The following is a 54,120-nucleotide window of genomic DNA, read 5'->3' as shown; positions in this document are numbered from 1 at the left end:
CCTGAGGATGCAGCGTGACCACTATCTGCCGCTCAAGGTGATCCGGGAGCACCTGGACGCCATGGAGCGCGGAGAGCGGGTCTCTGTGCCCTCTCTGGGGCAGCCCCGCGAGCCCGGTGACGCCTGGGGCGTGAGTGACGCCGCGGAGCCCACCGCCGCCCGTGTGGGCCGTGCGGAGCTCCTTGCCGCCGCCGAGATCGACGCGGAGCAGCTCGCCGACTGGGAGGCGTACGGGCTCATCGCGCCCCTGCCGGACGGTGGTTATGACGCGGAGGCCGTGACGGTCGCCGCGCTCGTCGTGGAACTTGGGCGATTCGGTATCGAACCCAGGCATCTGCGCGCCATGAAAACGGCGGCCGAACGTGAGGCCGGCCTGGTCGACCAGGTCGTCGCGCCGCTGCGCAGGCACCGCAATCCGCAGACCAGAGCCCATGCGGAAGCCCGTATGAAGGAACTCGCCGGGCTGACCGGAAAGCTGCATTCTGCACTGGTACAGACGGCGCTCGGGGTCCGGTTGCCCTGACTCAGGGGGTGCCCGACTACCCAAACCGGCCGGGCACGTCCTAGGGTTGCTGTGTGAACGAGCTCGACGTCGTAGGTGTCCGGGTGGAAATGCCCTCCAACCAACCGATCGTGCTCCTGCGTGAAGTGGGAGGCGATCGATACCTCCCCATCTGGATCGGACCAGGGGAGGCGACCGCGATCGCCTTCGCACAGCAGGGGATGGCGCCCGCACGGCCGCTGACCCACGACCTGTTCAAGGACGTGCTGGAGGCGGTGGGTCAGGAGCTCACCGAGGTGCGCATCACGGACCTCAGGGAAGGTGTCTTCTACGCGGAGCTGGTCTTCGCCAGTGGAGTCGAGGTGAGCGCCAGGCCGTCCGACGCCATAGCGCTCGCGCTCCGTACGGGAACGCCGATCTACGGCAGCGACGGTGTCCTCGACGACGCGGGCATCGCCATTCCGGACGAGCAGGAGGACGAGGTGGAGAAGTTCCGCGAGTTCCTCGACCAGATCTCTCCCGAGGACTTCGGCACCAACAGCCAGTAGGCCGTCGTTTCCGGGGCCCTGCTGACCATTCGGCTAGCCTTTCCCGGCGGTGCGGGACAGCAAACCACTCTTAGGGTGATTATCACTCGGCGTGCCGAGTGTGGCGATCGTTGACGAGCCCCTGGTGACTGCCTACCGTCGTGCAGGCAGGTCAAGGACGGAGGTCGGCGTGAGAAGCAGCGGCGACGGTACGGCGATGGGTGGGCCGTATCCGCTTCACAGCAGCACGGCCGGTCACTCTCCACAGAGGCCGATGGCGGTTCAGGGGAGCGTTCAGGGGAGCGGGGACGCCACGTCCGGACAGTCCGAACAGGAACAGATCGGTTACCGGGGACCGACCGCGTGCGCGGCCGCCGGGATCACGTACCGACAGCTCGACTACTGGGCCCGTACGGGCCTCGTGGAGCCCAGTGTGCGGTCCGCGGGCGGTTCGGGGACCCAGCGGCTCTACAGCTTCCGGGACGTCGTCGTCCTGAAGATCGTGCGGCGCTTCCTCGACACGGGTGTGTCCCTGCAGAACATCCGGACCACGGTCCAGCATCTGCGGGACCGCGGTTTCCAGGACCTGGAGCGGATGACGCTCATGAGCGACGGCGCGACCGTCTACGAGTGCACGTCGCCCGACGAGGTCCACGACCTGCTCCAGGGCGGGCAGGGCATCTTCGGGATCGCCGTGGGCGTCGTGTGGCGGGACGTGGAGGGTGCTCTCTCGCAGCTGCACGGGGAGCGGATCGACACCGGGGAGACGCTGGTGCGCCAGAACCCCGCCGATGAGCTCGCGAGGCGGCGCAACAGGGCCGTGTGAGGCTGCGTTGTCAGTGGCGTAGGGCAGCATCAGAGGTGTGAGAACCGCGCCCACGATCCTGCATCTCGACATGGATGCCTTCTACGCGTCCGCAGAGCAGGCCGCGAAGCCGAGTCTGCGCGGGAAAGCCGTGGTCGTGGGCGGGCTCGGCCCGCGGGGCGTGGTGGCGACGGCCTCGTACGAGGCGCGGAAGTTCGGTGTGCACTCGGCGATGCCGATGGGGCAGGCGCGGCGCCTGGCGCCCAATGCCGCCTATCTGGTGCCCCGCTTCGGGCTCTACCGCGAGATCAGCGACCAGGTGATGACGCTGCTGCGCGAGCTGTCGCCGCTGGTGGAGCCGCTCAGTCTGGATGAGGCCTTCGTCGACCTGGAGGCGGGCGGGGTGGCCGACGACCGGGCGTCCGCGCTGGAGGTGGGCGAGCGGCTGCGCGCGGACATCAAGGCGGTGACGGGGCTCGCGGGATCGGTCGGGCTCGCCGCGTCCAAGATGCTGGCGAAGATCGCCTCGGAGGAGGCCAAGCCCGACGGGCTGCGGCTGATCGTGCCGGGCACCGAGCGGGACCTGCTCGCGCCGATGTCCGTGCGGACCCTGCCCGGCGTCGGTCCTGCCACCGGGGACCATCTGCGGCGGGGCGGGATCACCACGGTGGGGGAGATCGCGGAGGCGGGCGAGGACGAGCTCGTACGGCTCCTGGGGAAGTCGCACGGCAGCGCGCTGTACGCGATGGCGCTGGCGCGGGACGAGCGGCCCGTGGTGGCCGAGCGGGAGTCGAAGTCGGTCAGTGTCGAGGACACGTACGACGTGGACATCCACGACCGGGTCCGGGTCAGGGGCGAGGTGGCGCGGCTCGCCGAGCGGTGTGTGGAGCGGCTGCGGGCGGCCGGGCACTCGGGGCGGACCATCGTCCTGAAGGTGCGGCGGTTCGACTTCTCGACGCTGACCCGCTCCGAGACGCTGCGTGGGCCCACGGACGACCCCGGGGTGGTGCGTGAGGCCGCCGCGCGGCTCCTGGAGTCCGTGGACACCACCGGAGGGGTGCGGCTCCTCGGGGTGGGCGTCACGGGGCTCGCGGACTACACGCAGGAGGACCTCTTCGCGCAGGCGCAGGCCCAGGCGGAGGCAGAAGCTCGGGCGGAAGCCGCGGAGGCCCTGGAGACGCAGCAGGAGGCCGAGGAGGAGCGGGCCGGGCAGGAGCGGGTCGGGGCGGACGCGGCGCAGCCCGTCGCGGTGGCCGAGGCGGTGGTGGAGCCGGCCGTTCCCGCCGAGCGGCGGTGGGCCGCCGGGCACGACGTGCGGCATGCCGAGTACGGGCACGGGTGGGTGCAGGGCAGTGGCCTGGGGCGGGTGACGGTGCGCTTCGAGACGCCCGAGGCGTCGGCGCCGGGGCGGGTGCGGACGTTCCGTACGGATGATCCGGCGCTCGAGCCCGCCGACCCGCTGCCCCTGGTGACGGCTCCCGAGGCGGTGGAGCCGCGGTGACGCCGGGGGTGCCTGCCCGCCGGGGTCACCTGGGCCGCCGCGCGGGTGTCAGGGGCTCTCCTGGCCCGCGATGTTGCCGAAGTCCTTGTCCGGCGGTGATGTGGACGGCGGGGGCGTGATGTCCAGGCCGTAGTGGTGGTAGAGCTGCAGTTCCTGTTCGGGGGAGAGGTGGCGGCCCACACCGAAGTCGGGGGCGTCCTTGATCAGTGAGCGCTCGAAGGGGATGAGCAGGGTGCCGTCGCTCCTGAGCTCGCTCGGTTCCAGGGGGACGAAGGTGTCCCGGCTGAACAGGCCCGTGCGTATGGCCGCCCACTCCGGGGCGCCGGTGGCGTCGTCGAGATAGACCTCGTCGATCGTGCCGATCTTGGCCCCGTTCCGGTCGAACGCCTTCCGGCCGATCAAATTGCGCGGATCGATGTCGGTCTGCACGGGCCCTCCAACTGGTCGAGGCTTGTCGAAGTGGGGCGTAACTCATCCTCGTTCGTTCGCAATCACTACGAAAGAGCACTTCGGGGCAGGTGGCCACTCGAGGGAACGGTCACGGTCCTCGCTGGTAGGCTGGCGCTTGGCTGCTGACCCCGTGCGGGAGAGCTCTCCGGTCGAGACACCGGAGGCGCCGAAGGAGCAACTCCTCCCCGGAATCTCTCAGGCCCCTGTACCGCACGGACGAGGTCACTCTGGAAAGTAGGGCGGGCGTCGGGCGGGCACGTCCGGTCCCCTTCCTCACCGACGGTGAAAGCCGGTACGGCGCCTCTCGCGGGGCACGGACCGGTGAAACTCTCAGGTTGAGATGACAGAGGGGGAGGCCGTCCGGGTACCCGCGCCGTGGTGCCCCTCGCAGGTCGCGTCAGACCAGGAGGCCTCCGCAATGACCGCCACACCTCGTATCCCGCTCTCCCAGCTCGAACAGGGCATTCCCTTCGAGCAGCGGCACATCGGTCCCGATGTGGAAGCACGGGCCAAGATGCTCGCGCAGGTCGGGTACGGCTCGCTCGACGAGCTCACCGCGGCCGCCGTGCCGGATGTGATCAAGAACGCCGAGGCGCTGAACCTGCCCGGGGCGCGCTCCGAGGCCGAGGTGCTCGCCGAGCTGCGCTCCCTCGCCGACCGCAACCAGGTCCTCGATTCCATGATCGGACTTGGTTACTACGGGACCTTCACGCCGCCGGTGATCCTGCGGAACGTCATGGAGAACCCCGCGTGGTACACCGCTTACACGCCGTACCAGCCCGAGATCTCCCAGGGGCGCCTCGAGGCGCTGCTCAACTTCCAGACCGTCGTCGCCGAGCTGACGGGGCTGCCCACCTCCGGTGCGTCGCTGCTCGACGAGGGAACCGCGGCCGCCGAGGCCATGGCGCTCTCGCGGCGCATGGGCAAGGTCAAGGACGGTGTCTTCCTCGTCGACGCCGACGCGTTGCCGCAGACCATCGCCGTGATCCAGACCCGCGCCGAGCCGACCGGTGTCGAGGTCGTCGTCGCCGATCTGAGCGAGGGCATCCCGGCCGAGGTCGCCGGGCGCGGTGTGGTGGGCGTGCTGATCCAGTACCCCGGCGCCTCCGGTGCCGTGCGCGACATCAAGCCGCTCATCGAGCAGGCGCACGAGCTCGGCGCCATCGTCTCCGTCGCCGCCGATCTGCTCGCCCTGACGCTGCTTACCTCGCCCGGTGAGCTCGGCGCCGACATCGCCGTCGGCACGACGCAGCGCTTCGGCGTCCCGATGGGCTTCGGCGGCCCGCACGCCGGTTACATGGCGGTGCGCGAGAAGTTCGCGCGCAGCCTGCCGGGGCGGCTCGTCGGTGTCTCCGTGGACGCGGACGGCAACAAGGCCTACCGGCTCGCGCTGCAGACCCGTGAGCAGCACATCCGCCGCGAGAAGGCCACCAGCAACATCTGTACCGCTCAGGTGCTGCTCGCCGTGATGGCCGGAATGTACGCCGTCTATCACGGGCCCGAGGGCCTCAAGGCCATCGCGCGGCGTACCCACCGCTACGCGACCGTGCTCGCCGCGGGGCTCACCGCGGGCGGTGTCGAGGTCGTGCACGGCGCGTACTTCGACACGCTGACCGTGCGGGTGCCCGGCAAGGCCGAGGCGCTCGTCGCCGCGGCCCGCGAGGGTGGCGTCAACATCCACCAGGTCGACGCCGACCACGTCTCCCTGGCCTGCGACGAGACCACCACGCGCAAGCAACTGACTGCGATCTGGGGAGCGTTCGGGGTCGAGGCCGACATCGAGGCGCTCGACGCGGAGAGCGCGGACACGCTCCCGGCGGGCCTCCTGCGCTCCGACGAGTACCTCACGCACCCCGTCTTCCACCAGTACCGCTCCGAGACCGCCATGCTGCGTTACCTGCGCAAGCTGGCCGACCGCGACTACGCGCTCGACCGCGGCATGATCCCGCTGGGCTCCTGCACGATGAAGCTCAACGCGACCACCGAGATGGAGCCGGTCACCTGGCCCGAGTTCGGGCAGCTGCACCCCTTCGCGCCCGCCCAGCAGGCGCAGGGCTATCTGACGCTCATCCGTGAGCTGGAGGAGCGGCTCGCCGAGGTCACCGGGTACGACAAGGTCTCGCTGCAGCCCAACGCCGGTTCGCAGGGCGAGCTCGCCGGACTGCTCGCCGTGCGTGGCTACCACCGCGCCAACGGCGACGAGCAGCGCACCGTCTGCCTCATCCCGTCCTCCGCGCACGGCACCAACGCCGCGAGCGCCGTGATGGCCGGCATGAAGGTCGTCGTCGTCAAGACCAGCGACGACGGCGAGATCGACATCGAGGATCTGCGCGCCAAGATCGAGAAGCACCGCGACGAGCTGTCCGTGCTCATGATCACCTACCCGTCCACGCACGGTGTGTTCGAGGAGCACGTCGCCGACATCTGCGCCCAGGTGCACGAGGCGGGCGGCCAGGTCTACGTCGACGGGGCCAACCTCAACGCCCTGGTGGGTCTCGCCCAGCCCGGCAAGTTCGGCGGCGACGTCAGCCACCTGAACCTGCACAAGACCTTCTGCATCCCGCACGGCGGCGGTGGCCCCGGCGTCGGCCCGGTCGGCGTGCGCGAGCACCTCGCGCCGTACCTGCCCAACCACCCGCTGCAGCCCGCCGCGGGACCCGAGACCGGTGTCGGTCCGATCTCCGCTGCGCCGTGGGGCTCGGCCGGAATCCTGCCGATCTCCTGGGCGTACGTACGCCTCATGGGCGGTGAGGGCCTCAAGCGGGCCACGCAGGTGGCCGTGCTCTCCGCGAACTACATCGCCAAGCGTCTCGAGCCGCACTACCCGGTGCTCTACACCGGTCCCGGCGGGCTCGTCGCGCACGAGTGCATCATCGATCTGCGCCCGCTGAGCAAGGCGACCGGTGTCAGCGTCGACGACATCGCCAAGCGGCTCATCGACTACGGCTTCCACGCGCCCACCATGTCGTTCCCGGTCGCGGGGACGCTGATGATCGAGCCGACCGAGAGCGAGGACCTGGTCGAGATCGACCGGTTCTGCGAGGCGATGATCAGCATTCGCGCGGAGATCGAGAAGGTCGGCGGCGACTGGCCCGCCGAGGACAACCCGCTGCGCAACGCCCCGCACACCGCGGCGGCGCTCGGCGGTGAGTGGGAGCACGCGTACAGCCGCGAGGAGGCCGTGTTCCCGGCCGGCGTGGTGGCGGCCGACAAGTACTGGCCGCCGGTGCGTCGCATCGACCAGGCGTACGGCGACCGGAACCTGGTCTGCTCGTGCCCGCCGCTGGATGCGTACGAGGACTGATATCGGGGCCTCGAACATGCGTGGGGGCCGGTCCGGAGTTGTGTCTCTCCGGGTCGGCCCCTTTGTTGTCTGTGCCGTGCGGCCGTCGCGTCAGGCGGCGGTCATGATCTTGTCCGTGCCCAGCGGTCGATGCGGGGCGATGATCTGGCCGTCCGGCAGCAGCTCACCGGTGTCCTCGAAGAGGAGGACGCCGTTGCACAGCAGGCTCCAGCCCTGCTCCGGGTGGCTCGCCATGAGGAGCGCGGCCTCCCGGTCTGCGGAGTCGGCTGTCGGGCACGGTGGTTGGTGCTGGCACATGGATGGGTTCTTTCGCTGCGGTGTGATGGCTGTGACGTCTGCCTTGCGGCTCGATGCGGTGTTCATGGCCGCCCCCCGTTGAGTCGGTCCGTTCCCAGTGTTGCCCTACGGGCGTCAATCCGCAGGGATTTAGCGGCAGCGCTCCTTACTGCTTAATGACGTATCACCCGCCCGGACGGTTCAGCCCAACTGCACTGTCTCTTCGGGTGGTTCGGGGTGGTCATACCGGGCTAGTCCGTATGGGCACCTCACGCGCCGAGCCCCGCGGCCTGGGCGGCGGCGGGGCACGGAGACGTGTACGGCGAGGTCAGGCGGGCGAGCCGAGCAGCGGTGCCGGAGTCATCCGGTGCGTGAGGACCTGCAGGAGTTCCGCGGCGCGGTGCGGGTGGTGTGCCGCGATGCCCGGGGGCGCGGGCGCGAGGGGCACGAGGACGTCCGAGGGCGCGAGATGGCCGCCCGCTCCGTCCGCGGTGCAGTCGCCGTGCAACCAGAGTGTCAGCATGTAAAGCTCGGGTACGGACAACAGTCGTGGTTGGTACGGCATTGGCATCGCTTCGGCATGACGAAGGGCGCGTTCCGTGGACGCTATGTACGGACCTTCGAAGAAGTGCGAGAAGGTCCACCCGTCGGGCGTGAGCATCGTGTCCGCCGCGGCGACGGCCCGCTCGCCCGCACGGATCATGAAGCGCCACCCCGCGAGGCTGGTGGGCGCGGTGCCCGAGGGGCTGATCCGGTCAAGTACGTGGACGGGCAACGGGAGTTCGGGACTGACGGGTCCCTGCGCGGCACGCAGGGACGGGGTGCGGGCTTCGCGTACGGCGGTGGGTGAACCTAGTGCCGCGAGGACGCTGCGCAGGGCGGGCGCGGGAGCCGGGGGGACTTGCAGCGGCATAGTGGGTCGCCTCTCTCATTCGACAGGCACGGTGGAACGAGGACAGGTGCGGACGTCGCTGTCTGCTCCGGGGCCAGAGGGGCGGGGGCTGGGGACCGCGAGCGCCAACTCTCTGCCTCGTCCGCGGAGTTTATACGACACGTGTTCAGGCAGTGTTTCGTCTAACCGCACCCGATATTGCCTGCAAGGCGTTATCCGGTCGCCATTTTGCGGGCTTTAACCCGATTCTGGAAGAGTCCGGACCTTTGACCTCGTATGTTTTACCGGAAGCGGTCGGCCGATTCTCGTCGGTGTTTTTTACCAGGCGTCGGTGCGAGGATTCCCCGGCGCACCCCATGCCTGGTGAATGTGCCGCTCGGATTTGGCATCGATCGTACTGGGCCAGGGGCATGTGCGGGGCGTTATCGATCACATTGCAGGGCATCATCCACCGAGACACAGCGGCCGGATCATTGGCTGCCCATCCGAGGAGGGGACGCTTCGATGGGGGAGAAGGTCGTAGCAGGAACGTTTGATCTGGCTGAGCGGCGCCGGTACAGGGACAAGCTCGCGGAGTGTCTGACGGGACTGCGGAGGTTGTTGGACGAGGAGCGGTTCGACCGGCCCAAGAATCTGATGGGCGTGGAGATCGAACTGAATCTCGCGGGGCCCGACGGCATGCCGAGAATGCTGAATGCCGAAGTTCTCGAACGGATCGCCAGCCGGGACTTCCAGACGGAACTCGGAATGTTCAATCTTGAAGTCAACATCGCGCCGCACCGATTGGGCGGACGTGTTCTCGACCGACTTGCCGAAGAGCTGCGCACCGGCCTCGCCTATGCGCACCGAAAAGCGAACGAGGTGAACGCCGGCATCGTGATGATCGGCATTCTGCCGACCCTCGCACACCACGACCTGGTCTCGGGGAACCTCTCCGACGTCGACCGCTACGCGCTGCTCAACGACCAGATCGTCGCCGCGCGCGGCGAGGAGTTCGTCCTGGACATCCAGGGCGTGGAGCGGCTCACCTGTACGTCCGCGTCGATCGCGCCCGAAGCGGCGTGCACCTCGGTGCAGTTGCACCTCCAGGTCACCCCGGGCCGGTTCGCCGACGTGTGGAACGCGGCCCAGGCCGTGGCCGCCGCGCAGGTCGCCGTCGGCGCCAACGCGCCGTTCCTGTTCGGCCGTGAGCTGTGGCGCGAGTCGCGGCCCCCGCTGTTCCTGCAGTCCACCGACACCCGCCCGCCCGAGCTCCAGGCACAGGGCGTGCGGCCGCGGACCTGGTTCGGGGAGCGCTGGATCAGCGACGCGTACGAGCTCTTCGAGGAGAACCTGCGCTACTTTCCCGCGCTGCTTCCCCTCGTGGACGACGAGGACCCGCTGGCGGTGCTCGACGACGGCCGGGTGCCGCAGCTCGCCGAACTCGTCCTGCACAACGGCACCGTGTACCGCTGGAACCGCCCCGTGTACGGCATCGCGGGCGGCGTCCCGCACCTGCGGGTGGAGAACCGCGTCCTGCCCGCAGGACCCACCGTCACCGACGTCATCGCCAACGCCGCCTTCTACTACGGCGTCGTACGCGCCCTCGCCGAGGAGCCCCGGCCCGTGTGGACCCGGCTGCCCTTCGACGCCGCGGCCCGCAACTTCGACACCGCCTGCCGCGACGGCATCGAGGCCCGGCTGCAGTGGCCGAAGCGGGGCAGGTCGGGCGGGATCGTGGAGGTGCCCGCGGTCGCCCTCGTACGCGACGAGCTGTTGCCGCTGGCCGCGGCCGGCCTTGACGCGTGGGGCGTGGAGCCCGCCGACCGCGACTTCTACCTCGGGGTCATCGAGGAGCGGTGCAGGCGCCGGGTGAACGGGGCGTCCTGGCAGGCGGCGACCTACCACCAGGCCCTGGAGACCGGGCTCGAACGCGAGGCCGCCCTCGCCGCGACCACCCGGCGTTACGCCGAGCTGATGCACGCGGGCGATCCGGTGCACACCTGGCCGGTGGGGCTGCCGGAGCCGGCCGTCCTGAGCTGAGGCGTACGGAGGCGGGCTCAGCCGTGGCTGCCCGCCTCCATGATGGCCTTGAGGATGACCGCGTGGATCTGCGCCGGGTCGTCGACCTGGTGGCCCGATCCACCGGTCGCCTCCGCGATCTGCACGACCTCTTCCTTGTCCGCGTTCGGGCCGACCGCGATGGCGATGAGCGGCACCGGGCGCTTGGGGTCGGAGAGGTTCTCCAGCTGCGCGATGAGGTTGCTGCGCGCGATCGAACCGGGATCCTGGTTTGCGCCGTCCGTGAGGACCACCAGGGCGTTGAACTTGCCGCGCGCGTAGGTGGAGGTGGCTTCCTTGTACGCCGCGAGCGTGGTGTCGTACAGGCCGGTCGCGCCACCCGGGATGGGGGCCAGGTCGCCGAAGGCCTCGGAGACCTTGTCCCGCTGGGTGCCCTCGCCCTTGCGGTCGCCCAGCCGTTCGGTGGGCACGAGCTTGCGGTAGTCGCGTTCGCCGTCCAGGAGGGTGGCGAACTCCCAGAGGCCGATCTCGTCCTCGTCGGTGAACCCCGCCAGTGCCTGGAGCAGCGAGGACTTGGTGACCTCCATCCGGGTCTGGCCCCGGCCCGGCACGAGCTCGCCCATGGAGTCCGAGACGTCGACGACCGTGCTGAGCCGGGCGCTCTGGACGGTGATCGTCCACATCCCGAGCGTCTCCTGGAGATCCTTCTCGGAGGGCGGCTCGCTCGCCTCGTCGCCGTACGGCTGGGGAGTGCGGCCGCCGGCCGCCGTGACGAGTTTCTCCGAGGGGGCGTCGGCGCCGGTCCTGAAGCCGTGCTTCTCCAGGATCGCGCGGCCCGCCTCATCGCTGAACAGGGTCATGAAACGCAGGGCCGCGCGGCTCTGGTCCGTGGACAGCTCGTCCTCCTGGACCAGCGTGTACGGGTAGTCGAGGCGCGGTGAGCCGTCCTTCGGGTAGAACATGTCCAGGCTGTTCTCCTCGCCCGCCGTCGCGTTGTGCGCGAACGCGGCCTGCTCGGAGAGGATCAGCGCGTGGTTGCGGCGCGGATTGCCCTGTTCGGTGCCGGAGGAGTCGCGGGCCAGGGTGTCCAGGAGCTGGCCGTCGCTGTCGGACGTGCGCGCGGACAGTGCCTTGGCCATCCCGGCTGCCTGGGTGTCGCCGTTCTTGCCGCCCGACTTCTTCGCCGACGCGCTCAGCTTCGTGAGCGCGAGCAGGCCGGTCGCGCTGCGCGCGGGGTCGGCGGCGCCCAGCCGCAGCTTGTCGCCTTTCATGGCCGCGCCGGTCAACTCCGGCCAGCTGTATGTCTTCTTGGGCCAGCCCAGGGTCTCGGCCGCGGCGGGGACCATGGCCATGCCAACCGGCGAGGAGGCTATGTTCCCGGCCGGCGAGACCCTGTCCTGCTTGCCGCCCAGGCCCACGCGCTGCAGCCACAGTTCGGAGTCCGGCACCCACACGTCGTACGCCGGAGCGTCTTTGCCCGTCCGTAGCTCGTCGGCCACCTTGTACGAATCACGGGCGCTCACCCGTACGTCGATACAGGCCCCGTCCGAGGTGATCTCCTTCTCGCGCGCGTCGTCGGCGGCCGCGCGCAGGGCGGGGGCGATGTCGGGGGCGGCCACGACGTCCAGTTCCACCGTGTCCTCTCGGCAGGAACCGCCGAAGCTCAGCAGGTCGCTGCGGACCGCGACCGCGGTGCCCGCCGCGACGGTCAGGACGAGTGCCGTCGCGATGGCCACGGTGCGGCCGCGGGTGCGTGGCCGAGGGTCGGGTGCGTCCGTCCCGTACTCATCGGGCAAGCTGTGACGTCCCATGGCGGTGGTGCCCCTCCTTGAGTGATGAAGCAAGGAAAGAGGAGGTGGCATGACCGCAGTCGGCGTCCGTCCCCCTCGGCCTGTCGCGCACGATCTTCGTAACTTCTTTCGAGACCCTAGCGGGGCGGGGATGGGGATGAGGCGGGATTACTCAACTGGAGGCGGAGTGCAAGCGGAGTCCGGGCCGTTGGCCGGTTCTTTTCGGGGCGAGGGGCCATCGCGACGGATCCTGAGGGACGAGACGCTGCTCGTCCTGGCGCTCTCACTGGGCGCGAGCGGTGTGTCCGCGCTGATCAGCTTTGTCGGATCGGTCACCAAACCGGGCGGTCTGAAGGATCAGGCGGCGACCATGAACGCGTCGGCCGCTCCGGGGCGGCCATGGCTTGATCTCGCGTGGCAGTTGTTCGGGATCTCGACCGCGTTGGTGCCGGTGGCGCTGGTCGCGCACTTCCTGATCCGGGAGGGTGCGGGGCTGCGCACGATCGGCTTCGACCGGAGCCGGCCATGGCCGGACCTGGGGCGCGGGGCGGCGGTCGCCGCGGTGATCGGCAGTACCGGCATCGCGTTCTACCTGGCCGCGCGCGGGCTCGGGTTCAACCTGACGGTGGTGCCGGAGGATCTGCCCGACGTCTGGTGGAAGTACCCGGTGCTCGTGCTCTCCGCCGTGCAGAACGCGGTCCTCGAGGAAGTGATTGTCGTCGGCTATCTGCTGCGCAGGTTCGGGCAGTTGGGGTGGACGCCGATGGCCGCGCTGGTCGGCAGCTCGGTGCTGCGCGGCTCCTACCACCTGTATCAGGGCATCGGCGGGTTCATCGGGAACATGGCGATGGGCGTGGTCTTCGTGCTCCTGTACCGGCGGTGGGGGCGGGTCGGGCCACTGGTGGTGGCGCATTCCCTGTTGGATATCGGTGCGTTCGTGGGGTACTCGCTGCTTGCGGGGAAGGTGGGGTGGCTGCCGACGCCCTAGGGCGGGCGGTCGGCGGGCAGGTCTGTGGGGACGTACGAAGGCTGGGTCGTACGTCCCCACAGCCATGTCAGGCGTACAGGTCGCCCTCGATGACGGTGACCGCGCGGCCCGTCAGCAGGGTGCGGTCGCCGCGCAGCTCCGTGCGGACGAAGCCGCCGCGGGCCGAGGCCTGCAGGCCGGTGAGTTCCGTGCGGCCCAGGCGCTCGGACCAGAAGGGGGCCAGGGCCGTGTGGGCGCTGCCGGTCACCGGGTCCTCGTCGATGCCGACGCGCGGGAAGAAGCCGCGGGAGACGAAGTCATAGCCGCGGGTGGGGTCTTCGGCCTGTGCGGTGGCGATGATGCCGCGCTCGGAGTGCCGGATGAGGGCCTTGTGGTCCGGGGCGAGGGCGCGCACCGTTTTCTCGTCGGCGAGCTCGACCAGCAGGTCACCGAGGCTCGCCCCGGCGTCGAACACCGCGAGCGGCTCGGCGCCGAGTGCCTCCGCCACGCCCTCGGGGATCGCGGCCGGGGTGAGCGGCGCGGTCGGGAAGTCCATGGTGACGGTGCCGTCGGCGTGCGCGGTCGTGGTCAGGACGCCGCTGCGGGTGGCGAACCGTACGGGGCCTTCGGCGGCGCCGGTGACCTGCAGTACGTGGGCGGTGGCGAGCGTGGCGTGGCCGCAGAGGTCCACCTCGGTGGCGGGCGTGAACCACCGCAACGCCCAGTCGGCGTCGCCGCCCGCGGGGAGCCGGTGCGCGAAGGCGGTCTCGGCGTGATTGACCTCCGTGGCCACGTTCTGCAGCCAGGCGTCATCGGGAAAGGCGTCGAGGAGGAGGACGCCTGCGGGGTTGCCCGAGAAGGGCTGGTGGGTGAAGGCGTCGACGATGCGGATGCGATGGGAACCCTGAGAAGTCGGCATGCAGTCGACGCTAGCGGGCCAATGCGGGGGCGGGACAAGGCCAATTGGGGGCGGGTGGCCCGATTGGGGGTGTCGGGGTGGGGTGGGGGTGAGCCGGCGAGGGGGCGAGGGCGGGTTTGGAGGGTGAGGCGGTGGTGGGTGTGGTGCGGGGTGCTCGTGGGGTGGCGGGCTGGGGTTGCTGCGTGGGCTGGGAGTTCGGGGTGGTTGATGGGCCTCGTGGGTGAGGGGGAGGGGGCAGGGAGGGGGCTCGGCTTGGGGGTGTCTTTGGGGGTGGGGGAGCTGTGTGGGGTGGGGTCGGTGCGGTGGGCTCGTCGTGTGTGAGGCGTTTCCGGGGCGGCTGACGCGTGAGGGGGGTGTCGGTGTGCGCTGGGCGTGGGGTTTGGCTTCGCTCGTGCTGGTGTCGACGGGGTGTGGCCCGGCGTGGCTGAGGGGGTGCCCCTGCGAGGCGAGGCCTCTGGCCTGGGTGTTTGTTCGTTTTGGAGGGGGCGTCGCAGGGGAGGGTTGTCAGGCGAGCTGTTCCGATATATCGTTGAGGCATCGCGACTGATCAACGATGGCGCGATAGATCACCAACGACACACAGAGAAATGGAGTGGTTGTCATGCGTTCCCACGGTTATGAACACGAGCACGGACGTGGAAAGTGCGGCCCCGGTCATGAGGGTCGCGGCGGGTTCGAGGGGCGGCGCGCGGCGTTCGGTCCCTTCGGGCCCGGCTTCGGCGGCCCCGGTGGGCCCGGCGGCCCCTGGGGCGGTCGCGGCGGCAGGGGCGGTCCGCGAGGCAGGGCGAGGCGCGGTGACGTACGCGCGTCGATCCTCGCTCTCCTGAAGGACCGGCCGATGCACGGCTACGAGATGATCCAGGAGATCGCCGAGCGCAGCGGCGGGGCGTGGAAGCCCAGCCCCGGTTCGGTCTACCCGACCCTCCAGCTCCTGGAGGACGAGGGCCTGATCAGCAGCGCGAGCGAGGGCGGCAAGAAGCTCTTCTCGCTCACCGACGCCGGTCGCACCGCGGCCGACGAAGGTCCCGACGCGCCCTGGGAAGAGGCCGGGCGCGGGGTCGACTGGGAGGCGCTGGGCGAGATCCGGCAGGCCGGCTTCGGTCTGATGGAGGCGTTCGGCCAGGTCTGGAAGACCGGCAGCAAGGAGCAGCGCGAGAAGGCTGTCACCGTCATCAACGACGCCCGCAAGAAGCTGTACCTGATCCTCGCCGATGAGGACTGAGGTGGTGGGGGTCAATGATCCCCATTGCCGCTGAGGCGCCCCGCACTCCATGTGTGGGGCGCCTTTTCGTGCGTCGGAGGGGTGGGGGATGAGGAAAGTGGAGGGGATGCGTGGGGTCGGCTCAGGTCACCAGACCCGCCAGCTTGCGCAGCGACTCGTTCAGGGCCGCCGTCGCCGAATCCTTGAGCTTGCCCGCCATCAGGGACACCGCCGCGCCCGTGAACTCGCCGTCGATGCGTACGGTCGTCGCGTCCCCCTCGGGAGAGAGGGAGTAGCGGGTGCCGACCGTGACGCCCATCGGGCCCTTGCCCTTGATCGCCAGCGTGCGCTCGCTCGCCAGCTCCTCGACCGTCCAGTTGACCTCGGCGGGGAAGCCCATCAGCTTCATGTTCTCCTCGAACGTGCCGCCCTCCTCCAGGGTGGTGGGGGCGCCCTTCGGGAAACTCGTGTGCGTGGCGTTCCACTCGCCGTACGAGGAGAAGTCCGTGAGTTGGGCCCAGACCTTCTCGACGGGCGCCTCGATCCGTGCTTCCGCGCTGACTTCGGCCATGCGACGACCCCTCTTCTTCGGGCGCTGCGGCGGGGCGCAGCTACGGTGTCGCGGAACGTAGCCGCAGGGCCCGGAACATTCAATACTGATGAACCGTCAGATGTGGTGAACGCTCCGGCGATGCCGCCCGCGAGCAGGTCAGGTACTGTGGCCCTCCCCGCGACGGACGCGGGAAGACGGACCAAGGAGGTGAGACCCATTACCGCAGCAGCAGGTCGGGTGCTCCCCCTTCGCGACCGCGCGGTTCACCCGGCATAGGTGACCGAGGGAGCCCGACAAGGCGTCCCGAAAGGTTTCTCTTCGCATGTCGGCCTCATCTTTCTCGTCTCCCACGTCTCCCCCGTCTTTCTCGTCCGCCATCGTCACCAGGCTGCGCGCCGCCGGATGCGTCTTCGCCGAGGACGAGGCGGAGTTGCTCGTCGACACCGCGCGCGACCCCGCCGAACTCGCCGCCATGGTGGAGCGGCGCGTCATCGGTCACCCCCTCGAACACGTCCTTGGCTGGGCGGAGTTCCGCGGTCTGCGGATCGCCGTGGACGCGGGGGTCTTCGTGCCCCGCAGACGCACGGAGTTTCTCGTGCGGGAGGCCGCCGCCCTTGCCGCGCCCGGCGCCGTCGTCGTCGACCTGTGCTGCGGCTCGGGGGCGCTCGGGGCCGCGCTCGGCGCCGCGGTCGACGGGATAGAGCTGCACGCCGCCGACATCGACCCCGCCGCCGTGCGCTGCGCACGGCGCAATGTCGCCGCCGCGGGGGGACGGGTCTACGAGGGCGATCTGTACGAGCCGTTGCCGACCGCCCTCCGAGGCCGTGTCGGCGTACTGCTGGCGAACGTCCCCTACGTACCCACCGATGAGGTCGGCCTGCTGCCGCCGGAAGCCCGTGTCCACGAGGCGCGCGTGGCGCTCGACGGCGGGGCGGACGGTCTTGACGTGCTGCGGCGGGTGACCGCCGACGCGGCACGCTGGTTGGCGCCCGGCGGCAGCCTGCTGTTCGAGACGAGCGAGCGACAGGTGCCGTACGCGCTGGAAGCGGTCGCGGACGGGGGCCTCCTGCCGCGGTCGGTGAGCGACGAGGAGATGTACGCGACCGTCGTCATCGGGACGCGGCCCGCGTAAGACGCGACCCGCGTAGGGCGCGGGCGGCGCCGGGCGCGCGGGCCGGCGGCGCGTCAGCCCACCCTGCTTATCACCGCCGCGTCGAAGAGATCGCACGCCCTGGGGAACGGGCCCTCGTCGTGGCAGTGCCAGGCGTCCCAGAAAAGGTCGGCGGGCAGCGCGTTTTCGGGTGCGTACACCCGGTACACGTACTGTCTGCCGTCGATCGCCGGCAGCGCGACCATCCAGCACCTGCGCTCCATGCCCGAAAGACGAGTGACCGGTGCGCCGTGGTTGCGTGTCCGGCGCGAATCAAGGCGGCGCGCGCCCCTCGGGGAAGAACAGCCAGATCTCATCCGTAAGGAGGAGAAGCCGCTCATGCGTACCCAACCTGTGTCGGACGCGAAGATGCTTCCCGCCGCCGATGACGCCGTACTCGGGGGCTGATGGGGTGGGAGATGTGCAAAGCCGTACCCCGCAGGGCGCCGAGCCCGGCCCGACCCGAGCAGAGACCGACTCCCGACTGAGCGCCGCACTGACGTCCGTCGTGGCCGGCGCGCGCCGGCGTGCGGTGCGTGACGGGGACCGCCAGATCGACACCGCGCATCTGCTGCACTCCCTCCTGGAGACCGACCCGGAGGTGCGGGCCGCCTTCGATCAGGGGGCGCAGGTGGTGCGGCTGCTCGGCTACCTCGTGCAGCGCAGCATCGGGTACGGCCTGCAGTGGCAGGGGACGGTCGAGGACAGCGGGACGGTACCGGTGGTGCGGGAGAGCAACGCGGGTCCCGTGAAGGAGACGGGGTGGTCGCCGTCCGCGAGCGCCGCCATGGAGGCGGCCATCGAGCGGGCCGACCGCCGCGGCGAACCGCAGGCCCTCGGCGTGGACCTCCTCGCGGCGCTCGTCGCCGATCCGGACTGCCGCGCCGTCGAAGTCCTGGGGCGGGCGGGGGCCGACGCGCAGGGGATACTCCGGCGGATCGAGAGCGACCCGCGCACCGGGACGCCGACCGACGCGTTCGGCGCTCGGTACGCGGAGACGTCCACCGATCCGTACGCGGAGACGTCCGCCGATTGAGACAGGGCCTATCGGGGGTGACGCTCATGACACCTCCTGTCATGATGTGCCGGTGCAAGCGTCTCAGGGGAATCAGACCGGCTCGGAGCTGAGCCGGGGGAGAGGTGTCGGCCTGGGGCTCGCCCTCGTGTCGGCGGTCGCCTTCGGTGGCTCGGGCGTGGCGGCCAAGCCGCTGATCGAGGCGGGCCTCGACCCGCTCCACGTGGTGTGGCTGCGGGTGGCGGGCGCCGCCCTCGTCATGCTGCCGGTCGCCTGGCGCCACCGCGGGCTGCTGCTGCGCAGGCCCGCCCTCCTGCTCGGCTTCGGCCTGCTCGCCGTGGCCGGTGTCCAGGCCTTCTACTTCGCGTCGATATCCCGAATCCCCGTCGGGGTCGCGCTCCTTGTCGAATACCTCGCGCCCGCCCTTGTCCTCGGCTGGGTGCGCTTCGTGCAGCGGCGGCCCGTGACGCGCGCGGCCGCGGTGGGCGTGGTGCTCGCGGTCGGCGGGCTCGCCTGCGTCGTCGAGGTGTGGGCGGGGCTGAGCTTCGACGCCGTGGGGCTGCTCCTCGCGCTGGGCGCGGCCTGCTGCCAGGTCGGCTACTTCGTCCTGTCCGACCAGGGCAGCGACGCGGGCGACGACGCTCCCGACCCGCTCGGCGTCATCGCGTACGGATTGCTGATCGGCGCCGTGGTGCTGACCGTCGTGGCGCGCCCCTGGGGCATGGACTGGTCGGTGCTCGCCGGGAACGCGCGGATGGACGGCACGGCCGTGCCCGCGTGGGCGCTCCTCGCCTGGATCGTGCTCCTGGCGACCGTCGTGGCGTACGTCACCGGGGTGCTCTCGGTGCGTCGGCTCTCGCCGCAGGTGGCGGGCGTCGTGGCCTGCCTGGAAGCGGTCATCGCCACCGTGCTCGCCTGGGTCCTGCTGGGCGAACACCTGTCGGCGCCGCAGATCATCGGGGGTGCCGTGGTGCTCGCGGGGGCGTTCATCGCCCAGTCGTCCGCGCCCACCAAGCCTCCGGAAGGGCCCACCGCGGGCGGCCGGCCAGGGGCCGAGGAGCGGTTGTCGTCGACCGGTACCGCCGTTTAGGCTGCTGATCATGCATGCACGCGCGCTCGTTCTTCCGCCCCCGGCCGCTTAGGCGCGGGCACTTCCCGGATCACACCCGGCGGTTGCCGGGTGGAACGACGCTGCCCGCAGACGGAGCCAAGGGACCTTCTTTTCCTTTCTGCGGAGAACTCACGTGTCGAATGCGTCGACTGTGTCGACTTCTGTCTCCGGCCTGTCCGTCGGACGAGGCCTCTTCTATCTGATCGTCGCCGGTACGGCCTGGGGCACCGCCGGTGCCGCCGCCGCGCTGGTCTTCGACGCCAGTGACATGGGACCGGTCAGCCTGTCCTTCTGGCGCTGCGCGGGCGGCTTCGTGCTGCTCTTCGCCGTCCGTGTGGCGCGCTCGCGCCGTGCTGCCGGTGCCGCCTCGGGCGGGGGTGCGGGCGCGCCGCTGCGGCGCAGGCTGCCGCGGATCGTGGCGACCGGCGTGGCCCTCGCCGTGTTCCAGACCGCCTACTTCGCGGCCGTCGAGTCGACCGGGCTCGCGGTCGGCACGGTGGTCACGATGGGGGCGGGACCTGTACTCATCGCGCTCGGGGCGCGGTTCACCATGGGGGAGCGGCTCGGGCTCGGCGGTGTCGTCGCGGTGGCCGGTGCGCTTGCCGGGCTCGTGGTGCTCGTCCTCGGCGGCGGTGGCGCGAGCGTCCGTCCGGTGGGCGTCGGGTGGGGGCTGCTCTCGGCGACCGCGTACGCCACGATGACGCTGCTCACGCGGTGGTGGGGGCGGGACGGCGGCGCCGACGCGTCCGACACGACGGTCTGGTCGTTCGCCGTGGTGTCCGTCTGCCTGCTGCCGCTCGCCGCGGTGGAGGGGCTCGTCCCGCACACCGCGGAACCGGCGCGGATGGGTGTGTACCTGCTGTACATCGTGGTGATCCCGACGGCGGTCGCCTACGCCCTGTACTTCGCGGGCGCCGCGGTCATCCGGTCCGCGACCGTCTCCGTGATCACGCTCCTCGAGCCGCTGAGCGCGGCGGTCATCGCGGTGGTGCTGCTCGGCGAGGAGCTGACCTTGTCGACGGTGCTGGGCGCCCTGCTGATGCTGGTGGCGGTGACGGTTGCTGCGCAGCTGGAGCCGGTGTAGTGGGGCGCTCGGTGGCTCTGCCGGGGGCCTGTTTCTGAGCCGTGCATTGCGTCTGCCGACCCGTGGGGGTCGTTCGCGCAGTTCCCCGCGCCCCTTCGGGGCACTTCCCTGCGGGTCGGTGGGGGCTGGTCGCGCCGTTCCCCGCGCCCCTTGCGGGGCTCTTCCCTGCGGGTCGGTGGGGGTTGGCCGCGCCGTTCCCCGCGCCCCTTGCGGGGCTCTTCCCTGCGGGTCGGTGGGGGTTGGCCGCGCCGTTCCCCGCGCCCCTTCGGGGCACCCCCCCCGGCAGGGTGGGGCGGTGTCACAGTTCGAGCAGGTAGTCGGGGGCTTCGATGTCGGGGGTCAGGTCGGGGGACGGGATGAGTGGGTCGTGGCCCTTGCGCAGGGGGACTACTCCGGCCCAGTGCGGGAGGTCGATGTCCTCGGGGTCGTCGTTCGGGCCGCCGGTGCGGACCTTGGCGGAGACCGCGGCGAGGTCGAGGCTCAGTACGGCGGTCGCCGCGAGCTCCTTCGCGTTCGCGGGGCGGGAGTCGGCGGCGCGGCCGGGCACGACGTGGTCGACGAGCGCGTCGAGGGCCGCCCGCTTCTCCTCCGGGTCCGTGACCTGGTGGGCGGTGCCGTGGATCACCACGGAGCGGTAGTTGATCGAGTGGTGGAAGGCCGACCTGGCGAGGACGAGGCCGTCGACGTGGGTGACGGTCAGGCAGACCGCCAGGCCCGGGTCCTCTTCCTGCCGGCGGCCGTCGGCCGCCATCCGCAGCGGCCGGGAACCCGTCGAACCGTGCACGTAGAGGCGCTCGCCCACCCGGCCGTACAGCGTCGGCAGGACGACGGGGGCGCCGTCACGCACGAAACCGAGGTGGCAGACGTACGCCTCGTCGAGTATCGCGTGCACCAGTTCCTGGTCGTACGCGGCGCGGTCACGGCCCCGCGTGGGGACGGTGAGGTCGGTCGGCGCGTACGAGGCGGTGTCGGCGGCGGGCTCGACGCCGGTGTCGATGCCGGACTCGGATGCGACGCTCATTGCATTCTCCATTGCACTAGTGCATAATCTCGTTTGTGCTAGGAGAGTATCGGATCGAAGGCCGGCGCGCAGCCGAGATCGCGGCCAGCGTGGAGCGCGCGGTGGGCGGCGGTGACCTGGAGCCGGGTCAACTCCTGCCGCCCATGCGCGAGTTGGCGGAGCAGCTCGGGGTCAATCCCAATACGGTGGCCGCCGCCTACCGCACGCTGCGCGAACGCGGCGTCATCGAGACGGCGGGGCGGCGCGGCAGCCGCATCCGCCCCAAGCCCGCGACGACGGTGCGTGAGCTGATCCGGGTGGACGTGCCGGCCGGTGTGCGTGATGTGTCGAACGGCAACCCGGACACGGCTCTGCTGCCCTCGCTCGCCGAGGTGTTCACGGCGGCCGCCGCGGAGGGCGACCGGCGTCCCGTGCTGTACGGCGAGGAGGCCGTGGACCCCGAAATGGCCCGTCACGCGCGCGTGGCCCTCGACGAGGACGGCGTGCCGGACGGTCCCGTGGCCGTCACGTCGGGTTCCCTCGATGCCATCGAGCGGGTCCTCGCCGCCCATCTCAAGCCCGGTGACGCGGTGGCGGTCGAGGACCCCGGCTGGGGCAGTCTGCTCGATCTGATGCCGGTGCTCGGGCTGCGGACGGTACCGGTGGGTGTCGACGACGAGGGGCCGCTGCCCGCCGACACCGAGAACGTGTTGCGCGGCGGTGCCCGTGCGCTCATCGTCACCGACCGCGCGCAGAATCCGACGGGCGCCGCGATCAGCGCGCCACGCGCGCGTGCACTGCGCAAGGTCCTTTCCGCGCACAAGGACGTGCTGCTCGTCGAGGACGACCACGGCCACGCCATCGTCGATCTGCCGCTGCACCCGCTGGCGGGCGTGACCCGCAGTTGGGCGTTCATCCGCTCCACGGCCAAGGCCTACGGCCCCGACCTGCGCCTGGCCCTGCTGACCGGTGACGCCGTCACCGTCGATCGCGTCCAGGGGCGCCAGCGGCTCGGCCCCGGGTGGGTCAGTCACATCGCGCAGCGCGCCGTCGTGCGGCTGTGGACGGAAGGGGCGGTGGACACGGGGAAGGTGGCCGCCTCGTACGGAAGGCGGCGTGCTGCCCTGATCGCCGCGCTGGCCCGGCGGGGCGTCACGGCGCACGGGCGCAGCGGCATGAACGTGTGGATTCCCGTGCCGGACGAGACCGGGGCGGTCGCCAGGCTGCTGCACGCGGGGTGGGCCGTCGCTCCGGGGGCCCGCTTCCGGATGGGCGCGCGGCCCGGGGTGCGGATCACGGTCTCGACGCTCGGGGACGAGGACATCGAAGCGGTGGCGGACGCCGTCGCGTCCGCCACCGGGCCCGCTCCCGCGCGGCGCTACGAGTGAGCGGGCTTGTGCGAGCGATCGCGCGGCCTTGACTGCGTGAGCGCCGCTCCCGCCAGGACGATCACCGCGCCGACCGGCGTCGACCAGCTCAGGGACTCGCCGAGCACGGCGACGCCCGCCGCGGTGGCGACGACCGGGACGAAGTAGGTGACCATCTGAGCCGTCGTCGGACCGACCTCGGCGACAAGGCCGTACTGGATCAGGAAGGCGAGGCCGGTGCCGACGGCACCCAGTGCCACGATCGCGAGGAGCGGCACGACGGGGAAGTGTGTGGGCAGGGACGTGAACAGCGGTGTGACGACGGCCAGTTCGGCGGTCGCGACAAGCAGCTGGGCGCCGGTCAGCGACAGGTTCGAGTGGCTTGAGCCGGCCAGGGTGCGGCGTACGTAGATCCAGCCGACCGGGTAGCTCAGCGAGGCGAGCAGCGCCAGCGACGTGCCTCGCAGGTCGAGACCGCTGAAGCCCTGCCAGGCGCCGAGCACCGTGAGCACGCCGAGGAAGCCGATGCCGAGCCCCGCGACCCTGCGCCGGGTCGGCCGGTCCTCGGAGAGCGCGACCATCGAGAGCGCCATGCCCCACAGGGGCGAGGTCGCGTTGCAGATGCCGGCGAGCGTGGAGGGGATCGTCAGCTCCGCGTACGCGAAGAGCGAGAAGGGCAGGGCGTTGAGCAGCAGCGCGGAGACGGTGAGGTGGGCCCAGGTGCGTGCCCCGCGCGGGAGCCGCTCGCGCTTCGTGACGAGGACGGCCGCGACGACCGCGGTGCCGAACAGGAGCCGCCCCAGGGTGACTTGGAAGGGGGCGTACCCCTCAGTGCCGACCTTGATCAGCAGGAAGCTGAAGCCCCAGATCAGCGAGAGGATGCCGAAGCGGAGACGCCAGCCGAGGGCGGGGCGGGGCTTCGGTTCGGCGGGGTCAGCAGCGGTGGGGGACGTGGCGGCGGGGGAGCCGGGAGAAATGGTGGAGCCGGGAGGGGTGGTGGTGACGCGCATGTACGTCACATTGGAGCCTGCGACCTCTTAGGACAAGCGAAATTAGCTGCCCAGTACCGCGTAGCATTGCTTACATGTTGAACCTGGAGCGCCTGCGCACGCTCGACGCACTGGCCCGGCACGGATCGGTCAGCGGCGCCGCGGCCGGGCTGCACGTCACGACGTCGGCCGTCTCGCAGCAGATGACCAAACTGGAGCGCGAGGTCGGCCAGCAGCTCCTGGCCAAGAACGGCCGCGGAGTGCGCCTCACCGACGCCGGACGGCTGCTCGCCGAGCACGCCGCGCGCATCCTCTCGCAGGTGGAACTCGCCCAGTCCGACCTGGAGGAGCAGCGCGGCAAGGCCGTCGGCGAGCTGCGCATCTCCGCGTTCCCCACGGCGATGCGAGGCCTGCTCCCCACCACGCTCACCGCGCTGCGGGCCGGCCACCCCGGCCTGCGCGTCCGCTCCCAGGAGATGGAGCCGCAGAACGGCGTGGCCGCCGTGGTGCGCGGCGACATCGACCTCGCGGTCGTCCTCGACTGGTACAACAAGCCGCTGCCGATGCCCGGCGGCCTGGTCAAGGCCTCCCTCCTGGATGACCCCGCCGATGTCGCCATGCCCGCGGCGCACCCCCTCGCCGACCGGGCCGAAGTGGACCTGGAGGAGTTCGCGGACGACGAGTGGATCGCCTGGGCGGAGGGGGAGTTCTGCCATGAGTGGCTGATGTTCACGCTGCGCGCCAAGGGCATCGAACCGCGCATCGCGCACCGCGCGGAGGAACACCACACCCAGCTCGCGATGGTGGCCGCGGGTCTCGGCGTGTGCGTGGCCCCCCAGTTGGGGCGCGATCCGATGCCGGCCGGGGTCAGGACCGTCCCGGTGCGCCACCGGGTGCGCCGTCATGTGTACGTGGTGTGGCGCGCGGACGCCGACCGCCGCCCCTCGATCAGGGCGGCGGTGGAGGCGCTCCAGGTGGCGGGGGCTGGGCTGCGTTAGGGCCGGACCGACAGGATCAAGGGCGGGCCGGCAGGTCCGCCAGCTTCCGGAAGTCCCAGGACGTGATCGCTTCGGGTGTGAGCCGGATCCAGGCGTGCTTCCCGTCGTACGGCATCGAGTCCATCCCGAAGTACTTCTGGGCGAAAAGCCGCTCGGGCACGTCGAGTTCGGGGCAGGGCTCGCCCATGCGCGGTGACTCGGCGACGAAGACCGCCGTCCCGGACAGCTCCACGCCCCGCAGCTCCCCGTACTCCACACCGGAGTCGATCACCACGGCGATGCGCTGATCGCCTCGCAGGTCGGCCCAGCGCTTGCTGCGGGTGATCGAGAACAGCCACAAGGACGTGCCGTCCCAGGCGAACCAGAGCGCGCTGACGTGCGGGGCGCCGTCGCCGGACACGGTCGCGACCCGGCAGGTGCGTTCCGCGCCGAGGTAGGCGTCGAGCTCGTCCGGCGACATCATGATCCTGCGGCCCCGGCGCTGTGTGACGGCCATCGGTCCTCCCGCGCGTGAGTGAAGAGTGGATGCACCAACAGAACTGACAGAGCGTCAGTTCCATGCGTCAGGAAAGCATGCGGTCTCTTCCGCCGTGGCGCAATGGCGGCTAGCCTCCGCGCATCCCGGGCGCAGTCCGCATCGACCTGCCCGGACGACCCGGGCGACCCGGACAGGGGGAGCGATGCCGTCGTACGAACAGCTCAGGGAACTTCTCGATCCCGCCACCACCGTACTGATGACCGTCGAGTGCCAGCAGGGGGTGGTGGGGACGGAGAGCGCGCTGCCCGAACTCGCCGACGAGGCACGCTCGTCGGGCTGCCTCGTCAACGTCGCGCGGCTCGTCGCCGCCGCCCACCTGGCCGGGGTGCAGGTCATGCACGCCGTCGCCGAACGCCGGCCCGACGGCCGCGGGGCCAACCGCAACGCCCGCCTCTTCCGTGCCGCCGGGCGGCTGCCCGTGCAGCAGCTCTCCGGGACGCGGGCCGTGCGGATCGCGCCGCCCGTCGAAGTCGCCGACGAGGACCTCGTCGTACGGCGGCTGCACGGCCTCTCGCCCCTCGCGGGCACGGACGCCGACCCGCTCCTTCGCAACCTCGGCTGCCGCACCCTCCTGGTGACCGGTGTGTCGGCGAACGTGGCGATACCGAACGCCGTCTTCGACGCCGTGAACCTCGGCTACACCGCCGTCGTGCCGTCGGACGCCATCGCGGGTGTCCCCTCCGACTACGCACCCGCGATGATCCGCAACACGCTCTCCCTGGTGGCCACCATCGCCACCACCGAGGAGATCCTCGGCGTCTGGAAGCGTCCTAGGCGAGCGTGATCGTGTCCCCGTCCACCTTGATCTCGGCGGCGGGCAGCGGTTTCGGTGCCGGGGCGGCCTTCACGCTCCCGTCGGCGATGGAGAACTTACTGCCGTGGCAAGGGCAGTTGATGGTGCCGCCCTCGACGCTCGTCACCGGACACTGCTTATGGGTGCAGCGGTTCGAGAAGGCCTTGAAGTCACCCTCCGTCGGCTGGGTCACCACCACGCCCTGATCCTTGAAGATCTTGCCCCCGCCCACCGGGATATCCGACGTCTTGGCGAGCGCGGCCCCGGCGGCTCCGGCCGGGGCGTCGGCCTCGGCGGGCGTCTGCTCGTCGGCCTGGTCGGAGCCGTAACCGTCGTCGCTCTCACCGCAGGCCGCGAGGGCCGCGGCCAGGCTGACGACACCCGCGGCGGCGACGACCGAACGGCGGGAGAGCGGGCCCATGGGTTCCTTCGAAATGGTCATGCCCGGAGGTACGAGACCACGGGCCGCCGTGTTCAAACCCTCAAGCACTTCTTGCGCGAACCGAGTTCGGACCGGCATTAACCTGGGGCAATGCTCACCGAAGTAACCGCGGTCCGCTACGCGACGCCCCTGCGGGAGGGCGGATCGCTCCCCGGCCTCGTCGAGGCCGTCGACGGCCGGGGAACGTACGCGCCGTACGTCATGAAGTTCACCGGGGCCGGACAGGGCCGCAAGACCCTCGTCGCCGAAGTGATCTGCGGCCAGTTGGCGCGCGGCCTCGGCTTCCGGGTGCCGAGCCTCGCGCAAATCCGGCTCGACCCCGTGCTCGGCCTGGGCGAGCCCGACCAGCAGGTGCAGGAGCTGCTCAAGGCGAGCGGCGGCCTGAACCTCGGGATGGAGTTCCTCTCGGGCGCGCTCGGCTTCGACTCGCTCGCCTTCGACGTCGCCCCCGCCGAGGCCGGCCGCGTCGTGTGGTTCGACGCGCTCATCAACAACGTCGACCGCTCCTGGCGCAATCCGAACATGCTCATGACCGGCGGCGAGCTGTGGCTCATCGATCACGGCGCGAGCATGATCTGGCACCACAACTGGCGTACGGCCGAGACCGCGGCCACCAAGCCGTACGACGCCTCCGACCACGCCCTCGCCCCCTTCGGCCCCGACGTCGCCTCCGCCGCCGCCGAGCTCGCCCCCCTCGTCACCGAGGAGCTGCTCGCCGCCGCCGCGGCCGACGTGCCCGACGCGTGGCTGGTGGACGAGCCCGGCTTCGAGGACCCCGACGCCGTGCGCCGCGCCTATGTGACGGCACTGCTGCCGCGCGCCAAGACCATCCATGAGCGGATCGAGCTGCCCCGGCCGCAGCGGAAGGGTGCCACCCAGTGACAGCGCCAGTGGGAGTGACTTCGCCCGTGACAGCGACCGAGCAGCCGCCACCTACCGAGCGGGACGTCTTCGAGTACGCCCTGGTGCGCGTGGTGCCGCGCGTGGAGCGCGGCGAGCAGTTCAACGCGGGCGTGGTCGTCTACTGCCGGGCGAAGTCCTTCGTGGCCGCCCGCACGCATCTCGACGAGGGCAAGCTGCGGGCCCTGGACCCCGAGGCCGACCTCGGCGGCATCAGGGCGGCGCTCGGCGCCGTCGAGCGGATCTGTGCCGGAGGCGAGGGGGCGGGTCAGGCCGAGCGGGACGACGCCGGGCGGCGCTTTCGGTGGCTGATCGCGCCGCGCTCGACGGTCGTACAGCCGGGGCCGGTGCACACGGGCCTGACGGCGGATCCTGCCGCAGAGGTGGACCGACTCCTCGACCTACTGGTGAGGTAAAGAATCACAGGCCCCAGTGTGCCGTTGACACCGGGTGCCAGGGCTTCTAGCGTCTCGTTCAGCTGAAGGTACTAAGCGGTCGCTCACCATCGGGGCGTACCGTAGAGCCGCATCCCACAGGGCGAGGAGAACCAGCATGTCCACCACTGAGCAGCGCGTCGCGGTCGTGACCGGAGCAGCGCGAGGCATCGGCGCGGCGACCGCCGTGCGTCTGGCCGCCGAAGGCCGCGCCGTCGCGGTGATCGACCTCGACGAGGCCGCCTGCAAGGACACCGTCACGCAGATCACCGCTGCCGGTGGCAAGGCGATCGCCGTCGGCTGCGACGTGTCCGACGAGGCTCAGGTCGAGGCGGCCATCGCCCGGATCGCCGACGAGCTCGGCGCGCCCACGATCCTCGTGAACAACGCCGGTGTGCTCCGCGACAACCTCCTCTTCAAGATGAGCGCGAGCGACTGGGACACGGTCATGAACGTGCACCTGCGCGGCGCCTTCCTGATGTCGAAGGCCTGCCAGAAGCACATGGTGGACGCCAAGTTCGGCCGGATCGTGAACCTCTCCTCGTCCTCCGCGCTCGGCAACCGCGGCCAGGTGAACTACGCGGCGGCCAAGGCGGGCCTCCAGGGCTTCACCAAGACCCTCGCCAAGGAGCTCGGCAAGTTCGGCGTCACCGCCAACTCCGTGGCCCCCGGCTTCATCGTCACCGAGATGACCAAGGCCACCGCCGACCGCGTCGGCATGGGCTTCGAGGACTTCCAGGCCGCGGCCGCCACCCAGATCCCGGTGCAGCGCGTCGGCCGCCCCGACGACATCGCCAACGCCATCGCCTTCTTCACGGGCGACGCGGCGGGCTTCGTCTCGGGTCAGGTCATGTACGTGGCCGGCGGCCCGCTCAACTAGTTCTTCCCGGAGGGATGCGGAGATGACTGTGCAGGACAGTGGAAAGGCCGCGCTCATCACGGGCGCCAGCCGCGGAATCGGCTACGGCATCGCGGAGGCGCTCGTCGCCCGCGGTGACCGGGTGTGCATCACCGGACGCAACGAGGACGCGCTGAAGGAGGCCGTCGAGAAGCTCGGCGCCGACCGCGTCATCGGCGTCGCGGGCAAGGCCCACGACGAGGCCCACCAGGCGGTAGCCGTGGAGCGCGCCATGGAGGCCTTCGGGCGGGTCGACTTCTTGATCAACAACGCCGGCACGAACCCGGTGTTCGGGCCGATGGCCGAGCTCGACCTCAATGTGGCACGGAAGGTCTTCGAGACCAACGTGATCTCGGCGCTCGGCTTCGCCCAGCAGACCTGGAAGGCCTGGCAGAGCGAGAACGGCGGCGCGATCGTGAATATCGCCTCCGTCGCGGGCGTCGCCCCCTCGCCGTTCATCGGCGCGTACGGCATGAGCAAGGCAGCCATGGTCAACCTCACCCTGCAGCTCGCGCACGAGTTCGCGCCCAAGGTGCGGGTCAACTCGATCGCGCCCGCCGTGGTCAAGACCAAGTTCGCCCAGGCGCTCTACGAGGGCCGCGAGGCGGAGGCCGCGGCCGCCTACCCCCTGGGGCGGCTGGGCGTGCCGGAGGACATCGGGGGCGCGGCCGCGTTCCTCACGTCCGGCCAGTCCGACTGGATCACGGGACAGACACTCGTGGTCGATGGCGGCATCTTCCTCAATGCGGGCGTCAGCTGACGAAGCCCCGGCAATCACCAGGTACGCCATCCAAAAGGGACGTACACCCGCATCAAGTGCCCCGTCGGCGCCGCAAGTTGGCCCGGCGGGGCATTGCGATATTGTCTCCCGACCCATGGCATGGCCGATCGAGGAGCGTGCGCGTGTTCAGTGAAGTTCGCCTGGTGGCGGCGGCGGGTCTCCGTGGCCTGGCCGGGCTGCCCCGCCGGGGCCTGCGGCCGGCCGCGGCGCTGGTGTCCATATCCCTGCTCTCGGGATGCGGAGTCTTCTCGTCGGACGAGTCCGACGAGGAACAGAAGATCACCGTCGGCACCATGAGTGCTCCCAGCACCCTCGATCCGGCCGCTGCCTGGGACAGCTCCTGGGAGCTGTACCGCAACGTCTTCCAGACGCTCCTCAGCTTCCCCAGCGGGGCGGCCGAGCCCGAGCCGGACGCGGCCGAGTCCTGCAAGTTCGCCGACGCGACGAACACCGTCTTCACCTGTGAGCTGCGCGAGGACCTCAAGTTCTCCGACGGCCACGCGCTCGACGCCAAGGCGGTCAAGTACACCTTCGACCGTATGCGGCGCATCGACGTGAAGGGCGGGCCCGCGGGTCTGCTCGGATCGCTCGACTCGGTCGAGACGAAGGGGGAGCGCACGGTCACGTTCCGGCTCAAGAAGCCGGACGCCACCTTCCCGTTCGTGCTCTCCACGCCCGCCATGTCGATCGTCGATCCGCGCGAGTACCCGGCGGACAAGCTCCGTGAGGGCTCGTCGATCGCGGGCTCGGGGCCCTACGCCCTGGAGTCGTACCAGGCAGGTGAGCGGGCGGAGCTGGTCAAGAACACGAACTACAAGGGCGCGGCCGACCGCAAGAACGACGCCGTCACGATCCGTTACTTCAAGAAGTCGGCCACCATGGTCGAAGCCCTGAAGAACAAGCAGATCGACGTCACCTTCCGCGGGCTCGCGGCCACGGACATCGTCGACATGCAGGCCAACAAGCACGCGCGCGAGGGAATCCAGCTCGTGGAGGGCTCGGGCACCGAGATCCGCTACCTGGTGTTCAACCCCGATGACCCGTGGGCCAAGAAGAAGCCGGTCCGCCAGGCCTTCGCCCAGGTCATCGACCGTCCGGCCATCGCCCACAAGATCTACCAGGACACCGTCGAGCCGCTGTACTCGATGGTCCCCCAGGGGCTCACCGGGCACGGCACGGGCTTCTTCGACGACTACGGGGACCCCAGCAACAGCAAGGCCGCGAACATCCTCAAGGGTGCGGGCATCAACGAACCCGTGCCGCTCACGCTCTGGTACACCACCGACCGCTACGGTTCGGCGACCGCCGGAGAGTTCGAGGAGATCAAGCGGCAGCTGGAGGGCTCGGGACTCTTCAAGATCACGCTCAAGAGCCGGCCCTGGACCGAGTTCGACGCGGGCACCAAGAAGCGCGAGTACCCGGTCTTCGGCCGTGGCTGGTTCCCCGACTTCCCTGACGCGGAGAACTTCATCGCGCCGTTCATCGGTGCGAAGAACGTGCTCAACACGCCCTACCCGGCTCCGGAGATCACCGACGAGGTGCTGCCGCGCTCGCGCCGTGAGGCCGACCGGGGCGCGGTGGCCGACGACTTCGAGCGGGCCCAGAGGCTGCTCGTGGACGACGCGCGGCTGCTGCCGCTGTGGCAGGGCAAGCAGTACATCATGGCGAGCGAGGAGATCGCGGGCGGCGAGCGCGCCCTCGACCCCTCGGCGATCATGATGATGTGGGAGCTGGAGCGCAAGACCAGCTGGTAGCCGGTCGCGGGAGTGCGCAGTGGGAAGCGGGCAGCGGGCAGCGAAGTGATTGTCAGTGGTCGCCGGTAGGTTCTGTGGTGAGAAGTGACCGCACACCGGAGGTTGTTGACGTGACCGACATCGCCATGCTGCCCGCGTCCTGGCGCGGAGTCCTCGGCGAGGAGCTGCAGAAGCCCTACTTCAAGGAGCTCACCGAGTTCGTCGAGCAACAGCGGGAGCAAGGCCCCGTCTACCCTCCGCGTGACGAGGTGTTCGCCGCGCTCGACGCGACGCCGTACGACCAGGTCAAGGTGCTCGTCCTCGGCCAGGACCCGTACCACGGCGAGGGACAGGGCCACGGCCTCTGCTTCTCCGTGCGGCCCGGCGTGAAGACCCCGCCCTCGCTGCGGAACATCTACAAGGAGATGAAGGAGGAGCTCGGCCACCCCGTGCCGGACAACGGCTATCTGATGCCGTGGGCCCAGCAGGGCGTCCTGCTCCTGAACGCGGTGCTCACGGTCCGCGCCGGAGAGGCCAACTCCCACAAGGGCAAGGGCTGGGAGAAGTTCACCGACGCGGTGATCCGCGCGGTCGCCGACCGCCCGGACCCCGCCGTCTTCGTCCTGTGGGGCAACTACGCCCAGAAGAAGCTGCCCCTCATCGACGAGGAGCGGCACGTGGTCGTGAAGGGCGCGCACCCCTCGCCGCTCTCCGCGAAGAAGTTCTTCGGCTCGCGCCCCTTCACGCAGATCGACGAGGCGGTGGCGGCGCAGGGACACGAGCCGATCGACTGGCGGATTCCGAACCTGGGCTGAGTGCTTTCCTGAGCCGAGTGCTTTCTGGGCCGTTCAGTTGATCTCGTAGGTGAGGGTGTACGGGACGGTGGTCTCGCCGTGTCGCGCAGTGAACGCGCCGGTGCCGGTGAGGCCCGTCAACTCCCCTGACCCCGAGCCGGGTTGCACGGTCAGGGCACAGGTGATGGTGCCGTCGGCGCCGAACGAGCCGCGCTGCTCCAGGACGAAGGAGCCCGCGCGGCCGTCGAGGGTGCCTTCGATGAACTCGTAGCCCACGAAGGCGCCGGTGGTCTCGTCGGCGTACACGAGCGTGTACTCGCAGGAGGTGCCGGTGGCCTCGATGGCGCCGGTGAAGTCGTTGGTCACGGCGGCGTGCGCGATGCGGGCGCCGCCCTCGGCTCCGGCGACCGGCTTCTCGTCCCAGTGGGAGAAGGTGAAGGTCCCCGTCCCTGTGGCTGAGGCGGTGGTAGCGGCTGCGGTCGTGGCTGCTGTGTTCGTCGTCATGTGAGGAGCCTGTCACCGGTACCTGACACCTTCTGTCAGGTACCGGTGCAGACTTGGTTCCATGCGCGCCGACCGTCTTCTCGCCCTGCTCCTGCTGCTCCAGAACCGGGGGCGCATGACCGCGCCCGAGCTCGCCGGGGAGCTCGAGGTCTCGGTGCGGACCGTCTACCGGGACGTGGAGGCCCTCGCCGCATCCGGTGTGCCCGTCTACGCCGAGCGGGGTCCGACGGGTGGCTTCCGGCTGATGGACGGCTACCGCACCCGGCTGACCGGCCTCACCGACGACGAGGCCGACTCCCTCGCCCTCGCCGGGATGCCGGCCGCCGCAGCCGATCTGGGCCTTGGGGCCGAACTGGTCACCGCACAGCTCAAGTTGGGGGCGGCGCTGCCGACCGGGCTCGGCGAGCGGTCGCGGCGGATCCAGGAGCGTTTCCACCTGGACGCGGAGGGCTGGTTCCGCGCGGCCGATCCGGCGCCGCTGTTGGCCGTGGTCGCCGACGCCGTGTGGCGGCGGCGTGTGCTGCGGGCGCACTACCGGCGGTGGGGCGGCGAAGTGCGGCGCGAACTGCACCCCTTGGGGCTCGTGCTCAAGGCGGGCAACTGGTATCTGGTGGCGTCCGCCGACGGCACCGTACGCACCTACCGGGTCTCACGGTTCCTGGAGGTGACGGCGACGGACGAGGACTCCGAGCGGCCCGCCGGGTTCGATCTGGCCGCCTACTGGGAGAGCGCGTCGCGCGACCTGCAGGCGCGTGTGCTGCAGGGGACGGCGCGGGTGCGGGTGACGCCGGCGGGGCTTCGGCTGCTGCCCGCGCTGTTCGGGGCGGCCGGGACACGGGCCGTGGAGGCGGCGGGCGAGCCGGACGCGGCGGGCCGAAGGGTGGTCGATCTGGAGGTCGAGACGCTGCCCGTGGCCGTGAGCGACCTGATCAGGCTCGGCCTGGAGGCGGAGGTGCTCGGCCCGCCCGAACTGCGCGCGGAGGTGGCGAGGACCGTCACCGGGCTGGCCCAGCGGTACGCGTGAGCGCCTCGCGGCCGATCGCGCCTGACCGTGATTGTCGGTGGGGCCGGATAGCGTCGAGAGCGGTGGGCACGATGGGCGTACGAGTGTGGAGGACCCGGTGGCGGAGCAGCAGGAGCAGGCGGCGGAAGACGCCATGATGACCCGGATCGGGCAGGCGGTCATGCTGCACCACGGGGGTGACCGTGAGGAGGCGCAGGTCCGCTTCCTCGGCCTGTGGTCGGAGATCGGCGAGGAGGGCGACCCGCTGCACCGCTGCACGCTTGCGCACTACATGGCGGACACACAGGAGGACCCCTCGGACGAACTGGCGTGGGATCTGCGGGCGTTGTCGGCGGCGGACGAGCTCACGGACGAGCGCCTGCACGAGCACCACGACTCCATCGCGGTCCGCGGCTTCTACCCCTCGCTGCACCTGAACCTGGCGGCGGACTACGCGAAGCTGGGGCGCCCCGAGGCGGCGCGCAACCACATCCGGCGGGCGCGTGGGGCGGTCGGGGCCTTGGGCGACGACGGGTACGGGGACGGGGTCAGGGCGGCCATCGGGAGGCTGGAGCTGCAGTTGGGGGAGGGCAGCGAGGTCGAGTGAGGCGGGGTGGGGGTTGGGGGCCGTGCGGTGAAGCGCGTGCGCCGGGTGCGTGAGGGTCAACGCCCGTAAGCCTTCTGGCAGATGACGGCCTCGGGGCTGCCCGGCTGCCAGCCCCCGTACTGCTTGCCGAGGGCGCAGAGGTCCGCGATCGTGGGCGCGGCGGCGTCGGGCAGAGCGGCGGGTTCGGCGACCTTGGGGCGCGGGGCGCGGCGCTGCGGGGGAGGGGCCGAGGGGCGCGCGCGGTCGGCCGTACGGGGCGGTGCGGCGGGGACGGTCGGTGCGGTGCCGGTGGCGCGGGGCGCCGGGGCGCGCGGGGTTTCGATGAGCTCCAGTGCCTCACGGGCGGGGGCTTCCACGACGCGCGGGCGGGAGTTGCCGTCGGCGCGGGGCGCCGGGGGCGGGGCGCTCGCGGCGGACGGTCCGGGCGCGGGGTGCCGCTCGACGCTCACACAGCCGGAGAGGGCGGTGACCGCCACGGAGGCCAGGACTGTGGCGGTGGTCGTGGTTCGGTGCATTCGCGCAACTCTGAGGGGTGGGGGGTGCTTTCGGCGAGGGAACGAGGGGAAGTTGGCCCGCATGGGTGAGTGCGCCTCTGGCCGGCGGGGGAACGGGCGTGGTGGGCGGCCCGGTGTCATGCCCGCCGGGTGCACCGACTGGCGCCTGGTGGTCCCCGCGCCCGGCCGCCCCTTCGAACCGCACGAGACCTGAGCCCACAGCGATGGCGGTGTCCGGGGCACCCATAGCTCAACGACGGCAGGATCTACGCGTACGCCACCGCCACCGTCCCCGAGGGCGGCCACAGCCCCGACGCCGAGCAGGCCATCGAGGACGCCGTCGTCCTGGCCCACCACGCGGAGCCGGCTGGCGACCTGGCCGCCGGGCTCGCCCGCCACAGCGCGGTACGGGTGCCGCGCACCACGTACGCGACGAGGTCATCGCCGCCGCCGGGCGCCTCGGCCCGGACCTGATCCTGCGGAGCTTCGCCTCCACCGCCGACTGGCGCCCGCCGCAGCAGCCGTATGCTGCGGGAGCGGAATGCGCACAGAGGTAGTGGACACAAAGGGGACAGTGGTGAAGGTCGGCTGTATCGGACTCGGTGACATCGCGCAAAAGGCGTACCTTCCGGTGCTCACCACCCTGCCCGGGGTCGAGCTGCACCTGCAGACGCGCACGCCCGCGACCCTGGCCCGCGTCGCGGGCACCCACCACATCCCCGAGGCGCGCTGCCACACCGACCTGGACGCGCTGCTCGCCCAGGGCATCGACGCCGCCTTCGTGCACGCCTCGACCGCCGCGCACCCGGAGATCGTGACGCGGCTGCTCGAAGCGGGCGTGGCCACGTACGTCGACAAGCCCCTGGCGTACGAACTCGCCGACTCGCAGCGGCTCGTGCGCCTGGCCGAGGAGCGCGGGGTCAGCCTCGCCGTCGGCTTCAACCGCCGCTTCGCGCCCGGCTACGCGCAGTGCGTCGAGCACCCGCGCGAGCTGATCCTGATGCAGAAGAACCGCGTCGGTCTGCCCGAGGACGTGCGCACGCTCGTCCTGGACGACTTCATCCACGTCGTGGACACCCTGCGCTTCCTGGCGCCGGGGCCGATCGACCACGTCGGCGTGCGCGCCCGCGTCCAGGACGGGCTCATGGAGCACGTCGTGCTGCAGCTCGCGGGGGACGGGTTCACCGCGATCGGCGTGATGAACCGGCTGAGCGGTTCCACCGAGGAGATCCTGGAGGTCTCCGGTCAGGACACCAAGCGCCAGGTGATCAACCTCGCCGAGGTCATCGACCACAAGGGCCAGCCCAGCGTGCGGCGGCGCGGCGACTGGGTGTCGGTGGCCCGCCAGCGCGGCATCGAGCAGGTGGTGCTCGCCTTCCTCGACGCCGTGCGCGCGGGCAAGGTGCTCAGCGCCCGGGATGCGCTGGCGACCCATGAGCTGTGCGAGCGTGTGGTCCGTGCGGCTCAGGAGCAGGCCGCCTGAGGCGACCCTTCGCGGGCCTTCGCAGGGCCCGCACGCCCTCGGCCGCACACAGCACCGCGAGCACGGCCAGGGCCGTGTGCACGGGCCAGTCGCCCAGCCTGACGTACGGCGTGACGCCCTCGGCCAGCGGAATGTCGTACGTCGACGTGGCGCTCGCCGCGGTGCCGAGCGGTGCTCCGACCCGCTCGCCGCCCGCGCCGTACACCGCGGAGACGCCGGTGAGCGTGGCGTGCACCATGGGGCGGCCGGTCTCGGCGGCGCGCACCGCCGCGAGCGACGCGTGCTGCTCGGGCGCCCAACTGGACTGGAACGTCGAGGTGGACGACTGCGCGAGCAGCAACTGGGCGCCCTCACGCGTCAGATGACGGCTCATGTCGGGGAACGCCGACTCGAAGCACACCAGCGGGCCGACCTTCAGGCCGCCCCCCACGTCCATCACCACCGGACGCTCGCCGCGCCTGCGGTCCTCGCCCGCCGCCTTGCCCACGGACGTCGCCCAGCCCAGGAGCGAGCGAGCGGGGACGTACTCGCCGAAGGGGACGAGCCGCATCTTGTCGTAGCGGTCGCCGGTCGGGCCCTGGGGGCCCACCAGGACGGAGCTCTTGAAGATGCCGGGCCGGTCGGAGCGGCGCGCGTCCACGTTCACCAGGATGTCCGCGCCGACCTCGCGGGACAGCGCGGCTATCCGCCGGGCGACGTCGGGGCGCTCCGCGAGGTCGTACCCGACGCTGCTCTCGCCCCAGACGACGAGGTCCAGGTCCTGCCCCGCCAGGCCGCGGGTCAGTTCCTCCTCGCGCGCGAGGCGCTTGTCGGCGCCGCCCACCCCGTCGATGACGCCCGGCTGGACGACGGCCACGCGCATCCGGCCGGAGGCTTCGGGGCGCGGGGCCCACGCCCAGGCGGAGGTGGTCACGGCGGCCACGGCCACGAGACCGGCGGTGGCGGGGATGACCTTGGCGACGGAGGTGCGGGCCGGTTTCGACGGGCGGACGGCGTGGGCCGGGGCGAGCGTCACGACGAGTGCCGCGACGGCGGTGTTCGTGGCGACGAGCAGGGCGCTGACCAGCCACACCCCGCCCACCGACATCAGCCGCAGGGCGGGTTCGACCTGCCACTGACTGGAGCCGAGCAGCCCCCACGGGCCGCCGAGGCCCTCCCATGACCTGACCAGTTCCACCATCAGCCAGCCGGACGGCAGGACGACCAGCGCGGCCGCGGTGCGCCCCGGTGTGGGCACCCCGCCGAGCAGGCGCCGTACGAGCCAGCCCCACGGCGCCCACAACAGGCCGAGGAGCGCGGCGATGACGAGGGTGAACACGTGGAGGCTCGGCAGCAGCCAGTGATGCACCGCCACCATGAACCCCAGGCCGCCGAGCCATCCGTCGATCGCCGCCCTGCGCCCGGTGCCCGCCGAGCGTGCCAGCAGGATCCAGGGCACGAGCGCGACGTACGCGAACCACCAGAGCGACGGTGCGGGGAACGCGAGGGCCGGAAGCGCGCCGACGGCGACCGCGATGACGCCACGCCAACGGGCCGACGCGAGCAGCCCCGCCGCCGGAGCGGCCGTGAGGCGTGGCCGCCGCGGGTCCCGGTCGTCGCGGAGTGGTTCCATGCAGCGCCTCCCTCGGTCCCCGACGCCCGGTCGTCCCTCCAGTGTGCGCGCCCCGGACGATCTAGGACAGTGCGCCTGTCACGCGTTTTCCGGACCGCTTTCCTGGTGTTTCTCCCGGCCGTTTCCCGGTTCGCTCTCCTAGCCGGACGGGTGGCTCGCGGACCGCTGCGTCATCTGGCGCCACTTCTCCTGCACGGTCACCTGACTCAGCCGCCAGCCCTGCTCCGTACGCAGGGCCGTGAAGGCGTAGCGGCCACCGCATATGAAGTCCGGCGCCGAGGATTCCGTGCCGCCTTCGCCTTTCTCCCCGGCCTCGCCCTTCTCTCCGGCCTCGCCCGAGGCGAAACGCATGGGGTTCACATAGTCGGCCTGGACCTGCGCCACGTCACCGACGTCCTGGTCGAGTGTCCCGAACCGCAGCCTCCGGTTGACGATCAGATGCTGCCGCATCGGGAAGAGCCGCATCGTCTGGGCCAGCCATACGGCCACCTCCGCGGCGCTCGCGTCCACACCGCCCGCCGAGCTGTAGTCGGCGCGGCCGTCCGGGGTGAAGAGCCTTTGGTAGGCGTCCCAGTCGCCGTCGTCGACGGTCACTGCGTACTCGGTGATGAGGGAGTCGATGGCCAACCGGTCCATCACGGCGGCGAGTTCCACGCGCTGCGTCATCGGGTCAGTGTTGGGCACGGGGGGTGTGCAGCCAAGAGGCGTGCAGGAACGTGCCGGAAGGTGTGCGGGCACGTGGCGCGCGTGTTGCCGTCAGAAGGGGGTCGAAGACGGGCCAACTGCCTTACCATGCACGGCAGTTCTCATTCCGTGCACGGTCCGTCGAAGCAGGCAGGAACACTCCGAGCTGGGAGACCCGGTGAAGAACGAGCAGCGCATAGCGGCGTACAAACGGCAGGGCAACCGCAAGGAACTCACGGGGCGGCAGAAGCGCCGCGTGGCGAGGAAGGCGCGCCAGGGCAAGGGCTGACGCGGCAACCGTTGACGGCGGGGGCGTGTCGCGGCGACAGTACGGCACATGAGCCCGCGCGCCCGCGGCGTACTGATCGACGTCGGTGGTGTGCTCGTCCGCGAGTACCTGCCCGCCGTCGCGGCGGCCTGGGGCAGGCGTCTCGGCCTCGCGCCCACCGCCTTCATGGCCGCCCTGTACGAGGGAAACGATTCCGGGGTCCTCATCGGCCGCGTCAGTGAGGACGCCTGGTGGGAGACCGTCCGGGAGCGGCTGCGCACGGGACCGGACGTGATCGCCGAGCTGCGCCGGGACCTGGCGGCCAGGGAGAGCTGGGACGAGGAGCTCGTGGCGTGCCTGCGGGACCTGCGGAAGCAGGGCGTCCGCACGGCCGTGGTCAGCAACACCTGGCCCGGTCTGCGCGAGCGGATGGAGGAGGGCGGTCTGACGGACATCGCCGACCGCCTCGTCCTGTCCTGCGAGGTCGGATGCGCCAAGCCGGACCGGCGGATCTATGAGATCGCACTGCGGCTGCTCGCCGTCGAGCCCGCGCGGGCTCTGTTCATCGACGACACCTCCGGCAATGTGGCGGCGGCGCGGGCGCTGGGGACGGCAGGTCACGTACACACCGAGACGGCGCAAACCCTCGCTCGTATACGGGAGTTCACCTCTCAGGGGTGAGGGCCGTCAGGGCTGGGGACCCGCGCTAGGCCGCCTTGACGACCTCTTCGCGCACGGCGGCAGCCCATTCGGTGACCAACTGCTCGTACTCACGGCGCTGTTCGGCCGAGAGACGTCCGCCGGCGCGCATCCACAGACCGCGGATCCGCTCGTTCAGTTCCGCGGCAGACCGTGCGGAACCAAGGGGCTGAGGGGTTAAGGGCATGCGTCAAGCCTAGGGGATGCCTACGACAATCGGAACTCTCAGCTACCGTTCACCTCCTCCAAGTGAGCGGATGCACAGCGAAGCGGCCCGTCGCTCGGCGTCACCCGTACGGCGCATCACCGCACCGCCCCGGGTCGTGACCCCTGATATCCAGGGGAGAAGGGACGCGCCGGAAGCCGCGCGCCGTGGGGGATTCATCGCCCTGACGCCGTAGTGGCGGCCGGGGCCCACCGAGTGGAGGACCACTCATGTCTCAGTACATAAGTCTCTCCGTGGACTTCACCCAAGGCCTCAACGACGCCTGGTCGAAGGTCGCCCAGTTCGTGCCGAAGCTGATCGGCTTCCTGGTCGTCCTGGTCATCGGCTGGTTCGTGTCCAAGATGATCGCGCGGGTCCTGGACCGGGTCCTGCGCAAGGTCGGCTCGGAGAAGCTCGCCGAACGGGCGGGCGCGTCCCGCATGCTGGCGAACTCCAAGTACGACATGACGGGGATCGTCTGCAAGGTCATCTACTTCGCCCTGCTCCTGATCACCCTGCAGCTGGGCTTCGGTGTCTTCGGCAGCAACCCGGTCTCCACGATGCTCGACGGCATCGTCTCCTGGATCCCGCGCGGCGTCGTCGCCATCGTCCTGATGGTCGTCGCCATGGCGGTCGCCAACATCGTGCGCGACATCGTCACCAGCGCCCTGTCCTCGATGTCGTACGGGAAGACCGTCGGCACGATCGCGTGGGCCTGCATCGTGGCCCTCGGCGTGTTCGCGGCCCTCGGCCAGGCGGGCATCGCCACCACGGTCACCCAGCCGGTGCTCTACGCGGCCCTGGCGGCCGGTGCCGGAATCCTGATCGTCGGCGTGGGCGGTGGCCTCATCGGCCCGATGCGGCAGCGCTGGGAGCGCTGGCTGAACACGGCCGAGCAGGAGACGGCCAAGGCCCGGGGCAGCGTCAGCGCCTACCAGGCCGGGCGTCAGGACGCGATGAGCAACCAGCCCGTGCAGGAGCGCACGCGTCCCGGCATGGGCTCGGAGACGGGCAGCCACCTGCGTGACGACGACATGCGTGACGGCATGTGACCGTTCCGGGTCCTGAAGGCCGTCCTCGGACCGCCTCAGGCCCCGGAGGACTCCGGCACCAGGTCGTGCCGCCTCACCAGCCAGGAGATGGCGGTGAGGCGGCACACCGCGTAGTCGTGGCCCACCGGCTCCCGCCACCCGTTCTCGGCCAGCGCGTCGAGGAACCCCAGGGCGTAGTCCGAGAGGATCTCCGGGTCCGGCGCCGGCGGCACGAGCCCGGCCCCGCCCATCTCGAGCCGGTCCCGCAGCTCCGCGACGTGCTGGTCCACGGCGGCCGTGAATCCGGGCTCGAAGGCGAACTCGGCGAAGCGCGGGGCGTACGAGGCGCTGATGCGGGCGAGGGGCGACATCCCTTCACCGTAGGACGGCCAAACCCTCCTGAAGAGGGTCTTTCGGCATGCCATTGGTCACAACGCCCGCCCGCTGGTCGCACGTCCCGTCTTCTGGTCACAAGGACCCGGTCACCTTGTCCAGCACGCCCCTGGCGTCGCGCCCGGCGTTGCGGGCGGCCCGCCGTCCGGACTCCGCCGCGCCACGGCCGCGATGGGCGCCGGACTTCACGGCGGAGCGGCCACGGGTGGCGCCGGACTTGGCGGCGCTGCGGCCGCGGTACGCGAGGGAGGGCTTGCCGTGGGTGTCGGCCGCCGCGAGCAGCAGGCCGCCGAGCAGGGAGAGGTTCTTGATGAACTGGGTGCGCTGAGCGGCGCGGCGCTCCGGGTCCTTCTCCTTCCACCAGGCGTGCCCGGCCAGCGTCGTGGGCACGAGGGACCCGGCAAGCGCCAGCGCGGCGACCCGGGGCACCCGCCCGGTGGCCAGCATCGCGCCGGCACCGAGCTGCACCGCACCGTTGATGCGGACCAGGCGTTCGGGGTCCTCCGGCAGCCGGGGAATCCTGGAGCCCAGCGGAACCGCGACAGGCTCCGCCGCCGGAGCCACGCGCTTGGGGTTCCGGAGGGTACTGAATCCTCCCGACAGGAAGACCGAGGCGAGCAACGGGCGTGCGCATTTCCTGAGAACAGCCATGCCATCCGGCTTCCCCCGATACGGGGTGTCAGTCAGCGCCCGGCGCTATCCCGCCGACTCTCCCGCGTGCGGGCTGAGCGCACCCGCGCCGACCAGGGCGAACAGCACGATGCCGAGGATGATCCGGTAGTACACGAACGGCATGAAGGACTTGGTGGTGATGAACTTCATGAACCACGCAATTACGGCATAACCGACAACGAATGCGACGATCGTTGCGAAGATCGTCGGGCCCCAGGAGACATGGCCGCCCTCGCCCGCGTCCTTGAGCTCGAAGACGCCGGAGGCGAGGACCGCCGGGATGGCGAGCAGGAACGAGTAGCGGGCCGCCGCCTCGCGGGTGTAGCCCATGAGCAGGCCGCCGCTGATGGTGGCGCCGGAGCGGGAGACGCCCGGGATCAGGGCCATCGCCTGGCACATGCCGAAGATCAGGCCGTCGCGGACGCCCAGCTCCTTCAGGCTCTTGCGCTCCTTGACGGCGCGGTGCTTGCCGCCGGTCTCGTCGCGGGCCGCCAGACGGTCGGCGATGCCGAGGACGATGCCCATCACGATCAGCGTCGTGGCGATGAGCCGCAGGTCGCGGAACGGGCCCTCGATCTGGTCCTTGAAGGTGACGCCGAGGACGCCGATCGGGATGGAGCCGACGATGACGAGCCAGCCCATCTGCGCGTCGTGGTCCGAGCGTGGCACCTTGCCGAAGAGGGAGCCGGTCCACGCGGAGATGATCCGCGCGATGTCCTTGCGGAAGTAGATCAGCACGGCGGCCTCGGTGCCGATCTGGGTGATCGCGGTGAACGCGGCTCCCGGATCGTGCCAGCCCGCGAACGCCGCGGTCAGCCGCAGATGCGCGCTGGACGAGATCGGGAGGAACTCGGTCAGTCCCTGGACGAGCCCGAGGATGAAGGATTCAAGCCAAGACATGGAAACTGCGCCGTCCAAGTACGGATCATGGGCTGCGGGTGCGGTCATGTGACGGGACACGGGAGGTGTGCGGGCGAGGGGTGATCACTCCCCTGCCGTGGGGCAGCGTAGCGTCACTTGGTTACGAGACCGCCGGAGGGCCGCCGCCCGGTGTTCGCCGTCTGTCGGCGCCCTACCGGTTGCGCAGGTGGTGGCGCTTGCACCACGCCACGACCGCGCCCGCGAGGCCCGTCACCGCGATGAAGCCCATCGCGACGAGGAAGACCGGCGACGTCGGCGTCGAAGCGCGGGCGCCCGCGATGACGTACGCGGCGGTGTTCGGGATCGACCCCAGGCCGGTGGCGAGCAGGAACGGCAGCCATCCCATGCGGGACACCGACGCGCAGTAGTTGGCCGCCGCGAACGGCACCCCGGGGAACAGCCGCGCCGCCAGCATCGAGCGGAAGCCGTGCCTGCTCAACTGCCCGTCGGCCGCCTTCAGCCAGCGCCCCCGGAGCAGCGGACGCAGCGCGTCCTGCCCCAGCATCCTGCCGAGCCCGAAGGCGATCCCGGAGCCGAGGACCGTGCCCGCGATGGCCGCGGTGAGGCCCAACTGCGACCCGAACAGGGCGCCTGCCGCCAGATTGAGCAACGGACGCGGCACGAACGCCGTGGTGCACAGGCCGTACGCGACGGCGAAGACCACGACGGCGGCGGCGCCGCCGAGTTGCGCGGGCCAGCCGTCGGACAGGATGCGTTGTGGCTCGAAGAGCAGGACACACGTCCCGGCGGCCGCGAGCAGCGCCACCAGCAGCGACAGCCGCGACCACGGCGAGAACAGCACCCTGGTGCAGCGCTCGGCGAAGCCTTGCGGACGGACGGCGGCTGAGTCGAACATCCGGGGAGACTAACCGACAAATGTGTGTGATCGCCGTAGGGGACGTCTCACGGGCGTCACAGTTCTAGGGTGCGTCCATGAGTGTCACCGTCCCGCACAGCGACTTGGCCGACACCGTCATGGCACGGCTCACCGCCGCCTACACGACGCCGGCCGATCCCGAGTGGGCCTCGCGGGCACAGGCGTACATAAGGAATGTCGCCCCCTTCCTCGGCCTGCCCACGCCGTTGCGCCGCCGGCTGTCCCGCACGGTGCTCGCCGGGCTCCCGCGCCCCGACGCGACCGACTGCGCGGCGATCGCGTTGCGCTGCTGGGAACTTCCGGAGCGCGAGTACGCCTACTTCGCCGTGGACTATCTGCGCCGCCATGTGACACGCCTTCCCTCGGACTTCCTCCCGGTCGTGCGCCATCTCGTGACGACGGTCTCGTGGTGGGACACGGTCGACGCGCTCGCTGCGCATGTCGTGGGCGGTCTGGTCGCCGCCGACCCGGGGCTTCGGACCGAGATGGACGCCTGGATCGAGGACGAGGACCTGTGGGTGGCCCGCACCGCCCTCCTCCACCAGCTCCGGTACAAGGACGCCACCGACACCGAACGCCTCTTCGGTTACTGCGTACGCCAGTCGGGGCACCCCGACTTCTTCATCCGCAAGGCCATCGGCTGGTGCCTGCGGGAGTACGCCAAGACCGATCCGGACGCCGTACGGGCCTTCGTCGAGCGGGAGCGCGGGCGCCTCGCGCCGCTCTCGGTGCGCGAGGCCCTGAAGAACCTCTGAGCGCACCGGACTTCACGGGCCGCTCCCGTCACGAGCCCGTCGCGTGCCCGCCGCGAGCCCGTCGCGATCCCGGCGAAAACCATTCGACGAACCCCTGCCCGTCGGCAATGATCTGCGACATGTTCCGGTACGCCTTTCCCGCAGACACGTCCGCAGTCGCGGACGTCGCGAAGGCTGCCGTTTTCCACTTCGCAGCATTTCCTGTCGACGGCGCCCGACGCTGACCCTCCCCGGACACTCCGGCGGACCCCAAAGGGGGAGGGTCGGTCCGGCCCCGGGGTCCCCGTCCCGAGTGTGCACGCGACGACGTGCGCCCAGGACTTCAGCTTTCGAGTTCCGGAGAAGGAACCGCCATGTCCAAGACGGCATACGTCCGCACGAAACCGCATCTCAACATCGGCACGATGGGCCACGTCGACCACGGCAAGACCACCCTGACCGCCGCCATCACCAAGGTCCTCAGCGAGCGCGGCACCGGCACGTTCGTGCCCTTCGACCGCATCGACCGCGCCCCCGAGGAGGCGCAGCGCGGCATCACCATCAACATCGCGCACGTCGAGTACGAGACCGACACCCGGCACTACGCGCACGTGGACATGCCGGGCCACGCCGACTACATCAAGAACATGGTCACCGGCGCCGCGCAGCTCGACGGGGCGATCCTCGTCGTCTCCGCGCTCGACGGGATCATGCCGCAGACCGCCGAGCACGTCCTGCTCGCCCGCCAGGTCGGCGTCGACCACATCGTCGTCGCGCTCAACAAGGCCGACGCGGGTGACGAGGAGCTCATCGACCTCGTCGAGCTTGAGGTGCGGGACCTGCTCTCCGCGCACGGGTACGGGGGCGACTCCGTCCCCGTCGTACGAGTGTCGGGGCTGAAGGCGCTGGAGGGCGACCCGCGGTGGGCCGCCGCCATCGAGGCGCTGCTCGACGCGGTGGACACCTATGTGCCCATGCCCGAGCGGTACGTCGACGCGCCCTTTCTCCTCTCCGTGGAGAACGTGCTCACCATCACCGGACGCGGCACCGTCGTCACCGGAGCCGTGGAGCGCGGCACCGTGCGGATCGGTGACCGCGTGGAGGTGCTCGGCGCGGAGACCGAGACCGTCGTCACCGGCCTCGAGACCTTCGGCAAGCCCATGGAGTCCGCGCAGGCGGGCGACAACGTGGCGCTGCTCCTGCGCGGGGTGCCACGCGACGCCGTACGCCGCGGGCATGTCGTCGCGGAGCCGGGCAGCGTCAGTCCGAGCCGCCGCTTCACCGCGCAGGTGTACGTCCTGTCGACCAAGGAGGGTGGCAGGTCGACGCCGATCGCGACCGGCTACCGGCCGCAGTTCTACGTCCGTACCGCGGACGTGGTCGGCGACGTCGACCTCGGCGATGCCGCCGTCGCCCGGCCCGGCGACACCGTCACCATGACGGTCGAGCTCGGCCGCGACATGCCCTTGGAGACGGGCCTCGGCTTCGCCATCCGCGAGGGCGGCCGGACCGTCGGCGCGGGCACGGTGACCGAGGTCGGCTGACGTCCGGTGCCCGCCTCCCGCGGGGGACCCACCCCCGGGGGAGGCGGGCACAATGGAGCGGTGACTGAGGACGAACGCGCGGACGAGGCCATGGCCGTCATCAAGGCCGTCGACCACGGCACCGCCAAGCTGATGCCGGACGTGGACCGGCCGCGCGCCTGGCTGCTCACGGTCGACGGAGCGCCCCAGTCGTACGTCGACCTGGACGCGCCCACCCACCTGGAGTTCGAGTACGCGCAGCGCCTCGCGCACGTCATCGACACCGCCGATGACTCCGACCGCCCGCTGGATGTGCTCCACCTCGGCGGCGGCGCGCTCACCCTGCCCCGCTATGTCGCCGCGACCCGGCCCGGTTCGCGGCAGGACGTGGTGGAGGCGGACCGGGGGCTGCTCGAACTGGTCACCGAACGGCTGCCGTTGCCCGACGGCTCCGGGATCACCGTGCACGGCGCGGACGCCCGGCAGTGGCTGGAGGCGGCGGCTCCCGACAGCGCCGACGTCCTGGTGGCCGATGTGTTCGGCGGCTCGCGAGTGCCCGCCCATCTGACGACGGTGGCCTACGCGCGTGCCGCGGACCGGGTGCTGCGCGGGGGCGGCCTCTACGCGGCGAACCTCGCCGACGGTGCGCCCTTCGGCTTCCTGCGCTCCCAACTCGCCACCTTCGCCGAGGTGTTCGGGCAGGTCGCGCTGATCGCCGAGCCGGCCGTGCTGCGCGGCCGCCGCTTCGGCAACGCGGTCCTCGTCGCCTCGCACGAGCCCATCGACATCGAGGCACTGTCCCGGCGAACAGCGGCCGACGTCTTCCCGGCACGCGTAGAACACGGCGCCGCACTACGCCTGTTCACCGCCGACGCGAAGCCGGTACGGGACGAGGACGCGGTGGCTTCACCTGAGCCGCCGGGCGGGGCTTTCAGTGTTGGTTGAGGCTTGATCGCGGGGGGAGTGGCCGCCTTTGGGCGCGTTGCCGGTGCGGGGTGCGTACGACGCGGTGGCCTCACCCGCGCCGCCCGACGGGGCCCTCGGCATCGGCTGAGGGCGTCGCCGGAGGCACCGCCAGGGGCGCGGTCGCCTTGGAGAGGTCCATGGCTACCTCCTTCGACGACGTGCGCCGCGTCAGATTGCGTACGTCCGGGACGAAGAGCACCAGCGCCGTCACCACGACCACCAGGGCCGCGCAGCCCCACAGCGACGCCGAACGCCCGAAGGCGAGCTCGGCCGGGCCCGCGAGTGCCGTGGCGAGCGGGACCATCGCGACCGAGCCGAACCAGTCGTACGCGGCGACCCGCGACAGCTTCTCCTCCGGGATCTCCTGATGCATCGCACAGCACCTCTCCGAACGTAACCTCTCCCCATGGCAGATGACTTGGTACAGCAAGCGCACTGGGGGCAGTTGGCAGGGCAGAACTGGGCGGGGCTGGCACGGCTGTCAACTGAAGAGACCGAGGGAGAACTCACTCCTGATGATCAGTCAGGTAAGAGTACGCCTCGGTTCATGACCGGCAGGGACATCAAGAGCACGGAGGAACAGGAGAAGGACGGCCGTCAGTTCGTCGAGAGCCGCCAGGGGCGGTATGTCTACACGTACTTGGAGCCGGACACCTCGGCGTGGAAGCGCAGGCGAGTCCGCTTACCCGATGGCAGCGTCGGCTACCGCGTCGTACGCCCCGTGTTCGAGGGAGCGTTGGAAGATCTCAAGCGAGGCCAAGCGCCGAACGGCGAGCCCATCGACGGATTGATCGTCTACGACATCGACCGCCTGACTCGTGACCCCCGGCACCTTGAGGACGCCATCGAGACCGTTGAGCACCACCACCGGCCGATCATCGACATCACGGGCACGCTGGACCTGTTGACAGACAACGGGCGCACCATGGCCCGTGTTCTCGTCGCCGTGGCCAACAAGCAGTCCGCCGACACCGCGCGTCGTGTGCGCCGCAATCACAAGGCCCGACGGAACCTGGGCATACCTGTAGGAGGGACGCGCCCATTCGGGTGGCAGAAGGACAAACGCACTCTTAACCCGACCGAGGCCGAGCACATTCGCACTGCCGCCAAGCGCCTTATTTTGGGGGCTGATTGGCACGCGATCGTCGCTGACTGGAATCGCAAGGGAGTAACCACGTCGAAGGGCAACCCTTGGACGTGGATCGGGCTCAGGGACATGATGCGCAATCCCCGCCTGTGCGGATACCGATCGCACGTCGTGATCGAGTTCGACCCGGAATCGGGCCGAGAGACCAAGCTCATGACGATTGCCCACAACGATGAGGGCCAGCCCGTCAAGGGACAGTGGACGGCGATCTTGACGGTTCCCGAGTGGGAGGCCGTCAAGGAGCTCATCGGTGATGGCCCGATGCGCGGAGGTGGTCACAACACCCGCGTCTACCTATCCAGCGGCACTCTCCGCTGTGGCAAGGACGAGTGCGGTTCAGTGCTGCGTGCGATGAAGGCAGCACCGAGCCGGGGCAAGCCGGAAGGGTACTTCTACTACGTCTGCCCGGCAAAGAGCACGGGCAGGGGGTGCGGCGGAGTCAAGATCGGGGGCCCGGAGACTGACGAGCTGCTCGGTATGCTCGTGATCGCGAAGTACGAGGAAGAGGCCAGCAAGCGGCAGTCGGTCAAGGCACCGCAGGAGTGGCCGAAGGCGGCTGAGCTGAAGATCGTCCGCGAAGACATCGCCGATCTCAAGCAGGCCCGCAGGGCACGGCAGATCAGCGCTGAGCGCTACTACTCCGATCTCGCCGAGTACGAGGCCGACGAACAGCGCCTGAAGAAGGAGCGCAACGCGTGGCAACGTCAGACGCTCGCGAGCCAGGGCGAACCCGTGGACATGGCCGAGGAGTGGCACAGGGATGGGGTCACCCTCGCTGAGCGCCGTTCGTACATCGCGCGGACGTTGACGACTGTGGTCGTACTCCCTGTAGGAAGCGGGCGGCGGGTGCCCTTGCGGGACCGGCTCGTTCCCGTCTACGTCGAGGAGTAGCACCGGAGCACTGGGACCCGTCACCTCGTACGCCGATGGTGGCGGGCTCCATCGCGTGTGGAGACTTCTACGCCCAGGGCAGCGTTCATCCGTCGCCACTGGGCATCGGACCAGCCAGGAGAGTTGCGCGCATGCTCTCGCGCCCAGGCCATGTCTTGGCCTTCGCCCCTCTCATTCGAACGTGACACCGGAGGGCCCCCTCGTGATCGCCTTCTCATCGCGGGCGGCCTCGCGGCTGGCTGCGAGGTCTTCGGAGACCCCGGCGGCGATGAGCGCAGCCCCCGGAGTGTGGCCAGAGCCCATGTAGCGCCAATTGGCTTCGGTCTCGGTACCGGGTACGTCATCGAGGGCGACGCCGACGTGTTCGGCCCGATCCGCGCGCAGTGCTGCGTACGTGGTCGAGTAGGCGCGGGACTTGGTCAGGATGTGGCCGCGGTAGCCGAGTGTGTGGGCCCAGGCGCGTAGGCGCAGGGGCTCGTACTCGGGGAGGCCGCCGAGTCGCCAGCAGGTGCGCATGAGGGTCCGGACGTGGTCGGTCACTGGGACCATGCCGATGTCGTCCCAGGTCGTGAGCCTGTGATCGGTGCCGGCGCCCGTCTCGCTCGCGCCCTTGGTGACGTACTTCGCGACGTACGCGGCCACCGCGTCGTCATCGGGCCCGGTGCTGTTGGAGTGCAGGGGGCGGGTGTCGACCTGGGCGCCCCAGCGGAGGACGAGTTCACCTATGGCGGGGCTGTAGGGGGTGCGGACCAGGACCCGGCTAGCGGAGGCGCGCACGGCATCGGCGAGTTGGTCGGCCGTGCCCCAGGCCGGGGGTTCGTCGTCGAGTCCGGTCGGGCCGTCGAGGCGTACGACCGCATGGACGTGGACTGCGGCGCGCTTCTGATACTCGGCAACGCGAGCGAAGGACAGCCGCGCGTGATCGGGAAAGCGTGACTGCACGATGCCCGCAGCGGTGGCGAGGTGTCGGCGTACGCCGATGACGAAGCGGTCCCAGAGCTTGCCTGCGTGTGCGTGCCACAGAGCGTGTGCCGGGTAGTCGTAGCAGTCCGCGCAGAGGGGTTGGCCGACGAGGCGGTCCTCCGAGTCGTGCACGGCGCCGCAGCCGAGGGGACGTCCGTGCTCGCACACTCCACCGTCACGGCGGGGGCGGCAGCGTTCCCCGGCCCGGTGTACGGGCCCGAAGGACGGGGCGGTGAGGGTGATGAAGAGCCGGGGTCGGTCGCGGACCGTGGCGGGGACGTTCTTGCCACCGAGGAGGCCCGCGCGCATCAGGTGGAAGGTGTCTCCGGCGTGGAGGCGGGAGCACGGTGCGCAGACGGTCGCGCGTCGGTTGCGGCAGCGGACGGAGAGCCGTTCGCCGGGTTCGTTTCGGGTGTCGTAGTGGTGCAGGATCTCGCCGGTCGTCGCGTCCAGGGTGGTGGTCGAGCCGGTGAGGTGGATCGGGTGGGCGCAGCCGCCCGTGGCAGTGATCTGATCTATCCAGCGGGCAAACTTGGGGTCCTGGGCGATGCGTATCGCGTCGCGGTCTGCTTCGGAAAGCTGACGCAGGCGCGCCGCGCGGTCGAGGGCGGCGCGCCTGTCAGCCGGGGTGAAGTCCAGGGTGATGGTGGGGACCTTCCGGGGTGGGCCGCCGAAGCGGCACGGTTGATGGGTGGTGGCGCGCTGTCGTTCATGGGTTCGCTCCTTGCTCGGTCAGGTGGTGTGCATCGCGGTCAGCGGATGGTTCCGGTGCCCCGGCAGAGGCGGCAGCGGTGGCGCATTCCGGTCCAGGTCCTGCGGGCGCCTTCGCCCTTGCAGTTCGGGCACCTCACGCGGCTCATGGGCATGTCCTGTCCTTCCTGCTAGGGGTGGGAGAAGCCGTTGATGAGCCAGGTCACGAGGCCGTGGATGGTGAAGATCACCGGGGTCTGTCCGAGGTAGATCCCGAAGAGGCCGACACAGACCGCTTCCCAGGCGCGTACGTCGCGGGAGCGGACGAGGAGGACGGTGATGATCCCGAAGATCACCGAGAACGTGAACGCCGTGCCTTCGCTGATCACTTGTCGTCTCCTTCCAGCGCCGCGAGAGCGCGGTCTATGGCGGGCAGTCCGGGCGTCATGGCCGCGTACTTCATGGCCGTCGTGACGGCTTCTTCGGTCGGCGTGAGGTGGGAGCGCGCCCGGCTCCAACCGCCGTCCGGCCCGGTGCAGACCGCCACGCCTTGTTCGTGGGCAGTGATCGACTGGGCGACGGCAACGGCGTCCTTGTTGAGATCGCCGAGGGTCATCTCTGCCGTGCCGGGGTCATTGACCCGGTGGCAGATCCGGCCGCCGAGCTGGGCCCGCAGTGCGGTGACACCGGGCCCGAGATCCGAGCCGACGCGTTGTCCGGCGACGACCAGGTGCATGCCGAGCGCGGCTCCGAGCTGGGCCAGGCGGAGCAGGAGCGTGGAGCACTGTTCGGCCTCCGCCTTGCTCTCGCGCCTGCCGTCGGAGAGGTAGAGCTCCGCGAGTTCGTCGACGATCACGACGACCGGCACGGGCCGTTGGGTGTCGGCGAGCTCCCAGATCGAGCGGACACCGGCAGATCGGCAGGCGTGCATCCGGTCCTGCATGTCGATGACGAGCGCGGTGAGCACGGCGACCGCCTCGCGCCGACAGGTGGTGAGCGCGCTCAGCCGCCCGGCGAACAGGCCCAGTTCCATGCCGCCCTTGCAGTCGATGCCGACCAAGGCCACGTCCTGCGGGGCGAGTTGCGTGATCAGCCGCGCCAGCAGGGTGGACTTTCCCGACTGCGTGGCTCCCGTGATGAGCCAGTGCGGGACGATCCGCAGGTTCATCACCCAAGCCCCGCCGCTCTCCAGTGCACCGATGAGTGCGGACAGCAGCGCGGCGGGAGCCGAGGCTAAGCCCGGCCGGGCCAGCGGGTCACTGGCCGTCGCGGTCAGCAGCACGAGGCCGCGTTCGGGAGAGGTGACCCGTACGGCGTGAACCTTCCAGGCGTGCATGAGCGCGTCGGCCGCTTTCATGTACGTCGCCGGGGTCTGCCCCGCGTGCAGCCGCACAGTCACGGTCAGGCCCATGCGGGTAGCGCGCGGGAAGGAGATACGCGGTGCCACCGGCCGCAGCGGATCGCCCTTGACGACCAGGTCCCCGACCAGGCCGCGGGGAGGGCGGCGGGAGATCGCCAGGTCGTTGAGCATCGCGACCTTGCGCCAGGTCGCCAGTACCCGGAACGCGGTCAGCGGGTACCCGGTGACGTACCAGTGCCAGGCCGGGTGGGTCCGGCGCAGCAGGTCTCCGATGACGAGCACCCACGCCAGCACGGCCAGCGCGAAGGCGAGCAGGATTGCTCCCATCACGCGCCGCCCCCAGCCTTGGCCGGTCCCGCAGCCGGAGGGCCGTGCACGGGAGTGATCGCGTCGGCGCGGAAGCTGATTCCGTGCCGGTCGCCCATGGCCCAGGCGAACGCCATCAGGCCAGTGACCTTGACGATCTGCCCTTCCTCGATGCCTTTCGGTTCACCGGATACGGCAATCTCGATCACGGAGATTCGCCGCCGGTCCTGCCGCACCGTCACGGCCACGGTGTAGACGGTGTTGCCGTCACGGTCCTTCTTGACCTCCCGCGTCTCGGAGTTGCTGATCTTCGCTTCGGGCGGGATGGCGCACCGCAGTACGCCCAGTCGCGCTGTGTCCACGGGAATGGACTGCATTACGTCGGCCTCCTTGGCCAGATCCGAACGCCAGACTTCTTCTGACGTCACTTGTCCTTACGAGTGATGACTATGGAGCGCTGTACGGCGAGGGGGCAACTACTTATGCTGACGAGTGATGTGGCGCGTGCGACGTGCCTACGACCTCAACGCGAAGGTGCCGAGATGACGGAGATCCAACGCCCCGGAGCGCTCTACCAGCAGGTTGCCTCCGCGATCCGCGAAGCGATCCTCTCGGGCGAGTTCGAGCCCGGCGCCCCGCTCCCCTCCGAGGCCCAGCTCATCGAGCGCTACCAGGTCTCCCGCCCGACCGTCCGCAACGCGATTGCCGCCCTGAGGGCAGAGGGCTTGGTCAACGTCCGGCACGGCAAAGGCAGCTTCGTACGCACCGATGGCCAGCCCGCCGTGACCATCGAGCGCCACATCACCCACGCCCGCAACGGGAAGTTCGTCATGCCCAGCGGCGCCACCTGGGACGAGGCCGAGGAGGCCACCCCGTACCGCGCCTACTCGACAGAAGCCAACGGCCAGTTGCTCGGCATCGGCGCTGACCAAGATCTCTTCGTCTGTGACCGGCTGCTCATCGACCCGGCCAGCGGCACCCGCGCCATGCACCGCACCCTGACTCCACTCGCCGTGGCCGCCGACATCCCGCCGCTCGGCGACAAGCCGCCGGGCCCGCCCCCGGCCACCGCGTACGAGATCATGACGCAGGCCGGGCACAAGCTGTGGTGGTCCGAGACGGTCCGCGCCCGCATGCCGCACCCTGACGAGCGGACCACGCTCCGACTGCCCGACGCCACGCCGATCCTGCACATCGCCCGCGTCACGCACGGCACCGACGACCGCCCCTTGATCCTCGAAGAACTCCGCACCGGTGCGGACCGTGCCGAGCTCGCCTACCGGATCACCGCCGACAAGGAGCCCGCGCGGCGCACCCGCACCTGAGAGCCGTAGATCGGTCGAATCTTTCTTCACTTCCTCAAGGGCGCGCCTGGGGCGCGCCGGGCAGCTCGGGCGCCCCGGCCGGGCGTGCGGCGTGGCCGCCGGTCCCGGCCGGTCGCCCGGCGCCCTGAACCGCAGCGCGCCAGAGGTCGAGAAACATCGACCTACCGCCCGAAGGCGAAACCCGTTGGGCTGGGGGTCGACGGCCTCCGAGACTTTAGGCAGCTCCCATGGGGCGAGCCTCGAAGAACAGGGGGCCCATCGGGCACACCAGCGGGCAGGTCCAGTACCTGCCCGATTCGCCGGGCCAGCGTAAGGCCCCCTGTTCACTCGCCCCATGGCAGCTACCGCCCAAAGTCTCTGCGGCCGGCGACGTGCCCACGCGCGGCGCTCACCAGGGAAAACGTCCTTCACGCCGCATCGCCGCCGCTATCCACGGCCACCTCCAGGAACGAGGCGAGCCGGTCCACGGCGTCAGGGGAACCCGCCATCCGCACGAGTCCGTGCCCGCCCTCATCCGTCGAGGCGACCGCCCGCACCTGCGAAAGCTCCAAACCCGCCCCGAGAAACGCCCGGTTCAATCGGTCCGCAGCTTCCCGCGCATCGCGCCAGCCCGCCACGTAGTCGACGCCAGGTACCCACAGACCGAAGTCCGCACCCGCGACGCCGAGCCCATCGCTCAGCCAGTCCTCACCCGCGCCAGTCACCCTGCCCACCTCTGCCCTGATCTAGGTAACGGATCGTCAACTTCCTTTGCCCAGGGCATAAACGCAGCGCAGCGGCCCCGGTAGCATCAAGCACCGGGGACCGCAGGGTTCCCTCCCGGACCACCCCAGTTGCTGCCAGGCGCGGGGGTGGTCCGGTCTCGGTATGGGGTTGTTATGCGTGGATCGCCGACGGACGACCGTCGACGCGTTCCGGATCAAGATCGAAGCGACACCAGACGATCTTGCCGCCGCCCTCCTTGGGCGAACACCAAAGGGCGTCCACGAGACGCTGAACGATGAACAGCCCGCGCCCGCTGTCCGGCAACACAGCCTCGACGAAGGT

At 70.6% G+C, this 54,120-nt stretch carries 57 protein-coding genes, 1 pseudogene and 1 riboswitch (2 of these 59 only partly in view); of the genes and pseudogenes, 31 read left to right on the top strand and 27 right to left on the bottom strand.

Annotation, left to right across the window (positions count from 1 at the left end):
* From AB0M70_RS23625 to AB0M70_RS23610, 4 genes are all read left to right on the top strand, one after another.
* A protein-coding gene (locus tag AB0M70_RS23625; protein WP_365822347.1) for a MerR family transcriptional regulator crosses the window boundary here: on the top strand, positions 1–523 show its 3' portion. It extends 221 nt beyond the left edge of the window; only the last 523 of its 744 coding nucleotides appear in the window; its start codon lies off the left edge, out of view; its stop codon occupies positions 521–523.
* 53 nt (positions 524–576) lie between these two features.
* On the top strand, positions 577–1,050 hold the full coding sequence (locus tag AB0M70_RS23620; protein ID WP_006123076.1) for a bifunctional nuclease family protein: 474 nt from the start codon (positions 577–579) through the stop codon (positions 1,048–1,050).
* A gap of 169 nt (positions 1,051–1,219) precedes the next feature.
* Positions 1,220–1,855: a MerR family transcriptional regulator gene (locus tag AB0M70_RS23615; RefSeq protein WP_365822345.1), complete on the top strand. Its 636-nt coding sequence runs from the start codon at positions 1,220–1,222 to the stop codon at positions 1,853–1,855.
* Between the two features lie 37 nt (positions 1,856–1,892).
* Positions 1,893–3,335 carry a DNA polymerase IV gene (locus AB0M70_RS23610; RefSeq protein ID WP_365822343.1) on the top strand — a complete coding sequence of 481 codons (1,443 nt, stop codon included), beginning with the start codon at positions 1,893–1,895 and terminating at the stop codon, positions 3,333–3,335.
* Between the two features lie 48 nt (positions 3,336–3,383).
* Here the strand turns inward: AB0M70_RS23610 and AB0M70_RS23605 are convergent, their stop codons facing one another.
* Positions 3,384–3,764, bottom strand: a complete 381-nt coding sequence (locus AB0M70_RS23605; protein ID WP_365822341.1) for a PRC-barrel domain-containing protein — start codon at positions 3,762–3,764, stop codon at positions 3,384–3,386.
* A gap of 144 nt (positions 3,765–3,908) precedes the next feature.
* A riboswitch (glycine riboswitch) is annotated at positions 3,909–4,006 on the top strand.
* 197 nt (positions 4,007–4,203) lie between these two features.
* Between AB0M70_RS23605 and gcvP the strand changes: the two genes are divergently transcribed.
* Positions 4,204–7,089 carry an aminomethyl-transferring glycine dehydrogenase gene (gcvP, locus tag AB0M70_RS23600; protein WP_365822339.1) on the top strand — a complete coding sequence of 962 codons (2,886 nt, stop codon included), beginning with the start codon at positions 4,204–4,206 and terminating at the stop codon, positions 7,087–7,089.
* 90 nt (positions 7,090–7,179) lie between these two features.
* On the opposite strand, the gene AB0M70_RS23595 is transcribed toward gcvP, so the two are convergent.
* A complete protein-coding gene (locus tag AB0M70_RS23595; RefSeq protein ID WP_361843540.1) occupies positions 7,180–7,386 on the bottom strand; it encodes a DUF5999 family protein in 207 nt (68 codons plus the stop codon).
* Positions 7,387–7,693: 307 nt separating this feature from the next.
* A complete protein-coding gene (locus tag AB0M70_RS23590) occupies positions 7,694–8,278 on the bottom strand; it encodes a hypothetical protein (protein ID WP_365822337.1) in 585 nt (194 codons plus the stop codon).
* A gap of 483 nt (positions 8,279–8,761) precedes the next feature.
* Between AB0M70_RS23590 and AB0M70_RS23585 the strand changes: the two genes are divergently transcribed.
* Positions 8,762–10,279: a glutamate--cysteine ligase gene (locus AB0M70_RS23585; protein WP_365822335.1), complete on the top strand. Its 1,518-nt coding sequence runs from the start codon at positions 8,762–8,764 to the stop codon at positions 10,277–10,279.
* Positions 10,280–10,296: 17 nt separating this feature from the next.
* On the opposite strand, the gene AB0M70_RS23580 is transcribed toward AB0M70_RS23585, so the two are convergent.
* Complete coding sequence (locus AB0M70_RS23580) at positions 10,297–12,069, bottom strand: substrate-binding and VWA domain-containing protein (protein ID WP_365822333.1); 1,773 nt, start codon at positions 12,067–12,069, stop codon at positions 10,297–10,299.
* Between the two features lie 166 nt (positions 12,070–12,235).
* Between AB0M70_RS23580 and AB0M70_RS23575 the strand changes: the two genes are divergently transcribed.
* Positions 12,236–13,036 carry a type II CAAX endopeptidase family protein gene (locus AB0M70_RS23575; protein WP_365822331.1) on the top strand — a complete coding sequence of 267 codons (801 nt, stop codon included), beginning with the start codon at positions 12,236–12,238 and terminating at the stop codon, positions 13,034–13,036.
* Positions 13,037–13,103: 67 nt separating this feature from the next.
* Here the strand turns inward: AB0M70_RS23575 and AB0M70_RS23570 are convergent, their stop codons facing one another.
* Positions 13,104–13,934 (bottom strand): PhzF family phenazine biosynthesis protein, encoded by an 831-nt coding sequence (locus AB0M70_RS23570; protein ID WP_365822329.1) that lies wholly within the window; start codon positions 13,932–13,934, stop codon positions 13,104–13,106.
* A 601-nt stretch (positions 13,935–14,535) separates the two neighbouring features.
* Between AB0M70_RS23570 and AB0M70_RS23565 the strand changes: the two genes are divergently transcribed.
* Positions 14,536–15,156, top strand: a complete 621-nt coding sequence (locus AB0M70_RS23565) for a PadR family transcriptional regulator (RefSeq protein ID WP_365822327.1) — start codon at positions 14,536–14,538, stop codon at positions 15,154–15,156.
* A gap of 121 nt (positions 15,157–15,277) precedes the next feature.
* On the opposite strand, the gene AB0M70_RS23560 is transcribed toward AB0M70_RS23565, so the two are convergent.
* Positions 15,278–15,706 carry an SRPBCC family protein gene (locus AB0M70_RS23560; protein WP_365822325.1) on the bottom strand — a complete coding sequence of 143 codons (429 nt, stop codon included), beginning with the start codon at positions 15,704–15,706 and terminating at the stop codon, positions 15,278–15,280.
* A gap of 304 nt (positions 15,707–16,010) precedes the next feature.
* On the opposite strand from AB0M70_RS23560, the gene AB0M70_RS23555 reads away from it, so the two are divergent.
* A complete protein-coding gene (locus AB0M70_RS23555) occupies positions 16,011–16,820 on the top strand; it encodes a putative protein N(5)-glutamine methyltransferase (protein WP_365822323.1) in 810 nt (269 codons plus the stop codon).
* Between the two features lie 53 nt (positions 16,821–16,873).
* On the opposite strand, the gene AB0M70_RS23550 is transcribed toward AB0M70_RS23555, so the two are convergent.
* Positions 16,874–17,062, bottom strand: coding sequence for a hypothetical protein (locus tag AB0M70_RS23550; RefSeq protein WP_363213477.1), 189 nt, complete (start codon positions 17,060–17,062; stop codon positions 16,874–16,876).
* Positions 17,063–17,259: 197 nt separating this feature from the next.
* Here AB0M70_RS23550 and AB0M70_RS23545 point away from each other — a divergent pair, with 197 nt between their 5' ends.
* From AB0M70_RS23545 to AB0M70_RS23535, 3 genes are all read left to right on the top strand, one after another.
* Positions 17,260–17,874, top strand: coding sequence for a Clp protease N-terminal domain-containing protein (locus AB0M70_RS23545; RefSeq protein WP_365822321.1), 615 nt, complete (start codon positions 17,260–17,262; stop codon positions 17,872–17,874).
* A 46-nt stretch (positions 17,875–17,920) separates the two neighbouring features.
* Positions 17,921–18,943, top strand: coding sequence for an EamA family transporter (locus AB0M70_RS23540; RefSeq protein ID WP_365822319.1), 1,023 nt, complete (start codon positions 17,921–17,923; stop codon positions 18,941–18,943).
* Positions 18,944–19,115: 172 nt separating this feature from the next.
* The gene (locus AB0M70_RS23535; protein WP_365822317.1) at positions 19,116–20,048 is read left to right on the top strand and encodes a DMT family transporter; all 933 of its coding nucleotides are present in this window, start codon (positions 19,116–19,118) and stop codon (positions 20,046–20,048) included.
* Between the two features lie 298 nt (positions 20,049–20,346).
* Here the strand turns inward: AB0M70_RS23535 and AB0M70_RS23530 are convergent, their stop codons facing one another.
* A complete protein-coding gene (locus tag AB0M70_RS23530) occupies positions 20,347–21,069 on the bottom strand; it encodes a pyridoxamine 5'-phosphate oxidase family protein (protein WP_365822315.1) in 723 nt (240 codons plus the stop codon).
* A 35-nt stretch (positions 21,070–21,104) separates the two neighbouring features.
* On the opposite strand from AB0M70_RS23530, the gene AB0M70_RS23525 reads away from it, so the two are divergent.
* Positions 21,105–22,436, top strand: coding sequence for an aminotransferase class I/II-fold pyridoxal phosphate-dependent enzyme (locus AB0M70_RS23525; RefSeq protein ID WP_365822313.1), 1,332 nt, complete (start codon positions 21,105–21,107; stop codon positions 22,434–22,436).
* Here the strand turns inward: AB0M70_RS23525 and AB0M70_RS23520 are convergent.
* Positions 22,427–23,425, bottom strand: a complete 999-nt coding sequence (locus AB0M70_RS23520) for a DMT family transporter (RefSeq protein ID WP_365822311.1) — start codon at positions 23,423–23,425, stop codon at positions 22,427–22,429. The genes AB0M70_RS23525 and AB0M70_RS23520 overlap by 10 nt on opposite strands.
* Before the next feature lie 74 nt (positions 23,426–23,499).
* On the opposite strand from AB0M70_RS23520, the gene AB0M70_RS23515 reads away from it, so the two are divergent.
* Complete coding sequence (locus AB0M70_RS23515) at positions 23,500–24,402, top strand: LysR family transcriptional regulator (RefSeq protein ID WP_365822309.1); 903 nt, start codon at positions 23,500–23,502, stop codon at positions 24,400–24,402.
* Between the two features lie 16 nt (positions 24,403–24,418).
* On the opposite strand, the gene AB0M70_RS23510 is transcribed toward AB0M70_RS23515, so the two are convergent.
* On the bottom strand, positions 24,419–24,898 hold the full coding sequence (locus tag AB0M70_RS23510; protein ID WP_365822307.1) for a pyridoxamine 5'-phosphate oxidase family protein: 480 nt from the start codon (positions 24,896–24,898) through the stop codon (positions 24,419–24,421).
* 184 nt (positions 24,899–25,082) lie between these two features.
* On the opposite strand from AB0M70_RS23510, the gene AB0M70_RS23505 reads away from it, so the two are divergent.
* Positions 25,083–25,724 carry an isochorismatase family protein gene (locus tag AB0M70_RS23505; protein ID WP_365822305.1) on the top strand — a complete coding sequence of 214 codons (642 nt, stop codon included), beginning with the start codon at positions 25,083–25,085 and terminating at the stop codon, positions 25,722–25,724.
* Here the strand turns inward: AB0M70_RS23505 and AB0M70_RS23500 are convergent.
* Entirely contained in the window at positions 25,711–26,175 is a 465-nt protein-coding gene (locus AB0M70_RS23500) for a Rieske (2Fe-2S) protein (protein ID WP_365822303.1), read from the bottom strand. The two genes, AB0M70_RS23505 and AB0M70_RS23500, sit on opposite strands and share 14 nt — an antisense overlap.
* Positions 26,176–26,265: 90 nt before the next feature.
* Between AB0M70_RS23500 and AB0M70_RS23495 the strand changes: the two genes are divergently transcribed.
* The 6 genes from AB0M70_RS23495 to ung all read left to right on the top strand — a co-directional run bounded on the left by AB0M70_RS23495 (position 26,266) and on the right by ung (position 31,736).
* The gene (locus tag AB0M70_RS23495) at positions 26,266–27,057 is read left to right on the top strand and encodes a HipA family kinase (RefSeq protein WP_365822300.1); all 792 of its coding nucleotides are present in this window, start codon (positions 26,266–26,268) and stop codon (positions 27,055–27,057) included.
* 26 nt (positions 27,058–27,083) lie between these two features.
* Entirely contained in the window at positions 27,084–27,491 is a 408-nt protein-coding gene (locus tag AB0M70_RS23490; RefSeq protein ID WP_365822298.1) for a DUF3037 domain-containing protein, read from the top strand.
* A gap of 136 nt (positions 27,492–27,627) precedes the next feature.
* Positions 27,628–28,389: a 3-oxoacyl-ACP reductase FabG gene (gene fabG, locus AB0M70_RS23485; RefSeq protein WP_363213489.1), complete on the top strand. Its 762-nt coding sequence runs from the start codon at positions 27,628–27,630 to the stop codon at positions 28,387–28,389.
* A gap of 22 nt (positions 28,390–28,411) precedes the next feature.
* On the top strand, positions 28,412–29,167 hold the full coding sequence (locus AB0M70_RS23480; protein ID WP_363213490.1) for an SDR family oxidoreductase: 756 nt from the start codon (positions 28,412–28,414) through the stop codon (positions 29,165–29,167).
* 188 nt (positions 29,168–29,355) lie between these two features.
* A complete protein-coding gene (locus AB0M70_RS23475) occupies positions 29,356–30,942 on the top strand; it encodes an ABC transporter substrate-binding protein (RefSeq protein WP_365822413.1) in 1,587 nt (528 codons plus the stop codon).
* A 110-nt stretch (positions 30,943–31,052) separates the two neighbouring features.
* Positions 31,053–31,736, top strand: coding sequence for a uracil-DNA glycosylase (gene ung, locus AB0M70_RS23470; protein WP_365822295.1), 684 nt, complete (start codon positions 31,053–31,055; stop codon positions 31,734–31,736).
* Positions 31,737–31,769: 33 nt separating this feature from the next.
* On the opposite strand, the gene AB0M70_RS23465 is transcribed toward ung, so the two are convergent.
* The gene (locus AB0M70_RS23465; protein ID WP_365822293.1) at positions 31,770–32,219 is read right to left on the bottom strand and encodes a DUF3224 domain-containing protein; all 450 of its coding nucleotides are present in this window, start codon (positions 32,217–32,219) and stop codon (positions 31,770–31,772) included.
* Between the two features lie 61 nt (positions 32,220–32,280).
* Between AB0M70_RS23465 and AB0M70_RS23460 the strand changes: the two genes are divergently transcribed.
* Complete coding sequence (locus AB0M70_RS23460; protein ID WP_365822291.1) at positions 32,281–33,243, top strand: transcriptional regulator; 963 nt, start codon at positions 32,281–32,283, stop codon at positions 33,241–33,243.
* Between the two features lie 97 nt (positions 33,244–33,340).
* On the top strand, positions 33,341–33,829 hold the full coding sequence (locus AB0M70_RS23455) for a hypothetical protein (protein WP_365822289.1): 489 nt from the start codon (positions 33,341–33,343) through the stop codon (positions 33,827–33,829).
* 56 nt (positions 33,830–33,885) lie between these two features.
* Here AB0M70_RS23455 and AB0M70_RS23450 read toward each other — a convergent pair whose 3' ends face one another.
* A complete protein-coding gene (locus tag AB0M70_RS23450; protein WP_365822287.1) occupies positions 33,886–34,344 on the bottom strand; it encodes a hypothetical protein in 459 nt (152 codons plus the stop codon).
* A gap of 556 nt (positions 34,345–34,900) precedes the next feature.
* Between AB0M70_RS23450 and AB0M70_RS23445 the strand changes: the two genes are divergently transcribed.
* On the top strand, positions 34,901–35,806 hold the full coding sequence (locus AB0M70_RS23445; protein ID WP_365822411.1) for a Gfo/Idh/MocA family oxidoreductase: 906 nt from the start codon (positions 34,901–34,903) through the stop codon (positions 35,804–35,806).
* On the opposite strand, the gene lnt is transcribed toward AB0M70_RS23445, so the two are convergent.
* On the bottom strand, positions 35,730–37,418 hold the full coding sequence (gene lnt, locus AB0M70_RS23440) for an apolipoprotein N-acyltransferase (protein WP_365822285.1): 1,689 nt from the start codon (positions 37,416–37,418) through the stop codon (positions 35,730–35,732). The genes AB0M70_RS23445 and lnt overlap by 77 nt on opposite strands.
* A gap of 138 nt (positions 37,419–37,556) precedes the next feature.
* On the bottom strand, positions 37,557–38,084 hold the full coding sequence (locus tag AB0M70_RS23435) for a nuclear transport factor 2 family protein (RefSeq protein WP_365822283.1): 528 nt from the start codon (positions 38,082–38,084) through the stop codon (positions 37,557–37,559).
* Positions 38,085–38,439: 355 nt separating this feature from the next.
* On the opposite strand from AB0M70_RS23435, the gene AB0M70_RS23430 reads away from it, so the two are divergent.
* A complete protein-coding gene (locus AB0M70_RS23430; protein ID WP_365822281.1) occupies positions 38,440–39,051 on the top strand; it encodes an HAD family phosphatase in 612 nt (203 codons plus the stop codon).
* Between the two features lie 25 nt (positions 39,052–39,076).
* On the opposite strand, the gene AB0M70_RS23425 is transcribed toward AB0M70_RS23430, so the two are convergent.
* Positions 39,077–39,256: a hypothetical protein gene (locus AB0M70_RS23425; protein WP_365822279.1), complete on the bottom strand. Its 180-nt coding sequence runs from the start codon at positions 39,254–39,256 to the stop codon at positions 39,077–39,079.
* Between the two features lie 248 nt (positions 39,257–39,504).
* Here AB0M70_RS23425 and AB0M70_RS23420 point away from each other — a divergent pair, with 248 nt between their 5' ends.
* Positions 39,505–40,326, top strand: a complete 822-nt coding sequence (locus tag AB0M70_RS23420; RefSeq protein WP_365822277.1) for a hypothetical protein — start codon at positions 39,505–39,507, stop codon at positions 40,324–40,326.
* A 35-nt stretch (positions 40,327–40,361) separates the two neighbouring features.
* Here the strand turns inward: AB0M70_RS23420 and AB0M70_RS23415 are convergent, their stop codons facing one another.
* From AB0M70_RS23415 to AB0M70_RS23400, 4 genes are all read right to left on the bottom strand, one after another.
* Complete coding sequence (locus AB0M70_RS23415) at positions 40,362–40,676, bottom strand: DUF6401 family natural product biosynthesis protein (protein WP_365822275.1); 315 nt, start codon at positions 40,674–40,676, stop codon at positions 40,362–40,364.
* Between the two features lie 97 nt (positions 40,677–40,773).
* A complete protein-coding gene (locus tag AB0M70_RS23410; RefSeq protein ID WP_365822273.1) occupies positions 40,774–41,349 on the bottom strand; it encodes a DoxX family protein in 576 nt (191 codons plus the stop codon).
* Positions 41,350–41,394: 45 nt separating this feature from the next.
* Positions 41,395–42,270, bottom strand: a complete 876-nt coding sequence (locus AB0M70_RS23405) for an undecaprenyl-diphosphate phosphatase (RefSeq protein ID WP_365822271.1) — start codon at positions 42,268–42,270, stop codon at positions 41,395–41,397.
* A 172-nt stretch (positions 42,271–42,442) separates the two neighbouring features.
* Complete coding sequence (locus AB0M70_RS23400; RefSeq protein ID WP_365822269.1) at positions 42,443–43,147, bottom strand: TVP38/TMEM64 family protein; 705 nt, start codon at positions 43,145–43,147, stop codon at positions 42,443–42,445.
* Between the two features lie 77 nt (positions 43,148–43,224).
* Here AB0M70_RS23400 and AB0M70_RS23395 point away from each other — a divergent pair, with 77 nt between their 5' ends.
* The 3 genes from AB0M70_RS23395 (at position 43,225) to AB0M70_RS23385 (ending at position 46,370) form a co-directional block, all read left to right on the top strand.
* Positions 43,225–43,923, top strand: a complete 699-nt coding sequence (locus tag AB0M70_RS23395; protein WP_365822267.1) for a DNA alkylation repair protein — start codon at positions 43,225–43,227, stop codon at positions 43,921–43,923.
* A gap of 353 nt (positions 43,924–44,276) precedes the next feature.
* Positions 44,277–45,446, top strand: a complete 1,170-nt coding sequence (gene tuf / locus AB0M70_RS23390; protein WP_365822265.1) for an elongation factor Tu — start codon at positions 44,277–44,279, stop codon at positions 45,444–45,446.
* A 90-nt stretch (positions 45,447–45,536) separates the two neighbouring features.
* Positions 45,537–46,370 (top strand): fused MFS/spermidine synthase, encoded by an 834-nt coding sequence (locus tag AB0M70_RS23385; RefSeq protein ID WP_365822409.1) that lies wholly within the window; start codon positions 45,537–45,539, stop codon positions 46,368–46,370.
* Positions 46,371–46,440: 70 nt separating this feature from the next.
* Here AB0M70_RS23385 and AB0M70_RS23380 read toward each other — a convergent pair.
* Positions 46,441–46,767: pseudogene (locus AB0M70_RS23380) on the bottom strand (MFS transporter); the annotation flags it as partial.
* 30 nt (positions 46,768–46,797) lie between these two features.
* On the opposite strand from AB0M70_RS23380, the gene AB0M70_RS23375 reads away from it, so the two are divergent.
* On the top strand, positions 46,798–48,429 hold the full coding sequence (locus AB0M70_RS23375) for a recombinase family protein (protein ID WP_365822263.1): 1,632 nt from the start codon (positions 46,798–46,800) through the stop codon (positions 48,427–48,429).
* 171 nt (positions 48,430–48,600) lie between these two features.
* On the opposite strand, the gene AB0M70_RS23370 is transcribed toward AB0M70_RS23375, so the two are convergent.
* The 4 genes from AB0M70_RS23370 to AB0M70_RS23355 all read right to left on the bottom strand — a co-directional run bounded on the left by AB0M70_RS23370 (position 48,601) and on the right by AB0M70_RS23355 (position 52,125).
* Positions 48,601–49,980 carry a replication initiator gene (locus AB0M70_RS23370; RefSeq protein WP_365822406.1) on the bottom strand — a complete coding sequence of 460 codons (1,380 nt, stop codon included), beginning with the start codon at positions 49,978–49,980 and terminating at the stop codon, positions 48,601–48,603.
* Between the two features lie 293 nt (positions 49,981–50,273).
* Positions 50,274–50,471: a hypothetical protein gene (locus tag AB0M70_RS23365; protein WP_363311098.1), complete on the bottom strand. Its 198-nt coding sequence runs from the start codon at positions 50,469–50,471 to the stop codon at positions 50,274–50,276.
* Positions 50,468–51,769 (bottom strand): FtsK/SpoIIIE domain-containing protein, encoded by a 1,302-nt coding sequence (locus AB0M70_RS23360; protein ID WP_365822260.1) that lies wholly within the window; start codon positions 51,767–51,769, stop codon positions 50,468–50,470. Before AB0M70_RS23360 ends, AB0M70_RS23365 begins: the two co-directional genes overlap by 4 nt.
* Complete coding sequence (locus AB0M70_RS23355) at positions 51,769–52,125, bottom strand: hypothetical protein (RefSeq protein ID WP_365822404.1); 357 nt, start codon at positions 52,123–52,125, stop codon at positions 51,769–51,771. Before AB0M70_RS23355 ends, AB0M70_RS23360 begins: the two co-directional genes overlap by 1 nt.
* A gap of 165 nt (positions 52,126–52,290) precedes the next feature.
* Between AB0M70_RS23355 and AB0M70_RS23350 the strand changes: the two genes are divergently transcribed.
* Complete coding sequence (locus AB0M70_RS23350) at positions 52,291–53,073, top strand: GntR family transcriptional regulator (RefSeq protein WP_365822258.1); 783 nt, start codon at positions 52,291–52,293, stop codon at positions 53,071–53,073.
* Between the two features lie 407 nt (positions 53,074–53,480).
* Here AB0M70_RS23350 and AB0M70_RS23345 read toward each other — a convergent pair whose 3' ends face one another.
* Together AB0M70_RS23345 and AB0M70_RS23340 are read right to left on the bottom strand one after the other, a co-directional pair.
* Positions 53,481–53,777 (bottom strand): hypothetical protein, encoded by a 297-nt coding sequence (locus AB0M70_RS23345; protein WP_365822255.1) that lies wholly within the window; start codon positions 53,775–53,777, stop codon positions 53,481–53,483.
* Between the two features lie 172 nt (positions 53,778–53,949).
* Positions 53,950–54,120, bottom strand: partial view of an ATP-binding protein gene (locus AB0M70_RS23340; RefSeq protein WP_365822402.1) — the 3' end only. It continues 342 nt past the right edge of the window; 171 of the gene's 513 nt are visible here — the last part of the coding sequence; the start codon falls outside the window, past its right edge; it ends in the stop codon at positions 53,950–53,952.

The organism is Streptomyces sp. NPDC051214, assembly GCF_040682375.1.
In the GTDB taxonomy this organism is placed as follows: Bacteria; Actinomycetota; Actinomycetes; order Streptomycetales; family Streptomycetaceae; genus Streptomyces.
Note: the sequence above shows the minus strand (reverse complement) of the source record. Positions and strands in the feature narration are given on the sequence as shown.

What these genes read in the sequence shown, in the direction of transcription:
- gcvP (WP_365822339.1), top strand. Translation starts at nt 4,204, where the DNA reads ATGACCGCCACACCTCGTATCCCGCTCTCCCAGCTCGAACAGGGCATT.
- AB0M70_RS23595 (WP_361843540.1), bottom strand. Translation starts at nt 7,386, where the DNA reads ATGTGCCAGCACCAACCACCGTGCCCGACAGCCGACTCCGCAGACCGG.
- AB0M70_RS23590 (WP_365822337.1), bottom strand. Translation starts at nt 8,278, where the DNA reads ATGCCGCTGCAAGTCCCCCCGGCTCCCGCGCCCGCCCTGCGCAGCGTC.
- AB0M70_RS23585 (WP_365822335.1), top strand. Translation starts at nt 8,762, where the DNA reads ATGGGGGAGAAGGTCGTAGCAGGAACGTTTGATCTGGCTGAGCGGCGC.
- AB0M70_RS23580 (WP_365822333.1), bottom strand. Translation starts at nt 12,069, where the DNA reads ATGGGACGTCACAGCTTGCCCGATGAGTACGGGACGGACGCACCCGAC.
- AB0M70_RS23570 (WP_365822329.1), bottom strand. Translation starts at nt 13,934, where the DNA reads ATGCCGACTTCTCAGGGTTCCCATCGCATCCGCATCGTCGACGCCTTC.
- AB0M70_RS23565 (WP_365822327.1), top strand. Translation starts at nt 14,536, where the DNA reads ATGCGTTCCCACGGTTATGAACACGAGCACGGACGTGGAAAGTGCGGC.
- AB0M70_RS23560 (WP_365822325.1), bottom strand. Translation starts at nt 15,706, where the DNA reads ATGGCCGAAGTCAGCGCGGAAGCACGGATCGAGGCGCCCGTCGAGAAG.
- AB0M70_RS23555 (WP_365822323.1), top strand. Translation starts at nt 16,011, where the DNA reads ATGTCGGCCTCATCTTTCTCGTCTCCCACGTCTCCCCCGTCTTTCTCG.
- AB0M70_RS23550 (WP_363213477.1), bottom strand. Translation starts at nt 17,062, where the DNA reads ATGGAGCGCAGGTGCTGGATGGTCGCGCTGCCGGCGATCGACGGCAGA.
- AB0M70_RS23530 (WP_365822315.1), bottom strand. Translation starts at nt 21,069, where the DNA reads ATGAGCGTCGCATCCGAGTCCGGCATCGACACCGGCGTCGAGCCCGCC.
- AB0M70_RS23520 (WP_365822311.1), bottom strand. Translation starts at nt 23,425, where the DNA reads ATGCGCGTCACCACCACCCCTCCCGGCTCCACCATTTCTCCCGGCTCC.
- AB0M70_RS23515 (WP_365822309.1), top strand. Translation starts at nt 23,500, where the DNA reads ATGTTGAACCTGGAGCGCCTGCGCACGCTCGACGCACTGGCCCGGCAC.
- AB0M70_RS23510 (WP_365822307.1), bottom strand. Translation starts at nt 24,898, where the DNA reads ATGGCCGTCACACAGCGCCGGGGCCGCAGGATCATGATGTCGCCGGAC.
- AB0M70_RS23505 (WP_365822305.1), top strand. Translation starts at nt 25,083, where the DNA reads ATGCCGTCGTACGAACAGCTCAGGGAACTTCTCGATCCCGCCACCACC.
- AB0M70_RS23500 (WP_365822303.1), bottom strand. Translation starts at nt 26,175, where the DNA reads ATGACCATTTCGAAGGAACCCATGGGCCCGCTCTCCCGCCGTTCGGTC.
- AB0M70_RS23495 (WP_365822300.1), top strand. Translation starts at nt 26,266, where the DNA reads ATGCTCACCGAAGTAACCGCGGTCCGCTACGCGACGCCCCTGCGGGAG.
- fabG (WP_363213489.1), top strand. Translation starts at nt 27,628, where the DNA reads ATGTCCACCACTGAGCAGCGCGTCGCGGTCGTGACCGGAGCAGCGCGA.
- AB0M70_RS23480 (WP_363213490.1), top strand. Translation starts at nt 28,412, where the DNA reads ATGACTGTGCAGGACAGTGGAAAGGCCGCGCTCATCACGGGCGCCAGC.
- AB0M70_RS23465 (WP_365822293.1), bottom strand. Translation starts at nt 32,219, where the DNA reads ATGACGACGAACACAGCAGCCACGACCGCAGCCGCTACCACCGCCTCA.
- AB0M70_RS23460 (WP_365822291.1), top strand. Translation starts at nt 32,281, where the DNA reads ATGCGCGCCGACCGTCTTCTCGCCCTGCTCCTGCTGCTCCAGAACCGG.
- AB0M70_RS23450 (WP_365822287.1), bottom strand. Translation starts at nt 34,344, where the DNA reads ATGCACCGAACCACGACCACCGCCACAGTCCTGGCCTCCGTGGCGGTC.
- lnt (WP_365822285.1), bottom strand. Translation starts at nt 37,418, where the DNA reads ATGGAACCACTCCGCGACGACCGGGACCCGCGGCGGCCACGCCTCACG.
- AB0M70_RS23435 (WP_365822283.1), bottom strand. Translation starts at nt 38,084, where the DNA reads ATGACGCAGCGCGTGGAACTCGCCGCCGTGATGGACCGGTTGGCCATC.
- AB0M70_RS23430 (WP_365822281.1), top strand. Translation starts at nt 38,440, where the DNA reads ATGAGCCCGCGCGCCCGCGGCGTACTGATCGACGTCGGTGGTGTGCTC.
- AB0M70_RS23425 (WP_365822279.1), bottom strand. Translation starts at nt 39,256, where the DNA reads ATGCCCTTAACCCCTCAGCCCCTTGGTTCCGCACGGTCTGCCGCGGAA.
- AB0M70_RS23420 (WP_365822277.1), top strand. Translation starts at nt 39,505, where the DNA reads ATGTCTCAGTACATAAGTCTCTCCGTGGACTTCACCCAAGGCCTCAAC.
- AB0M70_RS23415 (WP_365822275.1), bottom strand. Translation starts at nt 40,676, where the DNA reads ATGTCGCCCCTCGCCCGCATCAGCGCCTCGTACGCCCCGCGCTTCGCC.
- AB0M70_RS23410 (WP_365822273.1), bottom strand. Translation starts at nt 41,349, where the DNA reads ATGGCTGTTCTCAGGAAATGCGCACGCCCGTTGCTCGCCTCGGTCTTC.
- AB0M70_RS23405 (WP_365822271.1), bottom strand. Translation starts at nt 42,270, where the DNA reads ATGTCTTGGCTTGAATCCTTCATCCTCGGGCTCGTCCAGGGACTGACC.
- AB0M70_RS23400 (WP_365822269.1), bottom strand. Translation starts at nt 43,147, where the DNA reads ATGTTCGACTCAGCCGCCGTCCGTCCGCAAGGCTTCGCCGAGCGCTGC.
- AB0M70_RS23395 (WP_365822267.1), top strand. Translation starts at nt 43,225, where the DNA reads ATGAGTGTCACCGTCCCGCACAGCGACTTGGCCGACACCGTCATGGCA.
- tuf (WP_365822265.1), top strand. Translation starts at nt 44,277, where the DNA reads ATGTCCAAGACGGCATACGTCCGCACGAAACCGCATCTCAACATCGGC.
- AB0M70_RS23385 (WP_365822409.1), top strand. Translation starts at nt 45,537, where the DNA reads ATGGCCGTCATCAAGGCCGTCGACCACGGCACCGCCAAGCTGATGCCG.
- AB0M70_RS23375 (WP_365822263.1), top strand. Translation starts at nt 46,798, where the DNA reads ATGGCAGATGACTTGGTACAGCAAGCGCACTGGGGGCAGTTGGCAGGG.
- AB0M70_RS23360 (WP_365822260.1), bottom strand. Translation starts at nt 51,769, where the DNA reads ATGGGAGCAATCCTGCTCGCCTTCGCGCTGGCCGTGCTGGCGTGGGTG.
- AB0M70_RS23355 (WP_365822404.1), bottom strand. Translation starts at nt 52,125, where the DNA reads ATGCAGTCCATTCCCGTGGACACAGCGCGACTGGGCGTACTGCGGTGC.
- AB0M70_RS23350 (WP_365822258.1), top strand. Translation starts at nt 52,291, where the DNA reads ATGACGGAGATCCAACGCCCCGGAGCGCTCTACCAGCAGGTTGCCTCC.